Below are 54902 nucleotides of genomic sequence, written 5' to 3' on the forward strand. Positions count from 1 at the left end.
TCGCTGATCTGCTGGCCGAGCACGGTCAGCGCGTCGACCGCGCCGGACTCGATCTGCCAGACCTCGCCCAGCGCCGGCGCCTCGGCCCGCGCGGACTCGACGACGGCACCGTGGGCGGCGTTCTCGACGATCGCGGCGACCGCGTCGGAGTCGGTCAGGATCCACTGGATCTGCGACGCCGACGAGGTCTCGAAGATCGGCACGGTGGCGGCGCCGATGCTCCAGATCGCGTAGTCGAGCAGGGTCCACTCGTACCGGGTCGCGCTCAGCAGGGCGACCCGGTCGCCGTGCTTGACGCCGGCCGCGATCAGGCCCTTGGCCACGCCCGCGACCTGGTCGGCGAACTGCGCGGCGGTGATGTCCAGCCAGCCGCCCTCGACGCGCTTGCTGAAGACGGCGGTGTCCGGGTGGGAGGACGCGTTCGCCCACACCTGATCGGCCAGTCCGCCCGTGGTCGGAAGGTCGATCACAGCAGGAACGGTGTACTCACGCATCCGCGTCTCCTTGTCGTGCCGGCGGCCAGGATGGTCGGTTCCGGCGCACGTTACAGTCACTTACCCACAAGTAGCCAGGTCAGTGTGACCCAGGGAACTAAGGTCAGGCGCATGCCTTCACTGGACATCAGCTGCGACGACCTGGTCGTCGCAGATCCAGCCTACGTCGCGCAGCGGCTCGGCTCGGACACCCTGTGGCGTGAGTGGTGGCCCGAGCTCGTCCTGACCCCGTCCGAGCGGCGCGGTCTGGAGGGGGTCCGCTGGGCCGTGACGGGTGCCGCCATCGGTACGGCGGAGTGGTGGCTGGAGCAGGTCCGCGACGGTGTGGTCGTGCACTGGTACCTGCGCGCCGACCCGGTACGGCGTACCGGCGTACGGCGGTTGCGGAAGCTGCAGGAGTCGTACGTCGCGCGCTACCGCGAGCGGATCTGGCGGTTCAAGGACGAAGTCGAGACGGGCCGCGCCGCGGGCGAGCGCAGGTCCGGCTGGGAACCCGCGATAGTCTCCGGGAGGGGCACCGGTGCCCCGCACCCGGCCGTACCGCAGAAGGACCTGCACGCGGACCGGCGACCGTCCCGGCAGCGGAGAGGTGAATCGATGGCAGAGCAGACCACCTCGACCATCGTCGTGAACGCGACCCCGAAAGCGATCATGGCGGTGATCGCGGACTTCGAGGCCTACCCGGAGTGGGCGGACTCGATGCGGGAGACCGAGGTGCTGTCGACCGACGAGGCCGGCCGGCCCAAGCAGGTCCGGTTCAAGGTGGACGCCGGCGCGATCTCCGACGAGTACACGCTGGACTACGTCTGGTCCCGCAACGAGGTGACCTGGTCGCTGGTGCAGGCCAAGATGGTCAAGGGCATGGACGGCGCGTACGTGCTGCGCGACCTCGGCGCCGACGGCACCGAGGTGACCTACCGGCTGGCCGTCGACGTGGCGATCCCGATGATCGGGATGCTCAAGCGCAAGGCGGAGAAGGTCATCATCGACACGGCCCTCAAGGGGCTGAAGAAGCGCGTCGAGTCCTGATTCCGTGACCCGGGTTCTGCTGTACACAGGCAAAGGCGGCGTGGGCAAGACCACGTCCGCGGCCGGCACCGCCACGCTGGCCGCGCTCCGCGGGCTGCGCACGCTGGTGCTGTCGACCGACGCCGCGCACTCGCTGTCGGACGCGTTCGACTCCGAGGTCGGCGGCGAGCCGACCGAGATCGACGACCTGCTGTTCGTCCAGCAGATCGACGCGCAGAAACGGTTCGAGCGGTCCTGGGGCGACATCCAGGCCTACCTGCGCTCGGTGCTGAGCGTCATCGGGGTCGACCCGATGGAGGCCGAGGAGCTGACCGTGCTGCCGGGCGCCGAGGAGGTGCTGGCGCTGCTCGAGGTCCGCGACCACGTCCGGTCCGGGCGCTGGGACGTCGTCGTGGTCGACTGCGCGCCGACCGCCGAGACGCTGCGGCTGCTCGCGCTGCCGGAGGCGCTGAGCTGGTACATGGACCGGATCATGAACGCCGAACGCAAGGTGCTGCGGTCGTTCCGGCCGCTGCTCGGCAAGGCGTCCGGGCTGCCGATGCCGTCCGACACCGTGTTCGACGCGTTGCGGCGGTTGCAGAAGGACCTCGCCGACATTCGCGCGCTGCTGGCCGGGCCGGATGCTTCGGTGCGGCTGGTGCTGACGCCTGAGGCTGTGGTGGTTGCCGAGGCGCGGCGGTCGATGACGACGCTGTCGCTGTACGGGTACCGCGTGGACGGCATCGTGGCGAACCGGGTGTTCCCGGCGGCGGGCGCGGACAACTGGCGGCGCCAGTGGGTGGCCGCGCAGCGCGGGATCCTCGAGGACGTGCAGGACTCGTTCAGCCCGCTGCCGATCTGGGAGTCGCCGTACCGGGCCTGCGAGCCGGTCGGCGTCGAGGAGCTCGCCGCTTTCGCTGTCGAGATGTACGGCGGGGACGACCCGTTCGCGCGCGCGTCGGACGAGACGTCGTTGCTGGTCGACCGGCACATCGACACCGACGGGCGGACGTACATCCTGACGCTTCCGTTGCCGCTGGCCTCCGCTGCTGATCTGGAGCTGGCGCGCCATGGGGACGAGCTGATCGTGACGGTCGGGTCGTACCGTCGGGTGATCCCGCTGCCGGCTGCGTTGGCGCGCGGGGTGGTCGCCGGTGCCCGGTTGGACGACGGGAAGCTGCAGGTGCGCTTCGCGCCGCGCGACCCGCTGCCGCGGCCTGTCGAGGTCCTGGCCGAGGAGCTGCAGATGGAGCTCGACGAGACCCCGATCCCGGAAGGCACCCGATGACACCGCACGAACCGGTTGGGTCGGTCGCGGAGGAGGCCGCCAAGCTGTTCGCCGTACTGCGTGCTGCTGGTGCTGCTGACTTCGGTGGTGCAGCTGCTCGGGCTGAGGCTGGCGCGGATGCGGCCGACAAGGCCGCTCGGGCTGAGGCCGCTGCGGCCGGAGAAAAGCAGGAGAGTGCCGAGGAGGATCACGCTGCCGGAGCGGATCACGCTGCCGCGGCGGGCGGGTCTGCGGCGGGGGCAGATCACGCGCACGGGATCGGGCGGGGCGCCGAGTGTGTGTGGTGCCCGGTCTGTCAGGTGATCAACAAGGTGCGGTCCACCAGTCCGGAGACCATCGAGCAGCTGTCGACCGCGGCGGCTGGGGTGCTGGGGGCGGTGCGGGGACTGATGGAGGCTGCGGCCGAGGCGGCGCGGCAGGCGAAGGTGGACGCAGAGTCGCGGGCCGCTGGGGAGCAGGACGAGGAACGGCCAGCTCGGTCCCGGGTGGACCGGATCGACGTGAGTGAGGACCCCGAACCATGGGACTGACCATTGGGATCGATGTCGGTGGAACGAAGATCGCGGCCGGGGTGGTCGGGCCGGACGGGACGATCGGGGCGCGGGCGCACCGCGACACCCCGGCCGACTCCGTCGACGCGACCGCGCAGGCGATCTGCGACGCGGCCGCCGAGCTGATCGCCGGGCACGACGTCGAGGCGGTCGGGATCGGGGCCGCGGGCTTCGTCTCGTCGGACCGCTCGACCGTGCTGTTCGCGCCCAACCTGGCCTGGCGCGACGAGCCGCTCGGCAAGCGGGTGCAGGACGTGCTGAACGTCCCGGTCGTGGTCGAGAACGACGCCAACGCGGCCGCCTGGGGCGAGTTCGCGTTCGGTGCGGCGAAGGACGTCGAGCACATGGTCTGCGTGACCGTCGGCACCGGGATCGGTGGCGGCGTGGTGATCGCGGGCGAGATGCTGCGCGGCGCCCACGGGGTCGCGGCCGAGATGGGTCACATGCGCGTCGTACCGGGCGGGCATCGTTGTGGCTGTGGAGCGCGGGGCTGCCTGGAGCAGTACGCGTCGGGCCGGGCGCTGGTGCGCGAAGGACGTGCGCAGGCCGAGTCCGGTTCGCTGGCGGCGGCGCAGATGATGAGCGTCATCGGCATCACCGACCCGGCCGAGCTGACCGGCCCGATGATCACCAAGGCCGCGGCCGGTGGTGACCCGTGCGCGGTCGAGCTGCTCGACGACCTCGGCCGCTGGCTGGGGGAGGGGCTGGCCAGCTTCGCGACCCTCTTCGACCCGAGCACGATCGTGATCGGCGGCGGCGTGAGCGCCGCCAAGGAGCTGCTGCTGAAGTCGGCGCAGGTCGCCTTCGACAAGAACCTGCCGGCCCGCGCGAACCGCCCGCACCCGACGATCGTGATGGCCGAGCTCGGCAACGACGCCGGGATCTGCGGTGCCGCTGACCTCGCCCGCCGCCCGGTGGAGAACCGGTAGTGCGGGTAGTTTGCGGTACGGCGTACTTGGCTGCAGGTGGTTGGCTTGACGTGAACGTTGTTGGGGGTACGGCGAGAAAGGTCGTGCGATGGCTCTGACACAGGCGCTGACGATCGGGATCGACATCGGTGGCACCAAGGTGGCCGCCGGGGTGGTCGACCCCGAGGGCAACATCCTGGACCGGTTGCGGCGCGACACCCCGACCAAGGACCCGCGCGAGACCGAGGACGCGATCGCGGAGATCGTCCGTGACCTGGAGTCGCGGCACGACGTGATCGCGGTCGGGATCGGTGCGGCCGGCTTCGTCGACGGCACCCGCTCGTCGGTGCTGTTCGCCCCGCACCTGGCCTGGCGGCACGAGCCGCTGCGGGACGCGGTCGAGCGTCGCCTCGGGCTGCCGGTGGTCGTCGAGAACGACGCCAACGCCGCGGCCTGGTCGGAGTGGCGGTTCGGTGGCGGGCAGGGCGAGAGCCATCTGGTCTGCGTCACGCTCGGGACCGGGATCGGCGGCGCGATCCTGATCGACGGCGCGTTGCAGCGCGGGAAGTTCGGGATCGCGGGCGAGTTCGGGCACATGCAGGTGGTGCCCGGCGGGCATCGGTGCGAGTGCGGCAACCGCGGGTGCTGGGAGCAGTACGCGTCGGGCAACGCGCTGACCCGCGAGGCGCGCGAGCTGGCGCTGTCCGGGTCGCCGGTGGCGCACAACCTGCTGCGGGCCGCCGAGGGTGATCCGCGGAAGATCAACGGGCCGATGGTCACCGAGCTGGCGAAGGACGGCGACCCGGTCGCGGTCGAGCTGCTCGAGGACGTCGGCCGCTGGCTCGGGATCGGGCTGGCGAACCTCGCGGCGGCGCTGGACCCGGGGACGTTCGTGATCGGTGGCGGGGTGTCGGACGCGGGCGAGCTGCTGCTGGCGCCGGCGCGGGAGGCGTTCAAGCGGACGCTGACCGGGCGCGGGTTCCGGCCGGAGGCGCGGATCGTGCGCGCGGTGCTCGGGCCGGAGGCGGGGATGGTCGGTGCGGCCGACCTCGCCCGCGAGGAGGCGACGTGGTTGCGCCGGGTGCGGGTGAAGACGACGGCGGTGACGGCGAAGACGGCTGCTGCGCGGGGTGGACGCTCGACGCGGTTGGAGCGGGCGGCCCGGAAGTCGGCGAGTCGTCGTACGGGCATGCGGGCGGCTGCTGACCCGGACCTGAAGCCCGGTGAGCTGCAGCTGGACAAGACGCCGGAGCTGCAGGGCGACCCGGAGGCATGACCTCAGTACTGCGAGTGCTTTCCTACAACGTCCATCGGTGGGGCGACGACCGGGAAGCGCTCGCTCGGGTGGTGCGGGCCTGTGCGCCTGACGTCGCGCTCGTGCAGGAGGCTCCCACCTGGTGGGGGACCCGGCGGAAGCGCCGGGCGATGGCGGCGTCGTTCGGGATGACGTACGTCGCCGCCTCGGCGCGGAACGCGATCTTGGTTGCCGGGAGCACCGAAGTCGTCGAGTCGCTGCACTGGCGGGTCTGGCGGCCGTTCGTCCGCCGGCGGTTCCGGCTGATCGCGACCCAGCTGCCCGGCGGCGCCGTGGGCGGCCGGGTCGTCCTCGGCGAGACCCCGCTGGCGCTCGTCGTCTGTCACCTCGGCCTGCACATCCGCGGCCGTGAGCACGAGACGGAGCAGGTGCTCAAGGGCTGCCGCTCGTTCGGCCTCCCGTACCTGCTCGTCGGTGACCTGAACGAGGAGCCCGACGGCCCGGTCTGGAAGCGCCTCGCCGAGGAGGGCCTGGTCGACCTCGGCGTCGACGCCGGCCCGACCTTCCACTCCGACAACCCCGAACGCCGCATCGACGGCGCCCACCTGTCACCCGAGCTCGACGGCCGCCTGATCCCGCTCGACGAGATCGACGGTGTCACCCAGGCCGATCTCGCGACCGGCTCGGATCACCTTCCGCTGCTGGTCGAGCTCAGGACTTCTTCTTCCGGTTGAGGAACGCGAGCATCGCCTCGCGTGCGGCGTCCGACCCGAACAGCCCGGCCGACAGCTCCGCGAGTTCCTTGCCTCGGGCATCGATATCGGCGAGCAGCTCGCGGGTGAGCAGCTTCTTGGTCTCGCGCAGCCCTTGCGGGACGCCCTTGAGCAGGGACGTCAGGACGGCGGAGACCGCGTCGTCCAGCTCCTCGTCCGCGACCGCCCGCGACACCAGCCCGAGCCGGGCGGCCTCGGCGCCGTCGAAGCCGTCGCCGGTCAGGAACGTCAGCGAAGCGGCTCGGTCGGTCAGTCGCGGCAGCACCGTCAGCGAGATCGTCGCCGCCGCCAGCCCGAGCCGGACCTCGGTCAGCGCGAACGTCGAGCTGTTCCCCGCGATGCTGATGTCGGCCGCCGCCACGATCCCGATCCCACCCGCCCGCACCGGCCCGGCCACCCGCGCGACCACCGGCTTCGGGCACGCGACGATCGCGCGCTGCACGTCAACCATCCGCTGCGCCCCGACGCCCATCCCGACCGACGTCGCCTCGGCCATGTCGGCCCCCGAGCAGAACACGTCGAGCGCCGACCGGATCACGATCACCCGCACCGCGCCATCCGCCCCGGCCGCCTCCAGCCGCTCCAGCAACTCCCCGGTGAGCTGCTGCGACAACGCGTTCTTGTTGTGCGGCGAGTCCAACGTGATCGTCGCAACCCCGTCGCCCGACTCCAGATGCACCAGTTCGCTCATGCGGGCCATCCTGCCCTGCCCATCAGCCCGTACGCCGTAACCGGCCCCACACCCGAGGCACAATGCGCGAGTGGGGCCGCTAGGACGTGGGCCCCGCCGTCGGGCCCAGGGGATCCCCGTGGCGGTGGACGATGAACCAGTCGTCGCCCTCGCGCCGGAAGATCATCGTCGTCCGCAGCACGTGCTCGTGCTCACCCGGCCGGTCGACGTACCGCACGGTGCACCGCTCGATCGCCACTGTGTACGCCGTGTCGGCGCCCGCGTGCTTGTCCAGGTACTCGAACTCGACCTTCGCGCCGCTCGGGGCGAACTGGGCCGACGCCCACGGGTAGCGTTCGCTGATCTGGGACCAGCCGACCTCCTGGCCGCCGAAACCGCCGAAGATCGAGGTCTGCTCGCTGTGCGACACCAGCGGCATCCACAGCGAGACGTCGCCGTTCACGAAGGCGGTGTTGGCGTCCTCGAACCGGCGCAGGAACGCCTCGAAGCTCATCGGATCTCCTGTTCGTGGGAGCGCGGGCAGCGCTCCCACGATAGGCGGCCGCGGGGCTACTTCGTGTCGGCGTAGGTTGGCGACAACTCGCGCGCCAGGTGCTCGATGAACAGGCCGACGTCGGTGACGATCCCGCGCGCCTGCGACGACCCGCGGTCGGCGAGCTTGGTCACGGTCGCCGGGTTGATGTCCACGCAGGTCAGCGGGATGGCGGCCGGCAGGATGTTGCCGGTCGCAACCGAGTGCAGCATCGTCGCGGCCATCAGGCAGTAGCCGACACCGTCCAGCTCGGCGCGCATCGCGCGCTGCCCGGCCAGTACGTCGGTGTAGACGTCGGGCAGCGGGCCGTCGTCACGGACCGACCCGACCAGGACGTACGTGCCGCCCTTCTTCACCATCGCGTGCATCACACCCGACGTCAGCACGCCCTGCTCGACGGCGGCCGCGATCGAGCCGGACTTGCGGATCGTGTTGATCGCGCGGATGTGGTGCTCGTGACCGTGCTCGACACCGCGGCCGCGGGCCAGGTCGACGCCGAGCGACGTGCCGTACAGCGAGGACTCGATGTCGTGGGTGGCCAGCGCGTTGCCGGCGAACAGGACGTCGACGTACCCGGCCTCGACGATCGCGACCATCGCCGGGGCCGCGCCGGTGTGCACGATGCCGGGGCCGCCGACCCAGAGCACCTTCTGGCCGTTCGCCTTCGCCTCGCGCATCCCGTCGGCGACCTGCTTGACCAGCACCCGCTGCGGCTTCTCGCTGGAGACGTCGGACTCCATGAACCCGAACGCCTCCTCGCTGCTGGCCACGATCGGCGGCGCGACCTTGACGCCCTGCGCGCTGGTGACGACCCGCATCCCGGCCTTCACCTCCGACATCGGGATGGTCCGGACGCCACCGTTCTCGACCAGCAGGCCGCAGTCCATCTCCGGGTTGGTGACCTGGATCCAGTGCCCGTCGAGGCGGACGCTGGTCGGCAGGTTGGTGGTGGAGTAGAAGCCGTCGGGGAAGACGCCGTCCTGCTCGACCTCGGTGATCTCGGCGGTGCCGGGGTTGACCAGGTTCGCGCCCTTGGTCTGGATCCGCATCAGCAGCCGCTGCAGGGACTCCTCGTCCTCGGCGCCGACCGTCATCCGGACCGTCGAGGGGTCGTCCTTGTCGTAGCCGAGGTCGAACTTGTCCAGCGTGTACTCGCCGCCGTAGCCGCGGATGTCGTCGAGGACCCGGGACAACAGCCCGGAGTCCATCAGGTGGCCGGTGATCTCGACCGTCTCGGTGACCTGCACGGGATGCCTCCTCCTCAGCGGGGGTGTCGGATTGTCCGACGATCCGTACCCTAGCCGAGGGGGCAGACCAGTGCCCGGGTGGTCGGCGTCAGACGACGGCGCCGTCGTCCGGGGTGTCCTCGGGCGGGAGCCGGTCGTTCATCCGGATCACCAGGGTCAGGAAGCCGGCCATGAAGCCGACCACGCCGAGCAGCGTGATCCGGCCGGTGCCGAAGTCGAGCACCGCGGCCAGGATCAGCAGCAGCGGGCCGCCGATCAGCCCGAGCCAGGCGGCCCGGCTGATCCAGTCGAGCTTCGGGCCGCGGGCCGGCTCCGGCGGGACGTAGTGGTCGTGCGGGTCGTCGGCGCGGCGCGGCGGCGGTTCCTTCGGGGGCTCCTCGTCGGTGTCGCCGACGATCAGCCCGGCCGGTACGTCGATCAGCGGCTCGTAGGAGTTGTCGTCGACGTCCTCGCTGGCGGGCCAGCGGGGGACCGGCGGTACGTCGTGCCCGGGCGCGGAGGGCGCGTTGAACTGCTCGACCAGGGAGGCCCACTCGGCGTCCTCGGTACTGCGGTCGATGACGCCGCGCGCCTTGTCGGTGGCATCCGAGTCGACAAAGATCTCCTCGAACCCGGCGGGGACCTGAGCCTTCGCGGGGGCGGGGGAGGGGGTGTCCTCGGCCGCGTCCGGCGGACTCGCCTTCGGCGTCGTCGCCTCGGTGCCGGCGGGATGCCGGCCGTCGACCGCGACGTCCTGCGGATCGTTGTCCGCGTCAGCCTCCGGCGGTGCGCAGTACGCCGCGATACCGGCCGCCGCGAGCGCGTCCAGGACCGGCGTACTCACCAGGGGGTCGATGCCGCCCAGCGACGTGTAGGTCGCGGCGGTCAGGCCGTTGTCACGCATCGGCGGAGACCCGGCGGACGAAGGTGGTCGCGTCGGTGAAGATGCGCGGTGCGTCGTTGTCCAGGGTGGCCACGTGGTAACTGTCCTCGAGCAGGGTCTCGGTGACGTCGCGGGACGAGATCCGGGACAGGACGGTCCGCCCGGAGCTCGGTTCGACGACGTGATCGACAGTACTGCGGAACAGCAGCACCGGCTGCGTGACCTTCGCCAAGTCGTCGCGGGTGACCTTCCACAGCTGCGACAGCGAGTGCAGCGCGCGCAACGGCATCCGGTCGTACGCGCCCTCGTCGACGCCGGGCTTCTTGATGTCGTTCGAGATCCCCGGGAACGACGGCACGAACCGCTGCAGCACCGGCAGCAGCGCGAGCCGCTTGTCGTCGGTCTGCACCGACGGGTTCACCAGGACCAGGCCGGCGATGTCCGCGCCGTGCTCCTCGGCCAGCCGCAGCACCAGGCAGCCGCCCATCGACAGCCCGACCAGGAAGACCCGGTCGTGCTCCTTGCGCAGCCGGGCCAGCTCGTTGTCCAGTACGGCGTACCAGTCGTGCCAGGTCGTGGTGTTCGCCTCGCGCCAGTGCGTGCCGTGCCCGGGCAGCCGCGGGACGGCGACGCCGAACCCCTCGGCGGCCAGGTGCTCCGCGAACGGGCGCATCGATCTCGGGGACCCGGTGAAACCGTGACTGAGCAGGATCCCGGTCGCGGCGTTCGGGCCGGAGCCGGGGCTGCGGAACTCCTCCGCGTGGGCTTGCACGGGCACAGCTGCTCCTAGCGGTTCGCGTGTTGCCTGAGTCGTAATGGTCGCAGCCGTCCGGCCCGGCGCCCACCCCGACCAGGGTGTCGGTTCGGTGACGTGACCCAGTCTGTAACCACAGACAAACACGGAGCGCAACCCCCTCATTCCCTGGCGGTGACATTGCTTGTGGAGGAAGGTGGAACGTAAGGTCCTCCCCGGCGGGGTGCGCTGTGCCTGCCGATGCGGGACACTGGAGCTGGCCGAGTGGTGGAGGTGGAAGCACGTGCTCTACATGTTCATCAGGCGGTTCCTGGTCGCACCGCTCGCGAGGTTGCTGTTCCGGCCCAAGGTGACCGGCCTGGACAACATCCCCGAGACCGGCCCGGCGCTGCTGGTCAGCAACCACCTGGCGTTCTCGGACTCGATCTTCCTGCCGGTCGCGGTACCGCGCCAGATCGTCTTCCCGGCCAAGTCGGAGTACTTCACCGGCCCCGGCCTCAAGGGCAAGCTGGTCGCGACGTTCTTCCGCTCGATCGGCCAGATCCCGATCGACCGCTCCGGCGGCCGCGCCTCGCTGGCCGCGCTGAACACCGGCCTGGAGATCCTGAACAAGGGTGAGCTGTTCGGCATCTACCCCGAGGGCACCCGCTCGCCCGACGGCCGGCTGTACAAGGGCAAGACCGGGGTCGCCCGGATGGCGATCGTCGCCGGCGTCCCGGTGATCCCGGTCGCGATGATCGACACCGAGAAGGTGAACCCGCCCGGCACCGTGGTGCCGAAGTGGTTCGTCAAGGAGCCCGGCCGCCGGTTCCCGCGGCTGGTCCGCCCCGGCGTCGCGATCGGCGCGCCGCTCGACTTCTCCCGGTACGAGGGGATGGAGCGCGACCGGTTCGTGCTGCGCTCGGTCACCGACGAGATCATGTACGCGATGATGGAGCTGTCCGGCCAGGAGTACGTCGACATGTACGCCGAGAAGGCCAAGGAGCTGCTCAAGGCCGGCGAGAAGATCGACGACCACCTCAAGCCCCGCCTGGACGACACCAAGGCCTCCTGACCGCACCTCGTACGGCGTACGCGAGGATGGCGCTCGTGGACAACGACCGGAACGTGCTCGGTGGCGAGCTGGAGGAGTGCGGCCTGGACCCGGTGACCGGGTTCTTCCGCGACGGCTGCTGCACCACCGGCCCCGAGGACCTGGGCAGTCACACCGTCTGCGCGGTCGTGACGGCGGAGTTCCTCGCGCATCAGGCGTCGGTCGGCAACGACCTGTCCACCCCGCGGCCGGAGTACGGGTTCGCCGGGCTGAAGCCTGGGGACCGCTGGTGCGTGGTCGCGGCGCGCTGGTTGCAGGCGTACCACGCCGGAGCCGCGGCGCCCGTCGTCCTGGCTGCTACGCACCGGCGGGCGCTGGAGACGATCCCGCTGGGCGTGCTGCGCGAGCACGCGGTCGACGTACCGCCGGATCTCAGCTCGCTGCAGTGAGACGGCTGCGCACCGGTTCAGGGGCCTCGAATATGGTTGGCGTATGCAATTCGCGACGTTGAACGAGGGCGTGGTGCCGGGTGTGCCCAGCCTGGACGAGCTGCGGGACCTGAAGCCGCTCCAGCAGCCCGAGTGGCCGGACCAGGGAGCGCTCGAGCAGGTGATCGGCCAGCTCCGCACGCTGCCGCCGCTGGTGTTCGCCGGTGAGTGCGACGACCTGACCGACAAGGTCGGCGCGGTCGCCCGCGGCGAGGCGTTCCTGCTCCAGGGCGGCGACTGCGCCGAGACGTTCGACGGCGTCACCGCCGAGAACATCCGGGCCAAGCTCCGGGTGCTGCTGCAGATGTCGGTCGTGCTCCAGTACGCCGCCAGCGTGCCGGTGGTGAAGGTCGGCCGGATCGCCGGCCAGTACGCCAAGCCGCGCAGCTCCGGCGAGGAGACCCGCGACGGCGTCACGCTGCCGACGTACCGGGGGGACGCGGTGAACGGCCTGGAGTTCACCTCCGAGGCCCGGATCCCGGACCCGCAGCGCCTGCGCGGGGTCTACAACGCCGCCGCCGCGACGCTGAACCTGACCCGCGCGTTCACCACCGGTGGGTACGCCGACCTGCACCAGGTGCACGCCTGGAACACCGACTTCGTGCGGTCCTCGCCGGTCGGGCAGAAGTACGAGCGGCTGGCCGGGGAGATCGAGCGTGCGCTCGCCTTCATGCGGGCCTGCGGCGCGACCGCGGACGAGTTCAAGACCGTCGACTTCTACGCCTCCCACGAGGCGCTGATCCTCGAGTACGAGCACGCCCTGACCCGGATCGACTCGCGCACGTCGCAGCCGTACGACGTGTCCGGGCACCTGCTCTGGATCGGTGAGCGGACCCGCCAGCTGGACGGCGCGCACGTCGAGTTCCTGGCCTCGCTGTCGAACCCGCTCGGCGTGAAGATCGGCCCGACCACGACGCCGGACTACATCCGCGCCCTGATCGACAAGCTGAACCCGAAGGGCATCGAGGGCCGGCTGACCTTCATCACCCGGATGGGCGCGGGCAAGATCCGCGACGCGCTGCCGCCGCTGCTGGAGGCCGTCCGCGACCACGGGTCGCCGATCGCGTGGGTCTGCGACCCGATGCACGGCAACACCTTCGAGACCCCGAACGGCTACAAGACCCGCAACTTCGACGACGTGGTCAACGAGGTGCAGGGCTTCTTCGACGCCCACGAGCAGGTCGGCACCTGGCCCGGTGGTCTGCACGTCGAGCTGACCGGCGACGATGTCACCGAGTGTTTGGGCGGCGGTGAGGAGCTGGTCGCCGAGGACCTGGTGAACCGGTACGAGACTGCCTGCGACCCGCGCCTCAACCGGCACCAGTCGCTCGAGCTCGCGTTCCTGGTCGCGGAGCGGCTCCGCGGCGCCCAAGCCTGACTCTTTCGGGAGAAACCTGTGATCGATCTGCGTTCCGACACCGTGACCCGGCCGTCGGCGGGGATGCTGGCGGCGATGACGAGCGCCCCGGTCGGCGACGACGTGTACGGCGAGGACCCGACGATCGGCGCCCTCGAGGAGCGGGTCGCGGACCTGCTCGGGCACGAGGCGGCGCTGTTCGTGGTGACCGGTTCGCTGGCCAACATCCTCGGCGTCCGCGCGCTGGTGCCGCCGGGCTCGGAGGTGCTCTGCGAGTCGCGGGCGCACATCGCGCGCGCCGAGCTGGGCGCGCACGCCGCGGTCAGCGGGGTCACCACCCGGACGTGGAACACCCCCGACGGCCGGATCGACCTGGACCAGATCCAGGAGCTGATCGCGCCCGACCTCGGCCCGTACTTCGTACAGACCGCGGCCGTTTCGGTCGAGAACACGCACAACTTCGGTGGCGGCTCGATCCAGCACTCGTACGACGCCCTCGCGGACCTGCTCGACGCGGCCGGGCTCCCGCTGCACCTGGACGGCGCCAGGCTGTGGAACGCGTCGGTCGCCACCGGCGTACCGATGGCGGCGTACGGGTCGCGGGCGGCGGCGGTGAGCGTCTGCCTGTCCAAGGGCCTGGGCGCGCCGGTCGGTTCGGTGGTCGCCGGCTCGGCCGAGCTGATCCGCGAGGCCCGCGTCTGGCGCAAGCGCCTCGGCGCCGGCTGGCGGCAGGCGGGCGTACTCGCCGCGGCCGGGCTGTACGCCGTCGAGCACAACGTCGAGCGCCTGGCCGAGGACCACGCCAACGCGAAGGCGATCGCCGAGATCCTCGCCGATGCCGCGCCCGGCTCGGTCAAGCCCGACCAGGTCGAGACGAACATCGTCGTGGCCGACCTGGCGTCCACCGGCCGCACCGTCGGCGAGGTCGTCGCGGGCGCGAAGGAGGCAGGCGTCCTGGTCGGCGGCGTCGGCGCGACCCAGCTCCGGGTCGTCACCCACCTGGACGCCTCGGCCGACGACTGCCGCAAGGCCGCCGAGACCATCGCCGGCCTGCTGCACTGACGCCCCCGGTACGGGCGGAGTACGGGCAGCGGTTCGATCGGAGCGCTCACTAGCGTGCGTCTTCCGTGGGGCACAGTCCGGTGCCCGCCCGCGAAGGGGTACGGCCATGCAACGAGCCCGGCGAACGACCGCCCTGATCCTCACCGCCCTGCTGTCCGCGGCGAGCATCGTCCTCACCGCCACTCCGGCCGCGGCCGTGGACGTGCCGTCCCGCTCCAACGGCAGCAGCAACACGCTGTTCCTCGTCCACGGGTTCGACCCGAGCGGGGAGCGGCCGGGCACCGACTGCACGTCGTACTGGTCGAGCGCCCGGACCCATTTCAAGAACAAGGGCTGGCGGGGCGGGATCGTCACGTTCGGCTACTACGCCGGCGGGTCCAACTGCACCTACAAGTACAACGGTGACCGAGACACGTCGATCACGACGATCGCGAAGGAGCTCGCCAACCGGATCTACACCGGCTACTCCCGGCACGGCCGGAAGGTCGACGTGGTGGCTCACTCGATGGGCGGTCTGGTGGTCCGGTCCGCGCTCTACCACACGCACCGAGGCACCGAGGGCTTCCCGCCGTACCTGTTCGTCGAGGACGTGGTCACGCTCGGCACACCGCACGACGGCGCCAACTCGGCAGAGCTCGCAGCGTGCAAGGTGGCCTGGGACAAGCACCGGCAGTGCACCCAGATGACCGCCGGCAGCCAGTTCCTGAAGGATCTCCCCGAGACGCCGTCGAAGTCGGCGATGGGGACGGACTGGACGGTGGTGTCGTCGTTCGACGACAACACGGTGAGCGAGGGGTCCGGCCTCGGGGTCAACGCGCAGCACAAGATCCAGTACGACGAGCGCGGTGCCGACGCGATCAACCACAGCGAACTGAAATCGCTCCGCAGCGGCAGCTACCGCGGCCGGGTCAGGAACAGCGGGGCGTGGTCGCTGTGGGCGGAGCGGGAAGCGCCGCTCGAGCGGGCCCGGCAGGCGGTGGCGCTGCACGCCACCAAGTGACCGGGAGCGGCTGCGGGTAAGCTCCCACCCGTCGGGTCACAGCGTTCGGGGAGAGCCGTGCGAGAGATCGTCGTGTTCAGCGGGAGTGCCCATTCCGGTCTTGCCGAGCAGATCTGCGCCGATCTCGGCGTCGGGCTGTCGCCGGTGGAGATCCATCGGTTCAGCAACGACTGCCTTCAGGTGCAGTTGCAGGTGAACTGCCGCCAGCGTGACGTCTACATCGTGCAGCCGCTGGTGCCGCCGACGCAGGAGCATCTGATGGAGCTGCTGCTGATGATCGACGCGGCCCGCGGGGCCTCGGCGCAGCAGATCACCGCGGTGATGCCGCACTACGCGTACGCGCGGTCGGACAAGAAGGACGCGTCCCGGATCTCGATCGGCGGGCGGCTGGTGGCCGACCTGCTGGTCGCGGCCGGGGCCGACCGGGTGCTGACGATGGCGCTGCACGCGCCGCAGGTGCACGGGTTCTTCTCGGTCCCGGTCGACCACCTGACGGCGATCGGCGTACTGGCTGATCACTTCCGCGGGACCGACCTGACCAACACGGTCGTGGTCAGCCCGGATCTCGGCAACGCCAAGACAGCGACCCAGTTCGCCCGCCTGCTCGGGCTGCCGGTCGCGGCCGGCAGCAAGCAGCGGCTGGCCGACGACCGGGTCGTGATCGACGCGATCGTCGGCGACGTGGCCGGCAAGAAGGCGATCATCCTGGACGACGAGATCGCCACCGGTGGCTCGATCATCGAGCTGCTCGACCGGCTCAAGGACCTCGGCTGCACGCAGGCCGCGGTCGCCTGCACGCACGGCCTGTTCGCGGGCAAGGCGGTGGAGCGGCTGCGCTCGCACCCGTCGATCACCGAGGTGATCAGCACCGACACGGTCCCGCGCCCGGACGGCTTCCCCGAGCTGCAGGTCAGCTCGGTCTCCAAGCTGTTCGCCGCCGCGATCCAGCGGATCCACGACGGCGAATCGGTCAGCAGCCTGTTCGACGGGGTCGACCCGACGCACGCCCCTCCGCAGCCGAAGCTGCCGTTCTAGCCTTCACAGCAGGCCCGGTGCAGCCACTCCGGCTCGTGCCACCAGTACTCGCTGTCGTGCGCGTGCGCCTGGTCGCGCTTCAGCGGCTGCGGCCCGGCGCTGACCCGCGCAGTTGCGGCGTACGGCGCCAGTAGCTCGTCGACCGTGTGCAGCCGTCCGGCGACCATCACCTGCTGGACGTCGGCCGCGTGCCGGATGTCGTCGAGCGGGTTGCCGCGGACGAACGACAGGTCGGCTTGGGCTCCCGGCGCGACCACCGCGAGCTTGTCCTCCAGGTTGAGCCAGCGGGCGGGGTTCCGGGTCGCTGTCGTCAGAGCCTCGTACGGCGTGAAGCCGCCCGCGACCATCGAGCGCAGATTGGCGTGCAGCGACACCGCGACGTTGTCCAGCGGCGCGTCGGTGCCGGCGATCACCAGGCCGCCACCGCGGTGGATCCGGAGCACCATGTCGACGTTGCCGCGCAGCAGTTCGCGCGTGGTGACCCCGGCCGGGCCGGACGCCGTACTGACCTCGGTCTGCAGGGCGGCGTACTCCCAGGCCGGGAAGAGTGTCGTGGTCCGGCGGTCGGTGAGCAGTGACGGGTCGTCGACGTGCGCCATCGTGGAGTTGAACAGCGTCGGCGTGACCGACAGGCCGGCACGCGTGAAGAGCGTGACGACATCGGCGTACGCGCGGCCGAGCCGGCTGACGGTGTGCGAGTAGCCGAGCCGGTTCGTCGCGCCGGTGTGCTCCATCCCGTCCATGCCGAGGTGCTCGGCCGGGTAGAGGTAGTGCGACGAGAGTTGCAGGCCGAGCCGGTGCACGGCCGCGATCGCGCGGCGCTGGTACTCGATCGGGAGCCGGACGTACGTCTTCACCAGGTCGTAGCCGAGGCCTTCGACCCGGTCGAGCTCGAGGCCGAGCTGCCGTAGCGACAGCGTCGGGCGCATGAAGTTGTAGTAGACCCGCGAGCCATCGATCGCCTCACCGGTCGCGAAGTAGCGCGGGCCGGTCAGAGATCCGTGAGAGAGCGCTTCCCGAGTCTCCTGCATCTGGTAGACCGGGTCGCCGGGAGAGCGCGTACTCGTGATCCCGTACGACAGCCAGAGGTTGCCCTGCCGCGCACCCCAGGCCCGGCCGCGCAGGTGCCAGTGGTTGTGCGCGTCGATCAGGCCGGGCATCACGGTCAGGCCGGACGCGTCGACGTCCGCGCGGCCGTGGTGCGGACGGACGGCGGCGATCTTCGCGCCGTCGAGGATCACGTCGACGTCGTCGCGCAGCCGTTGCGCGCGGCCGTCCCACAGGGCGCCGGCGTGGATCGTGACGTGCTGGTTCACCTTGGCGCGCTGCCAGGTGAGGTCGAGCTTGACCGTTCTCGGGCGGGAGCCGGTGACGTCGGTCCGGCGGAGCCGGCCGTTGTTCAGGTAGAGCAGCGTGCGGTTGTCCTGCCAGACGGGTGAGTCGGTGACCTCGCTGGTGACCGCCTGCGGCTTGCCGGTGAAGCGGCCGCGTTTGTCGACCGGTACGACGTACAGCAGGCTCTCGACGACGAAGGCGAGCCGGCGGCCGTCGGGGGAGAAGACCGGGCCGTCGTCGCCGCGGGTCGCGAGCGAGCGGAACGGCATCGGTTCGGCGTACTCGAAGGCGGTGGTGGCGACGTCGACGTACAGGAGCTGGCTGGTGCCCTCGCGGAAGCGCTTCGAGAACGGCTTCACCGCGGCGAGCACGAGCGTGCGGCCGTCGGCGGACCAGCTGACGCGGCCGGGCTGGAAGAGCGTCGGCGAGACCTGCCGAACCTGCTGCGAGGCGAGGTCGAGGATCCAGGCGATGCCGTCCTGGTCCTGGTAGGCGATCTGCTTGCCGTCGGGAGAGAAGCGCGGGGCGGTCTGGGCTCCGGGCAACGATGAGAGCTTGGTGTCGGTGCCTCGGGCAAGGTCGTGCAGCCAGAGGTCGGCGGTGCCGTCGCGGTCGCTCGCGTAGAGCAGCGTGCGGCCGTTGGGGGAGAAGTCCGGGTCGGAGTTGAAGTAGCCGTCGGCAACGATCTTGCGCGGCGTACCGGAGCCGTCGGTACGGGCCAGCCAGAGCGCGTTCAGGGCGCGGAAGCTGAGCCAGCGGCCGTCGGGGGAGACGGTCGGGCTCGCGATGCCCTGCACCGCGCGGGGTTTGGTGGACTCGAGGTCGGGGCGCTTCGGGCGGGGCCGTTTGGAGGTGACGGGCACTTCGGCGGTGAACGGGATGACGGTGTCGGGTCGCTTCATTACGTGGCCGTCGGCGGTGAAGAACAGTTCGCCGCCGGTGGACCAGGACGGCGGGACGGCGAAGACGTCCTTGCCGCTCGTGACGGCCTGGTCGCCGACCATCAGATCGCAGGCCGGGCCGGTCAGCCGCGCGTATGCGAGCTCGCCGTCCGGCCCGTACGCCGGGCCGAACACCGTCGTACCGGCCTTGGCCGCGACGACCGTACGCCGTGCGCCGGTGGTCAGGTCGAGCTCGACGATCGCCGCGGTGTCGGTGGTGAACGCGAGCTTGCGCCCGTCGGGGGAGACGGCCGGCTCGGCCTCCTCGCTCGGGTCGTCGGTCAGCGCGACGATCGCGCCGGTCGCGAGGTCGAGGCGGTGGATGCCGTAGCTGCCGTTGCCGCCGCGGTCGGAGGAGAAGACGAGCGCGCGGCCGTCGGGGGTGAAGTGCGGCTCGCGGTGGTCGAAGCGGCCCTGCGTCAGCTGGCGGAGGCCATGGCCGTCGGGCTGGATCGTCCACAGGTGGAAGTTGCCGTCGCGGTAGGACTGGAAGACGATCCGCTTCCCGTCCGGCGACCAGCGCGGGCGGGTCGCGTCCTGCAGGTCGTCGGTCAGCCGGGTCGCGCGGCCGCCGGCGGCCGGGGTGACCCAGATCGCGGTGACCAGGTCGAACGCGAGACGACGGCCGTCGGGGGAGACCGCGACCATCAGGTTGGTGCCTTCGGTCAGGGTGGCGTGGCTACCGGCGACGGGCTGGCCGGGCGCCGCGGCTTCGGCGGTGGTTGTTGTGATCGGGAGCGACCCGGCCGCGGCCACGCCGCCGGTGAGTTGCAGGGCGCGACGGCGGGAGATGCTCCAGAGGGCGGTTTCTTCGGAGGTCACGGGCGGATCCAATCCCTGGGGGCGGTGGGACGGAGCCGAATCTGCCAGGAGTGTCCAGATCAGTTGAGCCTGTACGCCGGTTGCCGCGACGAACGGGTGATTCGCTGCGACGAACGGCCGGGCTCTATCGTCGGCGGCATGAGTTCTCCCGACGACCCCGAGCTCTCGGCCCTGACTCCCCGGGCCGGTGCGCTCGTGTCGCCCAAGCTCCGGGCCGGGCTGGCCGCGGTGGCCTGTGTGGTCGTCGCACTGGGCGCGGCGCTGGCGGTCGACAGCCGCCTCGACCGGCACTGGGTGGTCCGCGGCCTCACGCTCGTGCTCGCCCTGGGCTGCGCCGCGCTGCTGACGGCCGAGAACGGGCGCCGCCCGCGCCGCATCATCGCGGTGGTCGGAATGCTGATGTTCGGCTTCGTCTTCCCGGTCACCTCGACCACCTGGTCGACCCCGCCGGAGATCGACTTCGCCCTCTGGGTCGCCGACGACGCCGAGGCGGCCGCGGTGAAGAACGCGCAGAGCGTCGTCACCGTCGAGGACGTGAAGCGCGCCGCCGAGGCCCGCGGCGGCGCGATCGGCTCGCTCGTCACCGACAAGAGCCCCGAAGCGCGCGGCGCCACGGCGTACCCGCTGATCGTGCGGGCCGACAAGACCAAGGGCCGCCCCTGGGCCTGCCTCAGCTTCGAGCACGGCCTGACGGCGAAGGTCCGCGCCTGCTGATCCTCAGGGGATCGCGGTCGCCGCGTCGAACCAGCTGTCGGGTGAGCTGGTGGCGTCGACGAGGTCGAGACCGTTCGCGACCTTCACCAGTTCGGCGCGCGGCAGGCCGGCCCAGTTGTCGAGCGTGACCGTGAAACCGTCGCCGAAGATGATCAGTCCATCGGGCTCGTACCAGGCGTTGTGACCGTTGACGGTGACGTCCGGCGTCGGCCTGGGTGGCATCAGCTCGTTGCCCTCCTCGTCGAGCACGTAGACGATCCGGAGGTCGAGGTCCTGTGCGGGCTCGTCGGTCGGCGGGAGGCTCTTGAGGGGGTCGACGTTCTTCCGGCCGTCCGCGACCGAAGCGCTGAAGCTGTACGGACCCGGGCCGGCCGGTGCGACGTCGAGACGGGTGACCGTGGAGCCGGCCGGCAGATACCCGATCCGGTACGGCGACGGCAGCCGCCGCGGTGACTGGACGATCAGACGGGCCACCTGCTCGGCCTTCGCGAGATCGGGCTTGCCGTCCACCGTGCAGTTGCTCGTCGGGCGGCCGGCGCCGACGACCCGGACCACGCAGGTCGTCCGGCCACGGTCACCGTCGAGGACCAGTTCCTGGCCGTCGCGGGTGAAGCCGTGGGAGTCGAGCCCGAACTCCGGTGCTGAACTGATCGACAGCCGGTCGTGCCACGGACTCGTGACGTCGACCTGCGTCGAGGGAGCGGTGGACGGCTCGGCCGGGTCGGCGCCCAGGACGGCGATCGGCACCAGCACCGCGGCCGCCGTCGTGGCGAGCACCGCGCCGATCACCAGCAGCGGGCGACCGCGTCGTACCGGCTGCCGGTCGGACGGCAGGGCCGCGAGGACCCGGTCCTCCGCGGGGGCGGTGGTCGCGAGGTGCTGGAACGCGTCGCGAAGGTCGTCCTCAGTGCGCATGATTGGCTCCGGTCAGGTCGTCGGTCAGCTCGATGCGGAGGGCGGCCAGCGCCCGGGATGCGTAGGAGCGCACGGTGCTCGGCGCGCAGCCGAGGGTCTCGGCGATCTCCTCGTCGGACAGGCCGCCGTAGTAGCGCAGGACCAGTACGGCGCGCTGCCGCCGCGGCAGCTTGGTGAGCTCGGAGAGCAGTTGGTCGCGGTCGGCCTGCTGGGTGGCGTGGTCGGTTCTGCCGTCGTCGACCTCGATCTCGGGGCGCGGCACGACGCGCGACCACTTGCGCCGCCAGGAGAGGAACTCGTTGACCAGCATCTTGCGGACGTACGCCTCCGGCTGGTCCGCCTGCTGGATCCGGGACCAGGACCTGTGCGCCTTGATCAGGGTGTCCTGGACCAGGTCCTCGGCCAGATGGCTGCCGCCGGTCAGCACGGTGGCGAACCGCAGCAGCTTCGGCAGGCCTGCCGGGAGCCAGTCGTCGAAGGTCACGCCATCTCCTCGTCCGGGCCGGCGGGTGCCGGTCTCCTAGTGAAGACCGGATCGAGGGCCGATCTGCTGCGCCGACCGGGAAGAAAAGTGTTCCAGTCCGTGAGAAATCGATTTCTGATCGGTATCTCGGAGCCTAGGGTCGCGGGTATGACTCTTGGGAGCCTGGCCGGCATCAGTGCCGTGGTGGACGTTCAGAGCCGCTCGATCAGTGCGGAGAACCCGACCGGGGAGGTGGGGCAGGGTGGGCGGCGGACCGAGGGGACCGGGGCGCACGCGGCGCGCGATCTCGGGCAGGGGTGGAAGGTCTCGCCGTCGATCGAGATCGGGCCGGGGGAGACCGCGACGCTCGCGGACATCGCCGGGAGCGGGTGCATCACGCACATCTGGCTGACGACGCACCGGGACAACTGGCGGCGGCTGGTGCTGCGGTCGTACTGGGACGGCGACGCGGCGCCCGCGGTGGAGGCGCCGGTCGGCGACTTCTTCTGCTCGGGGTGGGGGCAGTTCGCGCAGGTGAACTCGCTGCCGGTCGCGGTGAACCCGAACGGTGGCTTCAACTGCTACTGGGAGATGCCGTTCCGCGAGCAGGCGCGGTTGACGATCGAGAACACCTCCGACGAGAAGGTGATCGTCTACTTCCAGGTCGACTACTGGCTCGGCGAGGTCGCGGAGGGGTCGGCGTACCTGCATGCGCAGTGGCGGCGGAGCAACCCGCTGCCCGCGCAGACCGTGCACACGCTGCTCGACGGCGTCGAGGGGCCGGGGCACTACGTCGGGACGTACGTCGCCTGGGGTGTGAACAGCTCGGGCTGGTGGGGTGAGGGCGAGGTCAAGTTCTACCTCGACGGCGAGGAGTGGCCGACGATCTGCGGCACCGGCACCGAGGACTACTTCGGCGGCGCCTGGAACTTCGACCTCGGGCCCGATCGCGGCGGCTACACGGAGTTCAGTACGCCGTACCTCGGGATGCCGCAGGTGATCCGGCCCGACGGGCAGTACGCGAGCCAGATGCGGTTCGGCATGTACCGCTTCCACCTGCCCGACCCGGTGCGCTTCCGTGAGTCGCTGAAGGTGGACGTGCAGGCGCTTGGCTGGCGCTCGGGCGGGCGGTACCTGCCGCTGCAGGACGACATCGCGTCGACGGCGTTCTTCTACTCGACCACGACCAGCACCGCTCGGCCGGACGCGCCGACGCACGACGTGATGGAGATCTGTTAAGGCATCGGAAGCGGCTTCTCCAGAGCCGCGACCGTCAGTACGACGACCGCTGACGTCCAGCCCAGGGGTGCTTCGCCGGCCGGCTGGACGTCGCGGTTGACCTTCTCCGGCAGGGCTCCGCTCGCCGTGCGGTGGGTGTCGAGCCAGGTCAGCAGCTTCTCGGCCGTCGGGCGATCGCCGCGGGCCGCCGCGCTCAGCGCGAACAGCGCGGTCTGCGGCGTCCACGCGACGCCGTCCGCACGCCACTGCTCGCCGGGGGTGACGCCGCCGTTGGGCTGGGTCAGCGCGTCCTGGGTGCGGGTGATCGCGCGGTCGATCTCCGGGTCGGCCGGCGCGAACGGCGGGCCGAGGACCGTGACGATCGCGTCGGCGCCGCCGTTGACGCCGATCCGCATGCCTTCGAGGGTGCTGACCGCGCGGGCCGGGGTGCGCGGGTAGCCGGGGCCGAAGTGCCTGGTGGTTGCCTTGGACAACGTGTCGAAGGCGGTCTGCCAGCGGTCGGCGTCGGCGGTGTTGCCGAGCTCGCGGGCGATCGCCGTCCCGGCGCGGAGCCCGGTGAGCAGCGGCGCGACGATGCCGAGAGTGACCTCGGACTCCGCGCGCTCCCAGTAGTCGGGGGAGGCGGCCGGGAGACCGTCAGCGCCGAGCTCGGCGACGATCTGGTCGGCCGACTCCTTCACCATCGGCCAGTACGCCGGGAGGTCGCGGTCGCAGAACCAGGTTGCCCAGAGCACCCATCCGGAGCCGTCGAGCTGGGGTTCGCGGCCGTCGGCGGGTACGCCGCCGGTCTCGGCGAAGTAGCGCGCTTCCCAGCGGCCGGTCTTCGGGCGTACCTGCTTCAAGAATCCCAGGACTTTGCTCGCCTGCGCGTACTGACCGACGGCGCAGCGGGCTGCCGCGACGAAGGAGGCGTCGCGGGGCCAGACGTAGCGCCAGGGGCCGTTGTTGCCGGCCAGCGTGGCGCCGTTGGGGAGGGTGAGGGCGTCCAGGTCGGCGAGCGCGTGCCGGACCAGCTCGGCGTACGGCGTACCGGCGGCGAGCGCCGGCCCACTGGTGGCCGGGGGCAACGGGCGGCCCGGGATGCCGTCGGCGACGAGCTGCGGTTGCGGGTTGCGGTCCACGTTCGAGACCCCGGCGCAGACCAGGACAGCGAGCAGCGCGGCGATCACCCCGGCGGGGAACCACCGGACCCTTCGCGCACTGTCGTCCCGCATGTCCGTCCCTACTGCGCGAGGTGCTGGACCTCGGCCTCGATCTTGCGGCGTGGTGCCAGTTCGACCAGGTACATCGCGGTCATCACCAGCGCACCGCCGATCAGCATCCGGGCGGTCACGCTCTCCGACCCGAACAGTACGGCGAACGCCGACGCGAACACCGGTTCCATCGTCATCGCGATCGCCGCGCGGGTCGGCGTCAGGTGCGCCTGCGCCCAGGTCTGCACGATCAGCGCCAGCGCGCCGGCGATCAGCGCCATGTAGACGACCCGGATCCAGTCGCCGCCGCCGGACGGCAGCGTGAACCCGCCGGGGATCGCGCCGATCGCGCAGACCACCGTGATCACGACCATCTGCAGCGCCGACAGGCCGAACGCGTTCGACGACGTCGACCAGGCGCCGAGGCCGATGATGTGCAGCGCGTACAGCCCGGCCGAGGCGAGTGTCAGCAGCTCGCCGGTACCGAGACTGAAGTCGCGTAGCGACAGGACGCCGAGCCCGACCGTCGCGAGCACGACCGCGACCCAGGCCCAGCGGCCGATCTTGTGCCGCAGGATGACCGCGGCCAGCAGCGGCGTGAACACGACGTACATGCCGGTGACGAAACCGGAGACGCTGGCCGAGGTGTGCCGCAGGCCCTCGGTCTGGACCAGCTGCGCGACGCCGTACGTGACGCCGAGCGCGACACCGCGGCCGCGGTCGAGCCGGCTGAGCCGGGCGATCGCGGGCGGATGGATCGCGATCAGCGCGACCGCGGCGATCAGGAAGCGCAGCGCCAGGTAGTCGGCGACGTCCATCCGGTCGAGCAGGTCCTTGGTCAGGAAGAACGTGGATCCCCAGGCGGCGGCGACCGCGAGCAGGGCGATCACGGCGATCCGCGGGTGATTCACGAGCGAAGTCAACCAGACACCTGACAGGGCGACCAAAACGCTTGAGATAGTTAACGAGGTGTGCAACTATTCACGCATGGTGAACGATCAGGTCGACCGGTTCTTCGAAGTGCTGGCGGACCCGACCCGGCGGCAGGTGGTCCAGTTGCTCGGTGAAGGCCCGCAGCGGGCCGGGCGACTGGCCGCCGCGACCGGCGTCTCGTCGCCCGCGATGAGCCGGCATCTGCGGATCCTGCTGTCCGCCGGGCTCGTCACCGACGAGCGGGTCGCCGAGGACGCCCGGGTGCGGGTCTTCCGGCTGCGGCCGGAGCCGGTGGTCGCCGTACAGGCATGGCTCGATCAGGTTCAGGCGCACTGGCAGGAGAATCTGGGCGCCTTCAAGACGCACATCGAGGGGAAGTCATGACCAAACAGTCCGCCACTGCGACCGTCGAGGTCGCCGCCGATCCGCTGACCGCTTTCGAGGTGTTCACCGCCGAGATCGACCTGTGGTGGGTGCGCGGGCCGATCAACTTCTTCGACTCCGCGCGAGCGGTCGAGATGCGGATCGAGCCCGGCGTCGGCGGCCGGATCCTGGAGATCTACCAGGCCGGCGCCGGCGGCGTCGTCGAGGACGCGCTCGAGCTCGGCCGGATCACGGTCTGGGAGCCGGGCGCCAAGCTGGGCTACCGCAGCTCGGTCGACGACACCGAGACGACGATCGCGTTCGAGGCCAGCGGCGCCGGGACCAAGGTCACCGTCGAGCAGGTGCTGCTGCCGGGCGGCAAGCAGGCCTTCTACATGTGGCCGAACGTCATCGTCTGGCTGCCCGCGTGGATCGACCGCCGCGACTCCGCGCCGCGGACCACCCGCGACCTCGACCGGATCAGCATGGCCTTGTACTACGAGGATCCGGCCGCCGCGGCGCGCTGGCTGAGCGACGTCTTCGGCCTCGACTCGTGGGACCGCGTCCCGGCCGAGGGCGAACGGGCCCCGTGGCTGGAGCTGCACATCGGGAACTCGGCGCTGATCCTGTTCAAGCTGAAGGACCGCGGCGCTCCGCGGCTCGATCACGGGCTGTGGGTGTACGTCGACGACCTCGACGCGCACTTCGCCCGGAGTACTGAGCAGGGCGCGAAGATCGTCTCCGAGATCCATCAGCACGGCTACCGGCGGTACGAGGTCCTGGATCTCGAAGGGCACCACTGGACGTTCGCGCAGGCCCGCCCGACGATGGCCTGATGCATTTCGAGGAGACCGGTCGCGGCGACGCCGTCCTGCTGCTGCCGGGCTGGGCCGGAAGCATCGCCGAGTTCGGCTGGTTGCGCGCCGAACTCAGCGATGGCTTCCGAGTCGTCGCGGCCGACCTCCCCGGATCAGGCAAGTCGCAGCCGCGCGACTACTCGGTGGACTTCTACACCGAGGACGCCCGCGCGTTCCTCGCCCTGCTCGACGAGTTGGAGATCAGTGCGGCCCACCTCGTCGGCTTCAGCGACGGCGGCGAGACCGCCCTGCTGATGGCCGCGCTCGATCCCGCGCGGGCGCTCTCGGTCGTCACCTGGGGTGCCGCCGGCCGCATCGTCGAGCCGGTCAACGGCCCGTCGTTCGACGAGCTGGAACGGCTGATCGACGACCCGGTCCCCGCGCTGCTCCCGCTCGCGGCGTACCTGGCGGAGGCGTACGGCGTACAGAACGCCCGCGCGATGGCCCGAAGCTGGGCGGCCGCGCTGCGAGGAATCGCCGCGCAGGGCGGCGAGGTCGCGCGGGCTCACGCGGCGAGCATCCGCTGCCCGGCGCTGCTGATCGCCGGGAGCGAGGACGTGTTCTGTCCGCCGGCGCTGGTCAAGGAAATGGCTGACGCGATGCCCGCCGCGCGGTTCGAGGAGTTCGAGGGCGCGGGGCACGACCTGCACCGATCGGCCGCCGGGCGGTTCCTCCGGACGCTGAACGACTGGCTCGGCGCGCACTAGAGACGTGATCCAGCTCACCCGATGTCACACCCGCCGCGCAGCCGGTGTCTGAAGGCCGAACCCACCAGGGAACGGAGACAGGACGATGACCGAAGCAGTGGTGATCGGCGGCGGGTACGCCGGAGTGATGGCGGCCAACCGGCTGACCAAGCGGGCCGATCTGAACGTGACGATGATCAACCCGCGGCCGGCCTTCGTCGAGCGGATCCGGCTGCACCAGCTGGTCGGCGGCTCCGACGACGCCGTCGTGGACTACGCGCACGTGCTGAGCAAGGGCGTCCGGCTCGTCGTCGACTCCGCCGACCGGATCGACCCCGCCGAGCGGACCGTCACGCTGGCGTCGGGAGCGACCGTCTCCTACGACTACCTCGTGTACGCCGTCGGCAGCGGCACCGACGACACGCAGGTGCCGGGGCTCGAGTTCGCCTACCGGCTCAACTCCCTGGAGGAGGCCGAGCGGCTGCGGCCGGTTGTCGACGGCGCGGAGGTCGTGACGGTGGTCGGCGCCGGGCCGGCCGGGATCGAGACCGCGGCCGAGCTGGCCGAGTCGGGACGGCTGGTGACGCTCGTCTGCGGCGGTGTCCTCGGCCCGTACCTGCATGCGAGCGGCCGGCGTACGGTCGCCGCGCGGCTGGAGAAGCTCGGCGTGAACGTTGTCGAAGGCCCCGGTACGACGGTGACCGCGGTGACCCGCGACGCCGTCCGGCTGGCCGACGGGCGGGAGCTGCCGAGCCCGCTGACGATCTGGGCCGCCGGGTTCGGCGTACCGGATCTGGCCGCGCGCAGCGGCCTGACCACCGACGCGATCGGGCGGCTGATCACCGACGAGACGCTGACCAGCGTCGACGACGACCGGATCGTCGCGGCCGGCGACTCGGCGGCGCCGTCGGACCTGCCGTTCCGGATGGGCTGCCAGTCGGCTGTCCAGCTCGGCCCGCAGGCGGCGCAGACCGTGCTGAGCCGGATCGCCGGGAAGAAGCCGGCCGACGCCGGAGTGGGCTTCGCCGGTCAGTGCATCAGCCTCGGCCGCGACGCGGGGATCTTCCAGTTCGCGCACCGCAACGACGTCGCGATCAGCCTGCACCTGCGCGGCCGGTTCGGCGCTCTGGTCAAGGAGCTTGTGTGCTGGAGCACGGTCTGGCAGCTGAGGACCGAGGGTCGCCTCCCCGGTGTGATGAAGTGGTGGACCAAGGACGGCAAGCGCCCGCAGCTGGTGCGCTCGGTCCGCGCCGCCAGCCAGGTGTGAGAGAGGAACGACCGATGACCGACCCGGCCACCGAGAGTTTCGTTGCCCATCGCAACCTGCTCTTCACCGTCGCGTACGAGATGCTCGGCTCGGCCGCCGATGCCGAGGACGTGCTGCAGGAGACCTGGCTGCGCTGGGTCGGCGTCGACCTCGAGCAGGTCCGCGACGAGCGGGCCTACCTGGTCCGGATCACCACCCGGCAGGCGCTGAACCGGCTGCGCACGATGAAGCGCCGCAAGGAGTCGTACGTCGGCCCGTGGCTGCCGGAACCGTTGCTGACGGCACCCGACGTCGCCGAGGACGTCGAGCTGGCCGAGAGCCTGTCGATGGCGCTGATGCTGGTGCTGGAGACGCTCGCGCCGACCGAGCGCGCGGTCTTCGTGCTGCGCGAGGTGTTCGGGATCGGGTACGACGAGATCGCGGCCGCGGTCGACAAGACGCCGGAGGCGGTGCGCCAGATCGCGTCCCGGGCCCGCAAGCACGTCGACGCCCGGCGGCCGCGGGAGGCGGTGTCGGCGAGCCAGACCCGGGTGGTGCTGGACCGGTTCCAGCGCGCGATCGCGACCGGGGATCTGCAGAGCCTGCTCGACGTGATGGCGCCGGACATCGTGCTGATCGGCGACGGTGGCGGCGTGAAGCAGGCGGCGCTGCGGCCGATCGTGGGGGCCGACCGGGTGATGCGGATGATCACCGGGGGACTGGGGAAGGTCGACGCGGTGCTCAGCGTCACGCCGACGGTGATCAACGGGACGCCGGCGTTGCTGGCCTGGCTCGACGACGAGCTGGACGGCGTGATGATGTTCCGGATCGAGGACGCGCTGGTCAGCGGGCTGTACTACGTGCGCAACCCGGAGAAGCTGTCCCGGCTGGACGCGGAGACGACGCTGACGCTCGGCTGAACCTCCGACGCCGGGACGCTCCGCCGTGGCCACGCCCCGCCGCCCCGCCGCCCCGCCGCGCGGACGCGCGGACGCGCGGACGACGTCGCGCGAGCCGGTGGCTCAGACGATCGTCACGATGATCGTCGTACCGGGCTGGGCCTGCTTGCCCGCGGCCGGGTTCTGCCCGGCGACCAGGTTCAGCCCGAGGTGGAACGGCGCCTGCTCGACCTTCACCTTGAAGCCCGCCTCGGTGAGGATCTTCTGCGCCTCGGCCAGCCCCTTGCGCCGCACGTTCGGGACCTCGACCAGCGGCGGGCCCTTCGACACCACGACCTGCACCTTGTCCTTCGCGAACAGCGTGCCGTTGTTCGGCGTCTGCGAGACCACCGACCCGGCGGGGACCTTCGGGTCGTAGGCGTCGGTGCGGTCGACGACGAACCCGGCCTTGCGCAGCGTCCGGCTCGCGTCCGCGATCGGCTTGCCGGTGGTGTCGGGCACGGTGATCGGCCGGCGGCCGAGGCTGACCCAGAGGTTGACCGTGTTCCCGGGCTTCATCACGGTGTCGAACTTCGGCAGGAACGTGATCACCCGCCCGGCCGGCACGGTCTCGTTGTAGTCGGTGGTGATCTTGCCGGTGACCAGCTTGATCGAGTCCAGTGCGCGCTTCGCGGCGTCCTCGTCGAGGCCCTTCAGCTGCGGGACGCGGTACCGCTCGGGGCCCTTGGAGACGGTCAGCCCGACCTCGCCCTCCTTGCGGATCCGGTCGCCGGGCGCCGGGCTGGTGCCCATCACCTGGCCGCGCGGGACCGACTCGGAGAAGTCCTGGTTGGCGATCGTCGTCGTCAGGCCGAGCTCGGTCGCCTTCGCCGATGCTTCGGCGGAGGTGAGGTTGAGCAGGAGCGGGGTCTCGGTGTAGCGGTGGATGCCGTAGTACCAGCCGGCTGTCCCGACGCCGATCGCGAGCGCGAGTACGGCGATGAGTGCGACGAGACCGTGACCCTTGCGGGGGACGGCCGGGGCAACGCGGGAGGCAGACTCCACCGGTACGACGATCGTGTCGTTGCGCCGGGCAGGATCCGGGCGACGCCCGGCCGCTGCGCGCCGCGGGTCGGCGTCGCGGCCGAGGCCGGGGATGGTCCGGCGGACCGACTCCACCCGGCGTACCGGGGTGTGCTCGACGTACCCGTTACCTCGCGTGTACCCGTCGTCGTCCCACTCGGTCTCCTCGCGGACCGCCTGCAGCGGGACCGTCAGATCGCCGGTCAGCTCCGGGTCGTCCGGCAGGCCTTCCTCCAGCGCGCTGCGTACCCGCCGGACCTGCCGGCTCAGCACCCGCGCATCAGCCGGACGCAGGTCGCGGTCGCGCGCGGTCGCCCGCTGCACCAACGCGTCGACGTACGGCGGAATGCCGGGCTCGAGCAGCGACGGCGCCGGGACGTCGGCGTGGACGTGCGCGTAGGCGACCTGGATCGGCGTCTCGCCGGTGTGCGGCTTGGCGCCGGTCAGCAGCTCGTACAGCAGGATGCCCGAGGAGTACACGTCGGACCGCGCGTCAGCGCTGCCGTCGGTGACCAGCTCGGGCGCGAGGTAGGAGACCGTGCCCATCAGCAGACCCTGCGTCGCGGTCTGCCCGGTCGTGGTGACCGCGCGGGCGAGCCCGAAGTCGGCGACCTTGACCGTGCCGTCGTGCGAGATCAGCACGTTCTCGGGCTTGATGTCGCGGTGCACGATGCCGGCGTCGTGGGCCGCGGACAGCGCGGACAGCACCGGCATCAGCAGGTCGAGCGCGCGGGCGGGGGAGAGCGGCCCGTGCTCGCGGATCACGTCACGCAGCGTCCGGCCCGGCACGTACTCCATCGCCAGGAACAGCGTGCCGCCGTCCTCGCCCTGGTCGAAGACCGCGACCACGTTCGGGTGCGACAGCTTCGCGGCGGCCCGCGCCTCGGCCACGAACCGGCGGCCGAACTCGGCGTCGTCACCCATCCCGAGATGCATCACCTTGAGCGCGACGACCCGGTCCAGCCGCATGTCGAGCGCCTCGTAGACGGTCGCCATCCCGCCCTTGGCCACGCGGGCACCGACGCGGTACCGCCCGTCGAGCACCCGCCCGACCAGGCGGTCGCCGACCTGGGTGTCTACGTCGTCCGTCACGTGCGGTGAGCCGCCTCTCGAAGCCTGTTTGCAATCAGAGTGTAAATAAGTGGCCCCAGCGCAGCTTTATCGCCGCGCCGGGGCCACTGTCGGTCACCCTTCGGAGCCGTCACTCCGGTGCTTGGATCAGGCCGGGTTCCAGCCGCTCTCGAGGCGGGTCTTGATCTGCAGCACGCTCTTCACGTACTGCTTGGTGTCGGCGTACATGCCGTTACGCCGGACGCCACCGAGACCCTGGTAGTAGCCGGCGACCGCGATGTCGAGCTTGGCCGCGCCGGTCAGCATCTCCAGTAGGACGACGCCCGCCGTGATGTTGTCCTGCGGCTTCAGCAGGTCGAGCTTGCGGCCGACGATGCCGGAGGCGTACCGCCCGGTGGACGGGATCACCTGCATCGCGCCGACTGCGTTGGCCGGCGAGACCACCCGCTGCTTCCAGCCCGACTCCTGCCAGGAGATCGCCAGCGCGAGCTCCGGGTCGACGCCGTACCGCTTCGAGGTGGCGATGATCATCGACCGGATCTGCGCGCGGTTCGGCAGCTTGCGGTTCTTCAGCGTGGCCCGGTTCCGGTCGGCGGCGTCGACGACGTGGTCGGCGTACTTGCGGCCGGCGAAGGTGTCGTTGCGCTTCTTCTTGGCCGGCGTTGCCTTCGGCACCGGAACCGGGACCAGGATCGCCTTGCCGACGAAGATCTTGTCGGTGCGCTTCATCGCGTTCACCGACAGCAGGTAGGCCTGGGTGACGTGGTACCGGCGAGCGATCCCGCCGATCGTGTCACCGCGCTTCACGACGTACTTGACCCGGCCGCGGCCGGCCGTCGTCTCGCGCGGCGCCTGCTTGGGCTGGCCGGGGAGCTGGAGCACCTCGCCGGCGTAGATCGCGTTGCCGTTACCGGGCAGCTCGTTGAGGGCGACCAGCGTCTTGACGGTGGTCCCGTACCGGGCCGCGATGTGACTCAGCGTGTCGCCCTGCTTGACCTTGTACTGGCCGAGCCCGGGTGATCCGGCGGTGATCACGCCGGCCGCGATCAGCGGCACCGCGATCCCGGTGAGGACCTTGACGACGGTACGCCGCCGGCCGCGCGGTGCGGGCTGGACGTCGTGCTCGGGCTCCGGCGCCGTTGCGCTCGTGTTGGTCATCATCCATCTCCCCGTGTCAACGTCCCTTGACCGTAAGTGGTGGTGCTGATGTGACAACAGGGACGGACGGGGCACGGGTTACGGCTGTTACGCAATGTTTACAGTTGACGCCTGAACTACATGGATGTGGTTCACAATCGACGCGCCGGTTGGGGTTTGCCGACAGGCCGATGCCCCCGGCAACTGGTGCCGGGGGCATCGACCTGCGCTAGAGCGCGGCGCGGCCGTCGAGCGGCGACGAGGCCTGGGCGGCGTGGTACCGGCGCGGGATCCGGCCGGCCCGCAGCGCGTTCCGCCCGGCGGTCACCGCGTCCCGCATCGCGGCGGCCATCAGGGCCGGCCGCTCGGCGCGGGTGACGGCGGTCGCCAGTAGCACAGCGTCACAACCGAGCTCCATCGCGAGGGTCGCGTCGGACGCCGTACCGATCCCGGCGTCGAGCACCACCGGGACGTTCGCGGCCTCGACGATCATGCTGATGTTGTGCGGGTTGCGGATGCCCAGCCCGGACCCGATCGGGGAACCGAGCGGCATCACCGCCGCGCAGCCGACCTGCTCCAGACGGCGGGCCAGGATCGGGTCGTCGTTGGTGTAGGCGAAGACGTGGAACCCGTCCGCTGCAAGGGTTTCCGCGGCGTCGAGCAGCTCGACCGGGTCCGGCAGCAGCGTGTGGTCGTCGGCAACGACCTCCAGCTTCACCAGGTCGGTCTCCAGCGCCTCGCGAGCCAGACGCGCGGTCAGCACGGCCTCACCGGCGGTGAAGCAGCCCGCGGTGTTCGGCAGGACGGCGATGTCGTGCTTACGCAGTACGTCGAGGACCGATCCCTGCTGGCTCGGGTCGAGCCGCCGCAGCGCGACCGTGGTCAGCTGCGTGCCCGACGCGATCAGCGCCTCTTCCAGTACTTCGAGGCTCGGCGCACCGCCGGTCCCCATCACCAACCGGGACGTGAACTCGCGCCCGGCGATCACCAGAGTGTCGTCACTCATCGTTCCTCCTCAACCGCCCTGGACCGCGGTGACGATCTCCACCCGGTCGCCCTCGGTCAGCGTCGTTCCGGACCACTCGGTCTTGGTGACCACCGCTTCGTTGACGGCCACCGCGACCCCGATCGGGCTGCGGGCCCAGCGGTCCACCACGTCGGCGACGGTCGTCCCGGCGTCGATCTGCTCGGCGGAGCCGTTCACCAGCACGTTCATGACCTCACTCACCCCATCACCTTAGGCACTGCAGCGGCGGCGCCGTGCGCCTGGTCGCCCCGTGAGAACCGGCTGGCCAGGAAGGGCTCGGCCAGCTCCGGCAGTACGCCGGTCCGAACGGTCTCCGCGATCACCTGCGCGGTGATCGGCGTCAGCAGTACGCCGTTGCGGTAGTGGCCGGTCGCCCAGAGCAGCCCGTCGAGCCCCGATGCGCCCAGGACGGGGGCATTGTCGGGCGTCGCGGGCCGCAGCCCGGCGACGGACTCGACCAGCTCCAGCTCGTCGGTGATCGGCAGCACCATTCGCGCGTCCCGCAGCAGCGCGAACACGCCACCGGCCAGGACCCTGGTGTCGTAGCCCAGCTCGGACGTCGTCGCGCCGACGACCAGCTCGCCGTCGGGGCGGGGGACCAGGTAGACGGAGAAGCCGCGGGCGGTCGCTCGTACGGTGTGCTGGAGGGCGGGACGGTACGCCTCGGGGACGCGGAGGCGGAGGATCTCGCCCTTCAGCGGCCGGACCGGCGGGCGGAGCTCGTCGGGGATGCCGTTCAGCTGCGCGGTCCAGGGACCGGCGGCGGCGATGATCTGGTCGGCGCGGAGGGTGTCGCCGTTGTCGAGCTCGACGCCAACCGCCTTCGACTTCTCGCACAGAATCCGGCTTACAGACTGCTTGATCAACCGCACACCGGACAGCTCGACCGCACGCAGCAAGGCGGCGACGGTCTGGCGGTTGTTGACCGAGTGGTCGTTGGGCACCCAGACCCCCGCGGTGACGCCCGCGGCCAGCAGGGGTTCGCGTTTGCGGGTCTCGCGGCCGGTCAGCTCCTCGACGTCCAGGCCCAGCCGGCGCTGGTACTCGGCGAGGCGGCGGATCGCGGCCGCGTCGTCGGCGTCGTACGCGACCGAGAGCGTGCCGGTCTTGTGCAGCCCGGCCGGGAGGCCGGTCGCAGCCTCCAGCTCCTCCGCGAACGCGGGCCAGGCGGCGTTGCTGGCCAGGTTGAGCGCGAGCAGCGCGTCCTCGCCGTACTCGACCTCGGTGACCGGGGCCAGCATCCCGGCCGCGACCGAAGATGTCCGAATGCCGGGTGTCGGATCACATACCGTCACCTGGATACCGTCTGCAGCCAACCGCCAGGCGGTGGACAGACCGATCAGTCCGCCGCCGATCAGCACGACCCCGGACCCTGAATCTGTCATGGAGCTAACAGTACGACGGTATACACATGGCACGCTTAGCCTTGTGACTGAGCACACCGCGCCACTTCGCGACCGACTCGACGCCGCCCTGCTCTACCTGTGCACCGACGCCAGAGGGAAGCAGGGCGACCTCGAACAGTTCCTCGACGCCGCGCTGAGCGGCGGTGTCGACATCGTCCAGCTCCGCCAGAAGGACCTGGAAGCGGCCGACGAGCTGGCCGCGCTGGAGGTCTTCGCCGACGCCTGCAAGCGGCACGGCAAGCTGCTCGCCGTCAACGACCGCGCTGACATCGCGTACGCCGCCGGCGCCGACGTCCTGCATCTGGGCCAGCGCGACCTGCCGGTGCCGCACGCCCGCGCGATCACCGGCCCGGAGGTGATCGTCGGCCGCTCCACGCACACCTTCAGCCAGGTCAACGCCGCCGTCACCGAGACCGGCTCGGACTACTTCTGCGTCGGCCCGACCTGGGAGACCCCGACCAAGCCCGGCCGGACCGCGGCCGGCCTCGAGCTGGTCTCGTACGCCGCCAGCCGTCAGCAGACCAAGCCGTGGTTCGCGATCGGCGGCATCGACCTCGAGCGGCTCGACGAGGTGATCGAGGCGGGCGCGCGGCGGGTGGTCGTCGTGCGGGCGATCACGCAGGCCGACGACCCGGCCGCCGCGGCCGGCGAGTTCGTCCGGCGGCTGCGGAGCGCGGGATGACCCGGAGCGCGCGCTGATGAACAACCCGAAGGTCGCGCGGATCGTCGCCGCCGTGGTGGTCGCGATGCTGGTGATCACGCTGGCCGCGTCGCTGTTCGGGTGCGGCGCGTCCGGCTCCTCGGCGTCCGGTTCGAAAGATCCGGAGAGCGGGCTCACCTTCGTCGCCGCCGCCGACCTGCCGAAGGAGGCCCGGGACACGCTCGCGCTGATCGACAAGGGCGGGCCCTTCCCGTACAGCCGCGACGGCGTCACCTTCGGGAACTTCGAGAAGATCCTGCCCAAGCAGGATCGTGGGTACTACCGCGAGTACACGGTGAAGACGCCCGGTGAGAAGGACCGCGGCGCGCGCCGGATCGTGACCGGGAAGGCCGGCGAGCGTTATTACACCGACGATCACTACGAGTCGTTCCGCCGGGTCGCGGCGGACGGGGGGACCGACGGATGACTGACCTGCGCGCTGTGCTGGACGCCGGACTGCGGCCGGGGGTGTACCGCTGGCGCTCCGCGCTCGACGCCGAGCAGATCGGGCGCGGGGTCCGGGCGGCGGGCTGGGGTTTCGTCGCGCTCGACACCACGCGGGTGCTCGACAAGGCCGGGTTCCTCGACGTCTGCGCGACGGCGTTCGACCTGCCGCGCTGGTTCGGGCGCAACTGGGACGCCCTGGCCGACTCGCTGAGCGACCGCTCGACCGGCGAGCCGGAGATCGTCCTGTGGGACGGCTGGCGCCAACTGCTCGACCACGACCACGACACGGTGGACGTCGCGCTGCAGATCTTCGCCGAGGACGCCACCGAGTCGGGCCAGCTGCGGGTGTTCCTGCGCGAGGCGGAGGACGTGCCGGACCTGGTCAGCGACCTGCCGATCGTCTAGGGCGTCCGTCCAGTCAGTCCGTCTGGCCGGTCCGGCTAGGCCGTCCGCCGGGGCAGACCGAAGTACGAGCGGACGCCGGCGCTGTGTGCGACGTGGTCCGGTGGGCGCGTGCTCAGGTCGCGCAGACCGACCGACGTGAGCAGGCTGCCGACTTCCAGGTCGAGTAGCTCGGCCGACCGGAGCTCCCACGCGGGGTGCTCGTTCGGCAGGTACCAGGTCCGGCCGGCCCGCTGGGTGTGGAGCCCCCAGCGTGCGGTGAGGAAATGCTCGAGGTCGCCGAGCTCCATTGGGGCGCCGGCGCGGGCGGTCACGCGGCTGGAGAAGCCGGCGGCTTGGGTCGTGTAGGTGTGGGTTTGATCGCGTACGGCGTACTGCATCCTCGCGAAGCGGTAGGGGAGGGCGAAGACCGTGCGGGCGATCGCCACGACGTCGAGGCGGTTCGCGTCCAGCGACAGGAAGACGACGCCGCGGCGGCCGGTCGGGTCGATCGAGTAGAGCCGGATGTTGGTTTCCAGGAAGTCGCCGACCAGCGCCGGACCGCGCGCGAACCCGGTGCGGGCCATCCGGAACGGCACCAGGCCGACGTACGCGCGGCCTTCGAAGGTGTCCGGCCGCGTGCCGGTCGGGTAGAAGCGGGCGATCGACTCCGGCTCGACCGCCCAGTGCACGAAGGTCAGGTCCAGCCACGACTGCCGCAGGATCCGCGGCCGGGGCAGCGGCGGCGCGTCAGCGGAGATCATGCCCGCAATCTAGCGCCCGGTCGCCGCCCGCTTGGTCTCCAGCGCCTCGACGTCGGCGACGAACCACAGCTGCCACCCGCGGTTGCTCTCCCGCACCCAGTCGCGGAACGGCGTACTGCTTCCCTCGTACGCCGAGACGTCGCCGACCACCGCCAGCCCCATCCCGTACTGCGCGAACTTCTGCACGATCTCGCCGGCCACCCCGCTGCTCAGCACGAAGAACCCGTCCGGCAGGTCCTCGACCCGGATCGCGACCCACGACGCGTGATGGTGGTACGACGCGTCGCCGATCAGGTCGATCGCGTCCTGCAGCGTGCCCAACGGCTGCTGGTTTACGAACACGCTCATCGCAGGAACTCCAGGACCCGCTCGGCCTGCGACGGCAGCAGGTGCCCGGCGCCCTCGACGACCACCGACCGCCCGGGCAGCCGTCGCGCCGTACCGGCCGAGTCGAGCATGTGGTCCTTGCTCCCGACGATCGCCAGCAGGTCGAGCTTCTCCAGCTGCTCGTCGGTGAAGACCGGCAGCTTCACCCGCCGCGGCTCGAAGTGCGTCTGCACGAGCAGCTGGAACGCGGCCTTGTCCCAGTCGAACCCGGCCGGCAGCGGCCCGATCACCATCGAGACCGCCTTCCGCACTCCCCAGGTCCCGAACGGCCGCACCGCGAGCGCGGGCAGCAGCGGCAGGATCTTCTGGCGGCTGAACCCGGCGGGCGCGAGCAGCGCCATCTTGAGGACTCGCCCCGGCCGACGCGTCGCGTAGTCGAGCGCGAACCAGGCGCCGAGCGACAGCGCGACGATCGAGAAGTCGTCGATGTCGAGCGCGTCGAGGACATCGTCCAGCCATTCGGCGTACGCCGGGGAGCCGATCGCCGGCCGCGGCGACGCACTCAGGCCGGGCTCGCTGATGCCGTCGATCGCGTGGACGCGGAAGCGCTCGGCCCAGGCCGGTACGTCGTACGCCCAGTCGAGCGTCGTACCGGCGGAGCCGTGCAGGAGGACCAGCGGGGGCGCGTCGGCCGGCCCGCTGGAGACGACGAAGGTCGGGCCCTGGCGGGTGTCGACGAAGCGTTGGTCGCTGGGAACCGGCCAGTCCGCCAGCTCGGCGCGGTAGCGCTCGTGCACGATGGACTGGCCGACGGAGGATCGGTAGGTCATGTACCTAAACTACCCTATGAGTACCTATTGCGGACTTTATAGGGAATTCTAAGGAATCGAGATGCGCCAGGAGTTGTACTCGGTCGAGCAGGTCGCCGAGCAGTTGGGGCTGCACGTGCGGACGATCCGCAACTACGTGCGCGACGGCAAGCTGAAGGCGACCCGGATCGGCAAGCAGTACCGGATCACCCGCGAGGACCTCGAGGAGTTCACCGGGACGCCGGTCGCCGCAGCGTCCGGGCAGATCGCGTCGCGGCACGCCGAGGTGTCGAGCATCGTCCAGATCGAGGGCGTCGACCGGCCCGCGGCCGACCGGATCTCGACGTACGTGACCGCGTCGATCAACCAGGGCGGCATCGGCCGGCTCCGGGTCGAGGTCGCCTACGACGAGAGTCGCGGCGTACTGAAGGTGATCGTGCTCGGCGACCTCGACGTGACCGCCGACCTGCTGCGGCTGATCGACATGATCGTCACGACGTCCTAGGAATGCTCAGAGATGCCGGGACGTCGCTGCGATCGCGAGGTCGGCGAGGGCCTTGCGGGAGGTCTCGTCCTGGATGGGGGAGCGGTCGAGGGCTTCCATCGCCTCGGCGGTGCGCTCGCTGATCAGGTCCTCGCAGGCCTGCACCGACCGGCTGTCCTGGAGGATCTCGCGGAGCAGCTGGATCTCGTCGTCGTCCAGGTCCGGCCGCCCGAACAGCCGCTCGAACTCGGCCAGCTGCACCGGCGACGCGTGGTCGACCGCGTGCGCGACCAGCACGGTCCGCTTGCCCTCGCGCAGATCGTCCCCGGCCGGCTTGCCGGTGACGGTCGGGTCGCCGAACACCCCGAGCAGGTCGTCGCGCAGCTGGAACGCCTCACCCAGCGGCAGCCCGTACGCCGACAGCGAGTCGATCAGGTGCTGGTCCGCGCCACCGAGCGCGGCGCCCACGTGCAGCGGCCGCTCGACCGTGTACGTCGCCGCCTTGTACCGCAGTACGCGCAGGGCGAGATCGAGGTCCGACGCGCCACTGGCTTGCGCGACCAGGTCGAGGTACTGACCGGCGGTCACCTCGACCCGGACCGCGTCGAAGAACTTCGACGCCCGGGCCAGCGCGGACGCGTCGAAACCGGAGGTGTGCAGCATCTCGTCGGCCCAGATCAGGCACAGGTCGCCGAGCAGGATCGCCGCGCCGATCCCGAAGGTGACCGGGTCGCCGCCGACGCCGCTGGCCTCGGCCCGGGCCCGCTGCAGCGCCTCGAACCGCTTGTGCGCGGCCGGTGCGCCGCGGCGGGTGTCGGACGAGTCCATCACGTCGTCGTGCACCAGGGCGCTGACGTGCAGCATCTCCAGGCTGGCGGCGGCGGAGAGGATCGGCCGCTCCGGGTCGCCGCCGGCGGCCCGGAACCCCCAGTAGCAGAACGACGGCCGCAGCCGCTTGCCGCCACTGGTCGCGTCCCGCGCGGCCTGGACCTGCTCGGCCAGCTCGGGGCCGAGCTCGGCCAGCCGCTGCTCCTGGATGTCGAGGAACGCGGTCAGCGTGCGCTGGATCTCGGTCGGGATGTCTGCGTCGGCATGCACGTCTCGGAGGGTAGTCCAGCGCCTGCGTGACGCCACGCCCCGGTAGGCTTGGAGGATGGCCAACGGTTACCCCTCGACGCTTCCCGGCAGCACGCCGACGATCCGCGAACTGCTCGCGACGGGCGCCCGTTCCTTCTCGTTCGAGTTCTTCCCACCGAAGACTCCGGAGGCGGAGGAGGTGCTGTGGCACTCGATCCGCGAGATCGAGAAGCTGCGGCCGTCGTTCGTCTCGATCACGTACGGCGCCGGCGGCACGACCCGCGACGGCACGATCCGCGTCACCGAGCGGGTCGCGCAGGACACCTCGCTGACTCCGCTCGGGCACCTGACCGCCGTCGCGCACTCGCGCGACGAGCTCCGCTCGGTGATCGGCGCGTACGCCGGCGCCGGGATCCGGAACGTGCTGGCCCTGCGCGGCGACCCCCAGGGCGGCCCGCGGCAGCCGTGGGTCGCGCACCCCGAGGGCCTGAACCACGCGATCGAGCTGGTCGAGCTGGTCCGTTCACTGGGCGACTTCTGCGTCGGCGTCGCGGCGTTCCCGGACAAGCACCCCGAGGCCGCCGACCTCGACTTCGACGCGCGGGTTCTGGCCGAGAAGGCGAAGGCCGGCGCCGACTACGCGATCACCCAGATGTTCTTCGGCGCCGACGACTACTTCCAGCTGGTCGAGCGCGCTTCGGCGCTGGGCTGCGACATCCCGATCCTGCCCGGCATCATGCCGGTCACCAACATCAAGCAGATCCACCGCATGGCGGAGCTGACCGGCATGGCGCTGCCTTCGTCGGTCACTGACCGCCTGCACGCCGTCGAGGACGAGCCTGCGGATGTCCGCGCGGTCGGCATCGAGATCGCCAGCGAACTGTGCGAGAAGCTCCTCGAGGGTGGTGCGCCGGGCATCCACTTCATCACCCTGAACCGCTCGACCGCGACCCGCCAGGTCTTCCTCAACCTCCAGGGCACGACGGTCAGCTGACCCGGGCACTCCGGTTGGCTGACCGCGCCCGCTCCGCCGGGCTAGGGTTTGCAGATGGCTGACCCGAGTGACCTGGTGATCGACCGCACGCTGGTACTCCTACGGCACGCAAAAGCCGTGCCACCGGAGACCGTGTCCGACATCGACCGCCCCCTGGCCCCCCGAGGCCGCGCCGACGCCGCCGCGGCCGGCCGGTATTTGGTTGCCCAAGGCATCGAAGCCGACCTGGTCCTGTGCTCCCCGTCGATCCGCACCAAGGAAACCTGGGAGTACGCCGCCCAGGCCGGCGCCACCACCACCGACCTCTGGTTCGACCGCCGCATCTACAACGCCGACACCGACGGCCTCCTCGACGTCGTCCAGGAAGCCCTCCCGGAAGCCCGCACGGTCATCCTCATCGGCCATGCTCCCGGCATCCCCTGGCTCGCCGACGAACTGGCCCTCGCCGGCACCAGCCCCGAACGCGTCGAGCTCACCAAGAAATACCCCACCAGCGGCCTCACGATCCTGCACCACACCACCGCGTGGTCCGACCTGGCCCCGGACGACTGCGACCTGGTCTCCTACGTCATCCCACGGGGATAGAACAGAAGAACAGAAGAACAGAAGAACAGAAGAACAGAAGAACAGAAGAACAGAAGAACAGAAGAACAGAAGAACAGAAGAACAGAAGAACAGAAGAATTATATATTTTGACACATGGCTTCTGCTGCTTGTTTAGCTGAGGTTCGTGTGACCTCTATCTCGCGGGCGTCGATGCCCTGCGCTTCGCCGCTGGAGCTGCGCTCTCTCGGTTGCGCTCATCCTCCGGTTTGGTGATCGGGTTGGTGCGGCAACTGTCGGCCGCGGGTGGTAGACCTTCCCTGTGAGTGATCAGGTTTCGTTGCGTTACACCCCTCTCGGTCAGATCCACCTGACAATCGGCGATCCACATCTACATCAAGGGGTGGGTTGCCATCGCCTGAGCTTCGACTTGAAGGCGACGTCCACGTGGCTCGATCCAGATGCTCCACGTGATAGTGCGCAGACATTGCTGACCGGCGATGTGTGGATGGAGCAACCGGGGTACAGGTTCATTGCCGCGCTGCAACCGGTGGTACTGGATCTCCGAGGGTTCATGACTTCGGACAACCTTTCGGTCGATCTGTCCGACGACCAACTCGTGGCCATTGAGCGGGCGAGGGGCGAGGATGACGTAGCGCTTCGGGTCAAGCTGAAAGCTGTTCTCCTGAGCCCGTCGGACAGCGTTCATCCGGTCACCGAGGAGGAGTTGCCCGTTCGCATTCATCGAACTCGATGGACCGACCTTCTCGACAGCACCGGCGCAGAGGTTGGTGTTGTCGTCCGATTGACGATGCCGCTTCACGTGTCCACACAGTTCCGTGGAAGCAACGATGAGTCCAGCTCCTTGGCCCGCGCTACCCAACGAGTCGCCGAGGCGAGAACGCAGCTACGCGATCATCAGTGGGAGCAGTGCGTGGTCACCTGTCGTCGGGTGCTTGAGCAGATCCAACGGCTGGCAAACATGCCAAGCGCGAAGTCTGTTGCGGCTGTTCCTGCCAGCAGTCGATCTCCTGAGCAGCGCTGGGCCGCCATCTACTGGGACCTGTTGAGCTTGGCAAATGCCTCCCATCACGACGACCCGAACACCGCCGGACTGGTGTGGACGCGCCACGACGCGGAGGCTGCGCTTCTCGCGACGGCAGGACTGCTCAAGCGCTACACCGCATCCGATCAAGAGTCCTGATGCCGATCCTCATCCTGGGTTCCGGGAGTTGAGAGATACAGGACTCGACGCCAAGCTTCGAGCAAAGACGCCAAGCTTCGAGCAAACGAGTAGGTGGAAGGCGTCCTGTAGGAGGTCGGCAGATCCTCGACTCGAGTCTCATGAGACCGGGTTGCGTGCGCCTGCACCGCCGGCACGCCGGTCGCTTTCACCGATCACGGAGTCGATCAGCAGCGGATCGGCTTATCAGGGCCAGGCCGAGGGTGGCCAGGAGGGCGAAGGCTGCGGGGAAGAGGAAGACGTGGGGGAGGCCGACTGCTGCGGCGCCGAGGCCGCCGGTGGCTCCGCCGAGGGCTGAGCTGACGGCGGTGGAGCTGAGGAAGATCGCCGAGGCGGTCGCCACGGCGCCGGGGAGCAGGTTCTGGGCGACGATGATGCCGAGGGCCGCGAAGATGCCCCAGACGCCGCCCATCAGGGTCTGGCCGGCGAAGAGGCCGGCGGCGGTGCCGGTCAGGGCGAAGCAGAGGTTGGCGGCGACACCGAAAGCGGCGCCGAGGACCATCAGCGGCAGCATTCCGATCCGGCGGGCGGCGAGGACCGCCAAGGGCATCAGGGCCAGTTCGACCAAGGGCTGGATGCCGATCACGGCGCCGCTGAGCCCGGCGGGGAAGTGCAGTTTGTCGGTCATGTAGATCGGCAGGTAGGCGTACTTGATCGACTCACCGGCGTACACGAGGACGTAGAGGCCGGTGAACGCGAGCAGGGGGAGCATCGTCGGGAGACTCGGACGTCGGTGCGGTTCGGTCGTGCGGTCCGCTGGGGCGGCGGCCGGGGTTCGGAGGAAGCCGAGCGGGACGATCTGCGCGAGCGTGGCGACAGCGGTTGCGAACAGCATCACGCGGAGAGAGGTGTGTGCGGCCAGGAAGGCGCCCGCGACCGGGCCGACGACCCAGCCCGCGGTGAGCGCCATCCGGATGATCGAGACGACGCTGTCGTCGTACGGCGTCGGGTGCGCCCGGGTCTCGTCGTGGATAGCGGCGAACAGCTGCGAGATCGCGGCGCCGCCGAACGCGCCGACCACGGCGCTGATCGCGAACGGCATCCAGAGCTGGGTGGAGAACGCGACGGCGGTCCAGCTGAGGAAGCCGACGACGGCGCAGATCCGGAACAGCCCGAGGCGGCTGCCGGTGCGGTCGGAACGGGCGCCGACGAGGTAGCCGGCGATCGGCGCGGTGAGGTTCGTCAGGTAGAACAGGCCGGCGACCGTCAGGGAGGCGCCGAGGTCCTTGACCAGGAACGAGGCGATCTGCGGTGCGGCGGCGGAGAAGCCGAGCCCGGAGAGGAACATCGCGAGGGTGGCGCCGCGGTAGAGCGGGGTACGCGCGGTCAACCGGAGCGCGGAGACCTGCGGCTCGGCAGCACCTGGTACGTCGGCTGCCGGTGCCTCGGTGGCCGGGGCCGGTTCGGGCAGCGTCATGGTGGAGCCTCCGCGAGGGCGTGGTGACGGATTCGGGCGGCTCGAACCGTAGGGGTGAGAGCGCTTTCAGCACCAGCAACGCGGGAAGAGGTCAGCAGCGTTCCGTCGTACTGCCGCGCAGGACCAGCTCGACCGGGAATCGCTCGCGATGACCGGCGCGGATCGAGTCGCTCAGCAGCAACCGGGTCGCTGCCGCGGCCATCTCCTCGACCGGCATCCGCACGGTGCTGAGCGGCGGGTTCGAGCAGACCGCGGCGATGCTGTCGTCGAACCCGATCACGCTCACGTCGTACGGGACGCTGCGGCCGGTCTCGGTGATCGCCTGGACGGCTCCTGCGGCTGTCAGGTCGCAGGCCACGAACAGGGCGTCGAGGTCGGGGTACCGCTCGAGCAGTTCGTGCGCGGCGCGGTGGCCGGCCTCGCGAGTGAAGCCACCGGCGACGCTGAGGTCGTCGAGCCCGAGCTCCGCGACGGCCCTCAGGTATCCCGCGCGGCGGTCGACACCGCAGGAGACGCCGTCCGGACCAGGGATCTCGGCGATCCGCCGGCGGCCGAGCCGGTGCAGGTACTTCACTGCGGCGTACGCGCCGTCCAGGTTCTCGGCCTCGATCGCCGCCACGGATCTCGCGGTCGCGACCAGCGACACGACCCGGCGGCACTGCTGCTGCAACCGTACGGCGAGGGCCGGCGAGCCGTCGGCGAGGACGATGCCGACCGACGCACGCCGCGCGATCCGGTCGACCGTCTCCTCCGGAGCGTCCGGAGTCACCGCGTGCACACGCAGTTGCACGTCCCGGCCGGTGAGCGCGCCCATGACGCCGGCCAGCACGCGGCTGTAGTACGGATGCGTGCCGAGCTGGCCGACGCCGGCCGGGTCCGGGGTCGCCGCGACGACGTCGACGGCGGACTGCCGGCCCCGAGCCAGCGCGCGGGCAGTCTCGTCCGGTACGTAGCCCAGTTCGGCGATGACGTCACGGACGCGCTGCCGCACCGCGCCGGTCACGCCCGGCACGTCGTTCACCACCCGGGAGACGGTCGCCCGCGAAACTCCTGCTGCCCGCGCGATGTCGTCGAGCGTCGGCTTCACGTTGCCTGCCTCCCTGAATGCCACGGATCAGCAGACCGTACAACCCCGTCATTCCGCCGGGGCAGGTGCCGGGCACATCCCGTCCGGTGGGAGCTCGCCGGTCAGCAGGTACTGCTCGGCTCGCTTGTCGATGCACGGGTTCTTCTCGAACAAGTACGACGCGTGGTTGCCGCCGCCGGCTACCAGGAGGCGAGAGCCTTTCAGCGCCTGGCGCATGCGGAGCGCGCCGATGGCTGGGGTGGCCGCGTCGGTTTTGCCCTGGAGGAGCAGGATCGGGGGGACGTCGACCGAGCCGATGCGGATCTCGCGGGCGGGGGCGACGGGCCAGAACGCGCAGGGCGCGCCGTACCAGGTGTTGAGCCAGGCGAACAGGGGAGCGGCGGCGTTCGAGGCTGTGGTGTCGTTGTGCCACTGGCGCCAGTTGCGGGGCCAGCCTCGGTCCATGCAGTTGTAGGCGAGTTGGCCTACGTCGACTGATTGGGACGCGAGCTGGTCGGTTGCTGCTAGCAAGGATTCTGGGTTGCCGGAGCGGTAGTCGGCGACGGCTTGCATGATGCCGTCCCAGGAGTCGTCGATGTACATGCTGGAGGCGAGCAGGTCGTCCAGTTCGGCGCCGCCTGCGCGGCCGTCGGCGGGCTTCTTGGTGAGCTTGCGGTGGACGTCGTCGAAGGCCTTGGCGACCGCGAGCCGCGTCCGACCCAAGTGGTACTTGCTGTCCCGCGCCGCCGTCCACGTAAACAGCGCCTGCGCGCGCTTCTGCAGCGCCGGGTTCTGCTCGTACGCCGTACGGTAGGTGCTGACCATTGGGTCGACGATGCTGTCCAGGATCATCCGCCCGGTGTGCTGCGGGAACAGCGTCGCGTACGTCGCGCCGAGCTTGGTGCCGTACGAGTAGCCGAGGTAGTCGATCTTGTCGCGGCCGAGGGCGATCCGGATCCGGTCCATGTCGCGGGCGGCGTTCTCGGTGGTGATGTACGGGAGCAGGTCCTTGGCCTTGTCCCCACAGCGGGAAGCGACCTGCTGGGCCAGGGAGATCCGCGTCTGCTCCTGCGCAGCGTTCGCCGGCCGGTAGGGGAGTGCGGGGTGCGGAGTCAGGTCCGACAGGTCGCCGCAGTCGACGGGACTGCTCATCCCGACGCCGCGCGGGTCGAAGCTGAACACGGCGTACTGCTCGGCCACCGCTTCCGGGAGATTCGCGGAGACCATCTGCTCGGTCCCGAGCCCCGACGCTCCCGGGCCGCCCGGGTTCACCAGCATGAAGTGCTTCGCGCTCAGGCTGCCGATCGCCGACAGCGTCAGCGTGATCTGCTTCCCGGTCGGCTTCGCGTAGTCCAGCGGTACCTGAAGCTTGCTACAGGCAACTTGTCGCGGGACGCCCTCGGGGCACTCACCCCACTTCAGCGTCGTCGCGGTCGCCGGGCCGGACAGCCCGGCGACCAGTGCGGTCAGAGACGCAACAGTGACGACGATCGCCACGGCCTTCTTCAAGCGCCCGACTACCTTCCGTTCAGGAGGCGCGGGCGGGCAGCCAGTGGGTGGTGCTGTTGACGGTGATCATCCGCTGGGTGGCACGGGTCAGTACGACGTACAGCGCGCGGACACCCCCGAGGGTATCGCTCACGATCCGGTCCGGTTCGACCACCACCACCGCGTCGTACTCGAGACCCTTGGACTCCAGTGGGGTGAGCGCCGCGATCCGGGGATCGTTGAGCTCGGCAAGTACCGCGTCGACGGCCGGGCGGAGCTTCGGCGGCACGATGACGCCGACGGTTCCCTCGACCAGGTCGAGCAACTCGGCGGCTGCGTCGGCCGAGGCCTCGGCGACCTTGCCGGCGTCGAAGATCCGGTGCTCGGGCTCCACACCGGTACGCCGTACGGCGTCCGGCAGGTCGGCGTCCGGGATCTGTTGCCGGATCACCTCACCGGCGAACGCGTAGATCTCGGCGGAGTTCCGGTAGTTGGTGGAGAGCCGGAACGTGTGCCGCTGCAGGTGCGACAGCATCGTCTCCATCGCGGTCCGGGCCTCGTCCGGGTCCGGCCAGGAGCTCTGCGCCGGGTCGCCGACGATCGTCCAGCTCGCCTGCGGTCCGCGCCGGGTGACCATCCGCCACTGCATCGGCGACAGGTCCTGGGCCTCGTCGACGAGCACGTGCGCGTACTCCTCGGGCTCGTCGGCCTCGGCCGCCGCGATCGCGCGGGCGCGCCGCTCCGACGTGGTGAGCACCTCGTTGACGCCGTCCGACAGGCCTTCCAGCCAGTCGAACTCCTCGTCCTTGCCCGCCTCGGCGACCGGCGCGCGGCCGAGCAGGTGGGTGAGCTCGTCGAGCAGCGCGACGTCGGCGACGGTGACCTCGTCGGTGCCGGCGATCCCGGCCGCGAGCGTCTCGATCTCGGCCGGGGTCAGGTCGTGCCGCGCCCAGCGGGTCAGCCGGCGCGCGTCGCCGAGCCAGCGCAGTACGGTCTGCGGCGTCAGCACCGGCCACCAGGCCGCGAAGAACGTCCGGTACGCCGGGAGGTCGGTGACCTGGTCGCCGAACGACTCGCGGTCGGCGTACAGGCCGCTGCGCAGGTCCTCGGGGAAGCGGCTCCACAGCGCGGCGACGAGACCCTTGCGGGCCTCGGGCGCGGCGCGGTTGCGCGGCGTCCGGCGGAGCGCGTTGCGGCGGACGTTGTCGAGCTGGTTCGCGTCCAGCTCGACGGTGCCGCCGCCGACGAACACGCGCAGCGTCGTCGGTGCGTTCGGCACCCGGTCCCGGGCCGCCCGCGAGAGCAGCCCCTGCATCCGCAGCGAGCCCTTGATCGCGGCCACGTCGGCCTCGTCGATCGCGGTCGCCCGGACGCCGTCGACGAGCTCGCCGACCGCGCGCAGGGAGACCGTGTTCTCGCCGAGGCTGGGCAGCACCCGCTCGATGTAGGCCATGAACGCCGCCGACGGCCCGACCACGAGCACGCCGCCGCGCTCGAAGCGGCGCCGGTCGGAGTACAGCAGGTACGCCGCCCGGTGCAGCGCGACGACGGTCTTGCCGGTGCCCGGCCCGCCGCCGATCACGGTGACGCCGCGGGCAGGAGCGCGGATCGCCTGGTCCTGCTCGGCCTGGATGGTCGCGACGATGTCGCGCATCGTGTGCCCGCGGGCGCGCGACAGCGACGCCATCAGCGCGCCCTCGCCCATCACCGGCAGGTCCTCCGGCGCGCGGTCGGGGGCGAGCAGGTCGTCCTCGATGCCGATGATCTTGGCGCCCTTGTTGCGCAGCACGCGGCGCCGGACCACCTTCAGGCGATCGGTCGAGGTGGCGCGGTAGAACGGCTCGGCGGCCGGGGCGCGCCAGTCGATCACCAGCGGTTCGTACTCGGCGTCGCGGACGCCGATCCGGCCGACGTACAGGTGCTCCAGGTCGGCCGCGCGCTCGGCGGCCGGCTGGTCGTCGCCGCCGTCGGAGTCGAGCCGGCCGAACACCAGGCCCTCGTGCTCGGCGTCCAGCTCGGCGATCCGCCGGGCCGCCGCGAAGACCAGGACGTCGCGCTCGTACAGCCCGGTCTGCTCCTCCTCGCGGACCCGGCCGACGTTCTGCGCCTGGGCCCGCTGGTGACCCTCGACCGCGATCCGGGACGCCGACGCCGAGGCGGCCTCGACCCGGTCGTAGACCCGGTCGACGTGCTGTTGCTCGGCCTCCAGCTCAGCCCTCTCGACCGACTCGGGATCGGGTGACGTGGGGGTTTGGTCCACCGGGGTCCTCTCTACTGCCGGGGCAGCTACCCCCGACACGGAACACATGAACGATCAATCTTAGTGCGCGGATCCGGACGACCCCAGGGGAGGTCTCAGGTTGCCGGATCAGGCCTTGCCGACGGCGTCCGCGACGATGGCCGCGCCGAGCGTCGTCGCCGGTACGCCGCCGCCCGGGTGGGCGCCCGCGCCGACGCAGTACAGGCCCTTGACCGGCGAGACGTTCCCGGCCCGCCGGGCGGCGGTCTTGTAGCCCTCCCAGGCGACACCGGTCCACCAGGAGGCCGACGTCTGGCGGCTGACGACCTTGTCCCGGATGTGTAGCCCGCGGGCGACCAGCAGGTCCACCACGTCGTCGGTGGGGTAGCCGTGGACTAGCACCGACCAGGCGGTGTGCCCGGCGGGAGCTGTACCGCCGGTGCGGACCGTGACGGTCGGCGTACCGTGCAGGACGGTCTCGAACGGCAGCTCCGGCACAGGTCCACGCAGACCGAGGTGTACGACGTACGCCGCCTGCGCCTGGTGGGTCTTCTCGACCTGCTTGCGCAGCTTCTTGGCGGCCGGGTCGCTGACCAACTGGGTGTAGAGGACGCGCGGGTCGACGTCGCTGACCACCACCTCCGCCGGGAGCTCAGTGCCGTCGGCCAGGCGCACACCGGTCACCACACCGTTGTTGCTGGACACTGCTGCGACCTCAGCGTTGGTGCGGACGTCGATCTTGCGCTCCACCGCCCGCTGGGCCAGCGCGTCGGCCACAGCGGCGAAGCCGCCCGCTACCGTCCAGCGGCCGAACGTGCGCTCCAGGTACGACCAGACGCCGACGTACCCGGGGGTGAAGCGCGCCTCCGACCCCTGCTGCGTGGCGTAGTACCGCAGGACGGCGCGGGCTCGGTCGTCGTCCAGGTGCCGCTCGGCGACGCGGTCCAGCGACTGCCACGGCTTCAGCCCGCGGATCGCGGGCAGCGGCAGCCGGTCCATCAGCGGCGGCTCCAGCGAGGTCTTGCGGAGGATCTGCCAGGTCTCCCCGTAGCCGTCGACCAGACCGGTCCAGGCCTGGGCGGTCTTCTCGCCGGCCAGGTCGGTCCAGGTCTCCAGCTGAGCCGCGCGGTCGCCGACCGGCAGGTCCAGCACCGAGCCGTCGCCGAACAGGTGCCGGCGCGGGGTGGTCACCGGGTCGAGCTGGACCAGGCTCTCGATCGGGCGGCCGGACTTGCGGAACAGGTCGCGCAGCGCGGCCGGCAGCGTCGTACTGGCGGCTCCGGCGTCCCAGCTGAAGCCGTCGGCCTCGACGCGGCCGAGTGCACCCCCGAGACGGTCCTCGGCCTCGCAGACGGTGACCTGGTGGCCGAGCTTGGCCAGACGGACGGCAGTGGCGAGACCGGCGAGGCCGGCCCCGATGACGATCACGCGGGACATCAGAGGGTGCTGCTCCCAGTCGCTGGATTCGTACGGCGTTCGCGCCAGGCCCGGAACCTGGCCAGCCCGCGGCGGATCGCGCGCAGGGCGAGGTAGACACCGATCAGGCCGATCACCAGCAGCACCGCGGCGACGATCAGCGCGGCGGTCGGGTGGAAGGCGGCCAGCGACACGACGCCGAGCACGGCGACGTCCTCCCCGGAGGAGGCGGCGATGTTGGTGACGGGCTCGGGTGAGGTGTTGATCGCCAGCCGCAGGCTCGACTTCACCAGGTGCGAGACCAGGGCGACGACACCGCCGGTGGTCGCGACGAAGGCCTGCTCGAGACTGCTCGCCTGCCCGGCCATCAGGGCGGCGATGATCGCGCCGACCGTGGGCCGGATGACGGTCGAGACGGTGTCCCAGGCGGAGTCGACGTACGGGATCTTGTCGGTGACGAACTCGACCAGGAACAGCGCGCCGGCGGCGATCAGGACGCCGTTGCTGGTCAGGGCCGTGGGGACGTCGTCGACGTCGGCGAAGCGGCCGAGCAGCCCGAGGACGAGCACGCAGGCGTAGGCGTTGATCCCGCTCGCCCAGCCCGACGTGAAGGCCAACGGCAACGCTTCCATACAGTGGCTCCGAACTCGATCGCGGTCAGTAACGAACCTTGTGCCGCGAGTTTTGGTAAACCGTTGACATCTGCCAGGCCCGGACCCAGAGTGAACAGGTTGCCGGTCTGCGTGACCGCCCAGCCTTCCAGATCAGGGAGCTCGAACATGCGTCGTCGTCCGAAGATACTCGCCTCACTGGCCGCGCTGGCGCTGCCTGTCGCCGCGCTCGGCGTGTCGACCAGCGGCCCTCCGGCCGCCGCGTCCACACCGGCTCCGGGCCTGGCTGCCGCGTTCCAGTCGGCCGCGCAGCAGTACGGCGTACCGGAGCCGGTCCTGCTGGCCGTGTCGTACGCCGAGACCCGGTGGGACGACCACCAGGGCGCGTCGAGCACGTCCGGCGGCTACGGGCCGATGCACCTGACCGCTGCCGACCCCAGTGCACTGGTGGAGCGCTCGGCCGGGCAGAAACTCGCCAAGGGTGACTCGCTGCGCACGCTGTACACCGCCTCCGACCTGACCGGGCTGGACCCGGTAGCACTGCGCAACGACGCCGCTGCCAACGTGGCGGGCGGTGCTGCGGTGCTGGCGTCGTACCAGAAGGCGCTGGGGCTTCCGGTGGGTGCTGCTACGTCTCCTGCTGACTGGTATGGCGCTGTGGCGTCGTACTCCGGGGCGACCAACAAGGTCGGCGCGTCCGCGTTCGCTGACGACGTCTACGCGATCCTCGCCCGTGGCGCCTCCAGGACGACCAACGTCGGGCAGCAGGTGTCGATGCCGGCCGTCGCCGCGGCGCCTGAGCGCGGCCAGCTCTCCCGCCTGAAGCTGGCCGCCGGTGCGAAGGACTCGGCCGGGGTCGAGTGCCCGGCCGGGCTGGCCTGCGAGTCGCTGCCGGCGCCGTACCAGAAGACCGGGGACGCGGCGACCGACTACGGCAACCACGACCTGGCCAACCGGCCGAAGACCGGCAAGATCGACTACATCGTCATCCACGACACCGAGGGTGGCTGGCAGGGCACGCTCAACCTGGTGCAGGACCCGACGTACGTGAGCTGGCAGTACACGATGCGCTCGTCGGACGGCCACACCTGGCAGCACGTGAAGGCCGACGACGTCGCCTGGCACGCCGGCAACTGGTACGTGAACATGCACAGCATCGGGATCGAGCACGAGGGCTTCGCGGCCCAGGGCGCGACCTGGTACACCGAGGCCCTCTACCGGAACTCGGCGCGGCTGGTGAAGTACCTGGCGAAGAAGAACAACATCCCGCTGGATCGCGCGCACATCATCGGCCACGACCAAGTGCCGGGGACGATTCCGTCGACCGTTGCCGGGATGCACTGGGACCCGGGACCGTACTGGGACTGGGAGCACTACTTCGACCTGCTCGGCGCGCCGATCTACGGGCACAAGATCTTCCCGGTTCGGGCCGGATCGATCGTCACCGTGAAGCCTGGCTTCGCCTCCAATGTGCAGGTCGTGACCGACTGCACGGGCGCCGGTACGACGTGCGCGCCGCAGGGCACGAACTTCGTCTACCTGCGCCAGGCGCCGGACGACGCCGCGCCGCTGGTCAAGGACCTCGGGCTGCGGCCGGGCTCATCGGCGTCGACGACGCAGGTCTCCGACATCGGCGCGCGGGCGGCCGCTGGTTCGCAGTACGTCGTCGCGCAGCGCTCCGGCGACTGGGTCGCGGTCTGGTACCTCGGCGCGCCGGCCTGGTTCAAGAGCCCGGCGTCGGCGCCGGACGCGTTCGCCAAGCCGGGCCTCGTGGTGAAGCCGAAGGCGGGCAAGACGTCGGTGCCGGTCTACGGGCGCGCGTACCCGGAGCAGGCGGCGTACCCGGCGGGCATTCCGTACCAGACAGTGACACCGCTGCAGTACTCGATCCTCGCGGGGCAGGCCTACCCGGTCGGTGACGCGAACATCGAGACCGACTACTACCGGGCGACGACGTTCGACGGGCAGCCGCCGACGGATCACGTGCAGGTGCTCGGGAAGGACCGGTACTACCAGATCTGGTTCGGGCACCGGATGGCGTACGTGCGGGCCGCGGACGTGGACCTGCGTCCGGCGATCTGATCTCCTGATGACCGACGAAGCCGTTCAGCAGTTGCTGGACGGCTTCGTCGCGTCCGCCGCCTTGCTGTCGGCTCAGGCGGTCTGGGTGCACGGCTCCCTCGCCCTCGGCGATTTCGTCCCGTCGCGGAGCGATCTCGACCTGGTCTGTGTCACCTCGGGCCCGGTCGAACCCGCCGCCGTCAAGGCGATCCACCGGCCGCTGACCTCATCCCTGGGGCGCCGCCTGCACTGCACGTACGTTCCGGTCGACTCACTCGCCGACGCCACGCTCCGGCACCCGACCTTCGCCCAGGAGCGCTACTTCACCCGAACGGTTTCGCCGGTGGCCCGCCGCGAACTCTCGCTCGGCGACCTCGCGCTGTTCGGTCCTGTTCCCTCGTCGTTGCTCCCAGCAACGACCGACGAGGAGCTGGCGGCCTTCGTCCGCCGCGACCTGCTCACCTTCTGGCAGCCGGTCACCCGCAAGCGGCGTCCGTGGCTGCGCGACATCTGGGTCGACCTCGCGATGGTCACGCTCGCCCGCGCCGAGACGACGTTGCGCACCGGCACGCTGATCACCAAGCAGGCCGCGCTCTCGCACCTGCCTGCCTTGGGTGCTCCGGTCGCCGTCGTCCAGGACATCCATCACCGCCGGTACGGCGGCGCGGTCGACCGCTCGCTCAGCTGGCGCCTGCACCGGGCTGATCTGACGCGGAGGTTTCTGCAGTCGGCGATCCCGGCTGCGTGCGGCTAGTTCGCTTCTGCTGACGGTGATCCCTGCCGGCTGCGGCTAGTTTCGCTTCCGCAGGTCCCTGCCGCCTGCGGTTAGTTGACGACGACCGGCGTCCCCTGCGTGACGCGCAGCAGTTCGTCGTACGTCGTCGGGAAGATCGAGTGCGGGATCCCGCCCGCGGCCCACACCTCGTCGTACTGCTCGAGTGCGGTGTCGACCAGCGTTCGCACCGGCGCCGGGTGCCCGACCGGTGCGACGCCGCCGATCGCCTGCCCGGTGTGCTCCCTGACGAACTCCGGCGTGGCCCGCTTGAGCTTCGTCAGCCCGAGCTCGGCGGCCAGCTTGGCGGTGTCGACGCGATGCGCGCCCGAGGTGAGGATCAGCACCGGCGTACCGTCGCCGTCGAAGATCAGGCTGTTGGCGATCGCGCCGACCTCGCAGCCGAGCTCCGCCGCGGCGGCGGCCGCGGTGGGGACCGCCTCGTCGAGGATCCGGATCTCGCCTGTCGCGCCTGCGGCCGCCAGGGCGTCCGCCACGCGCTGGACGTTGGGATGAGTGCTCACGCTCGCGACCTTACTGCTCGTAGATCTGCCGCAGTCGCCGGTAGGCGGCCGGGTTGCTCAGTAGATCGGTGTTGTCCGCGAACTGGTCCACCGAGCCGACCAGCGGGAGGCTGCGGAGCTTCTCATCCTTCACCTGCTGCAGGCAGGCGTCGACGAACCGCTCTGCTCCCAGGACCATTGCGGGGCGCTCGTGGAACTGCCGGGCGCTGGTGTCTACCTGCTCGGTGACCCCCAGCTTGTTGTGCCGAGCGGCTGCCAGCTCATACGCCGTGACCAGCGCTGTCTCCCTGTCCTCCTGCTGTGGCGCCCCGACCGCCTTGGCCAGCACCTCGTCCAGCTCGTCCGTGCCGCCTAGCCGGCTGTATGCCGTACCGAACCACTTGGAGTAGGGCGCATAGTTGCGCTCCTGCAGCAGCGCCAGCCGCATCACGTCCCGCACCAACCGCGCGCTCAGCACCCGCGACCCCAGCTCGACACCCACCTCGAACGTGCGCTGGACGAACGGCTCCTCCTGCGCGATCCGCGACCACTGGCACGCCAGCATCCACAACCACACGTCCTGCGGGTACCAGGCGAGTGCGTCGCGCACTGGTCGCAGCCGGCCGTCGTCGGCGTACAGGGGACCGGCGACGACGCCCAGCAGCTTCTGCTGCGGCGTGACCAACCAGTCCGGCGTACTGATCTCTTGGCTCGCGTCGAAGCCCAGCAGGTCGACCAGCCAGTCAGCGACGGTCGTCACGGTGATGTGGTGGATCGGCTGCTGGGTGTCCCACCCGAAGCGCACCGGGTGCCCCTGGTACTCGTCCGGGAGGCTCTGCTCGACCAGTGCCTTCACCTGGTCGACCTGGTCGGTGTCGACGAACACCTGCAGCCGCGGGCCCCACCCGTGGTC

The 54902-nt window shown here is 70.7% G+C and carries 56 protein-coding genes (2 of these 56 only partly in view); 28 read left to right on the forward strand and 28 right to left on the reverse strand.

Annotated features, from left to right (window positions below; genetic code table 11):
* Positions 1 to 494 carry the 5' end (the start) of an AMP-dependent synthetase/ligase gene (locus ACZ6Z4_RS37285; protein ID WP_465576612.1) on the reverse strand. The gene continues 1297 nt to the left of window position 1, outside the view, so only the first 494 of its 1791 coding nucleotides appear in the window; its start codon is at positions 492 to 494; the stop codon falls past the left edge of the window.
* A 111-nt stretch (positions 495 to 605) separates the two neighbouring features.
* On the opposite strand from ACZ6Z4_RS37285, the gene ACZ6Z4_RS37290 reads away from it, so the two are divergent.
* The 6 genes from ACZ6Z4_RS37290 to ACZ6Z4_RS37315 all read left to right on the forward strand — a co-directional run bounded on the left by ACZ6Z4_RS37290 (position 606) and on the right by ACZ6Z4_RS37315 (position 6238).
* Entirely contained in the window at positions 606 to 1523 is a 918-nt protein-coding gene (locus ACZ6Z4_RS37290; protein ID WP_465576615.1) for an SRPBCC family protein, read from the forward strand.
* A gap of 4 nt (positions 1524 to 1527) precedes the next feature.
* Entirely contained in the window at positions 1528 to 2790 is a 1263-nt protein-coding gene (locus ACZ6Z4_RS37295) for an ArsA family ATPase (RefSeq protein ID WP_465576618.1), read from the forward strand.
* The gene (locus tag ACZ6Z4_RS37300) at positions 2787 to 3320 is read left to right on the forward strand and encodes a hypothetical protein (RefSeq protein WP_465576622.1); all 534 of its coding nucleotides are present in this window, start codon (positions 2787 to 2789) and stop codon (positions 3318 to 3320) included. Before ACZ6Z4_RS37295 ends, ACZ6Z4_RS37300 begins: the two co-directional genes overlap by 4 nt.
* On the forward strand, positions 3311 to 4270 hold the full coding sequence (locus tag ACZ6Z4_RS37305; protein ID WP_363671051.1) for an ROK family glucokinase: 960 nt from the start codon (positions 3311 to 3313) through the stop codon (positions 4268 to 4270). The genes ACZ6Z4_RS37300 and ACZ6Z4_RS37305 overlap by 10 nt, the downstream gene beginning before the upstream one ends.
* An 88-nt stretch (positions 4271 to 4358) precedes the next feature.
* Positions 4359 to 5525, forward strand: a complete 1167-nt coding sequence (locus ACZ6Z4_RS37310; protein ID WP_363671049.1) for an ROK family glucokinase — start codon at positions 4359 to 4361, stop codon at positions 5523 to 5525.
* A complete protein-coding gene (locus ACZ6Z4_RS37315; protein WP_465576628.1) occupies positions 5522 to 6238 on the forward strand; it encodes an endonuclease/exonuclease/phosphatase family protein in 717 nt (238 codons plus the stop codon). The genes ACZ6Z4_RS37310 and ACZ6Z4_RS37315 overlap by 4 nt, the downstream gene beginning before the upstream one ends.
* Here ACZ6Z4_RS37315 and ACZ6Z4_RS37320 read toward each other — a convergent pair.
* The 5 genes from ACZ6Z4_RS37320 to ACZ6Z4_RS37340 form a co-directional block, all read right to left on the reverse strand.
* Positions 6216 to 6968, reverse strand: a complete 753-nt coding sequence (locus tag ACZ6Z4_RS37320; protein WP_465576631.1) for an enoyl-CoA hydratase-related protein — start codon at positions 6966 to 6968, stop codon at positions 6216 to 6218. The two genes, ACZ6Z4_RS37315 and ACZ6Z4_RS37320, sit on opposite strands and share 23 nt — an antisense overlap.
* Before the next feature lie 79 nt (positions 6969 to 7047).
* Entirely contained in the window at positions 7048 to 7461 is a 414-nt protein-coding gene (locus tag ACZ6Z4_RS37325; protein ID WP_465576634.1) for a YybH family protein, read from the reverse strand.
* A gap of 56 nt (positions 7462 to 7517) precedes the next feature.
* Positions 7518 to 8747 (reverse strand): ornithine cyclodeaminase, nickel-pincer nucleotide-dependent, encoded by a 1230-nt coding sequence (locus tag ACZ6Z4_RS37330; RefSeq protein WP_465576637.1) that lies wholly within the window; start codon positions 8745 to 8747, stop codon positions 7518 to 7520.
* A gap of 88 nt (positions 8748 to 8835) precedes the next feature.
* On the reverse strand, positions 8836 to 9630 hold the full coding sequence (locus ACZ6Z4_RS37335) for a hypothetical protein (RefSeq protein ID WP_465576641.1): 795 nt from the start codon (positions 9628 to 9630) through the stop codon (positions 8836 to 8838).
* Positions 9623 to 10387, reverse strand: coding sequence for an alpha/beta hydrolase (locus ACZ6Z4_RS37340; RefSeq protein WP_465576644.1), 765 nt, complete (start codon positions 10385 to 10387; stop codon positions 9623 to 9625). Before ACZ6Z4_RS37340 ends, ACZ6Z4_RS37335 begins: the two co-directional genes overlap by 8 nt.
* 268 nt (positions 10388 to 10655) lie before the next feature.
* Here ACZ6Z4_RS37340 and ACZ6Z4_RS37345 point away from each other — a divergent pair, with 268 nt between their 5' ends.
* The 6 genes from ACZ6Z4_RS37345 to ACZ6Z4_RS37370 all read left to right on the forward strand — a co-directional run bounded on the left by ACZ6Z4_RS37345 (position 10656) and on the right by ACZ6Z4_RS37370 (position 16338).
* Positions 10656 to 11417: a lysophospholipid acyltransferase family protein gene (locus ACZ6Z4_RS37345; protein ID WP_465577031.1), complete on the forward strand. Its 762-nt coding sequence runs from the start codon at positions 10656 to 10658 to the stop codon at positions 11415 to 11417.
* Between the two features lie 35 nt (positions 11418 to 11452).
* Positions 11453 to 11845: a DUF2237 family protein gene (locus ACZ6Z4_RS37350; protein ID WP_465576647.1), complete on the forward strand. Its 393-nt coding sequence runs from the start codon at positions 11453 to 11455 to the stop codon at positions 11843 to 11845.
* Positions 11846 to 11888: 43 nt separating this feature from the next.
* Complete coding sequence (locus ACZ6Z4_RS37355) at positions 11889 to 13262, forward strand: class II 3-deoxy-7-phosphoheptulonate synthase (protein WP_465576650.1); 1374 nt, start codon at positions 11889 to 11891, stop codon at positions 13260 to 13262.
* An 18-nt stretch (positions 13263 to 13280) separates the two neighbouring features.
* Positions 13281 to 14303 (forward strand): threonine aldolase family protein, encoded by a 1023-nt coding sequence (locus ACZ6Z4_RS37360; protein ID WP_465576656.1) that lies wholly within the window; start codon positions 13281 to 13283, stop codon positions 14301 to 14303.
* 106 nt (positions 14304 to 14409) lie between these two features.
* Positions 14410 to 15303, forward strand: coding sequence for an esterase/lipase family protein (locus ACZ6Z4_RS37365; RefSeq protein WP_465576662.1), 894 nt, complete (start codon positions 14410 to 14412; stop codon positions 15301 to 15303).
* 57 nt (positions 15304 to 15360) lie between these two features.
* Positions 15361 to 16338 (forward strand): ribose-phosphate diphosphokinase, encoded by a 978-nt coding sequence (locus ACZ6Z4_RS37370; protein WP_465576667.1) that lies wholly within the window; start codon positions 15361 to 15363, stop codon positions 16336 to 16338.
* On the opposite strand, the gene ACZ6Z4_RS37375 is transcribed toward ACZ6Z4_RS37370, so the two are convergent.
* Positions 16335 to 19436 carry a DPP IV N-terminal domain-containing protein gene (locus tag ACZ6Z4_RS37375; RefSeq protein ID WP_465576671.1) on the reverse strand — a complete coding sequence of 1034 codons (3102 nt, stop codon included), beginning with the start codon at positions 19434 to 19436 and terminating at the stop codon, positions 16335 to 16337. The genes ACZ6Z4_RS37370 and ACZ6Z4_RS37375 overlap by 4 nt on opposite strands.
* A 138-nt stretch (positions 19437 to 19574) precedes the next feature.
* Between ACZ6Z4_RS37375 and ACZ6Z4_RS37380 the strand changes: the two genes are divergently transcribed.
* A complete protein-coding gene (locus ACZ6Z4_RS37380) occupies positions 19575 to 20150 on the forward strand; it encodes a hypothetical protein (RefSeq protein WP_465576675.1) in 576 nt (191 codons plus the stop codon).
* Positions 20151 to 20153: 3 nt separating this feature from the next.
* Here ACZ6Z4_RS37380 and ACZ6Z4_RS37385 read toward each other — a convergent pair whose 3' ends face one another.
* Together ACZ6Z4_RS37385 and ACZ6Z4_RS37390 are read right to left on the reverse strand one after the other, a co-directional pair.
* Positions 20154 to 21065 carry a hypothetical protein gene (locus tag ACZ6Z4_RS37385; RefSeq protein ID WP_465576678.1) on the reverse strand — a complete coding sequence of 304 codons (912 nt, stop codon included), beginning with the start codon at positions 21063 to 21065 and terminating at the stop codon, positions 20154 to 20156.
* Entirely contained in the window at positions 21055 to 21549 is a 495-nt protein-coding gene (locus tag ACZ6Z4_RS37390; RefSeq protein WP_465576682.1) for a SigE family RNA polymerase sigma factor, read from the reverse strand. The genes ACZ6Z4_RS37385 and ACZ6Z4_RS37390 overlap by 11 nt, the downstream gene beginning before the upstream one ends.
* Positions 21550 to 21696: 147 nt before the next feature.
* On the opposite strand from ACZ6Z4_RS37390, the gene ACZ6Z4_RS37395 reads away from it, so the two are divergent.
* Positions 21697 to 22767, forward strand: coding sequence for a glycoside hydrolase family 172 protein (locus ACZ6Z4_RS37395; RefSeq protein WP_465576684.1), 1071 nt, complete (start codon positions 21697 to 21699; stop codon positions 22765 to 22767).
* On the opposite strand, the gene ACZ6Z4_RS37400 is transcribed toward ACZ6Z4_RS37395, so the two are convergent.
* Positions 22764 to 23981 (reverse strand): glycoside hydrolase family 15 protein, encoded by a 1218-nt coding sequence (locus ACZ6Z4_RS37400; RefSeq protein WP_465576687.1) that lies wholly within the window; start codon positions 23979 to 23981, stop codon positions 22764 to 22766. The two genes, ACZ6Z4_RS37395 and ACZ6Z4_RS37400, sit on opposite strands and share 4 nt — an antisense overlap.
* A gap of 8 nt (positions 23982 to 23989) precedes the next feature.
* On the reverse strand, positions 23990 to 24883 hold the full coding sequence (locus tag ACZ6Z4_RS37405; RefSeq protein ID WP_465576692.1) for a DMT family transporter: 894 nt from the start codon (positions 24881 to 24883) through the stop codon (positions 23990 to 23992).
* 64 nt (positions 24884 to 24947) lie between these two features.
* Between ACZ6Z4_RS37405 and ACZ6Z4_RS37410 the strand changes: the two genes are divergently transcribed.
* The 5 genes from ACZ6Z4_RS37410 to ACZ6Z4_RS37430 all read left to right on the forward strand — a co-directional run bounded on the left by ACZ6Z4_RS37410 (position 24948) and on the right by ACZ6Z4_RS37430 (position 28965).
* Positions 24948 to 25277 (forward strand): ArsR/SmtB family transcription factor, encoded by a 330-nt coding sequence (locus tag ACZ6Z4_RS37410; protein WP_465576697.1) that lies wholly within the window; start codon positions 24948 to 24950, stop codon positions 25275 to 25277.
* Positions 25274 to 26092, forward strand: a complete 819-nt coding sequence (locus ACZ6Z4_RS37415; protein WP_465576701.1) for a VOC family protein — start codon at positions 25274 to 25276, stop codon at positions 26090 to 26092. Before ACZ6Z4_RS37410 ends, ACZ6Z4_RS37415 begins: the two co-directional genes overlap by 4 nt.
* Positions 26092 to 26820, forward strand: a complete 729-nt coding sequence (locus tag ACZ6Z4_RS37420) for an alpha/beta fold hydrolase (RefSeq protein WP_465576704.1) — start codon at positions 26092 to 26094, stop codon at positions 26818 to 26820. The genes ACZ6Z4_RS37415 and ACZ6Z4_RS37420 overlap by 1 nt, the downstream gene beginning before the upstream one ends.
* 85 nt (positions 26821 to 26905) lie before the next feature.
* On the forward strand, positions 26906 to 28066 hold the full coding sequence (locus tag ACZ6Z4_RS37425) for an NAD(P)/FAD-dependent oxidoreductase (protein WP_465576707.1): 1161 nt from the start codon (positions 26906 to 26908) through the stop codon (positions 28064 to 28066).
* A gap of 14 nt (positions 28067 to 28080) precedes the next feature.
* Positions 28081 to 28965, forward strand: a complete 885-nt coding sequence (locus ACZ6Z4_RS37430; RefSeq protein WP_465576710.1) for an RNA polymerase sigma-70 factor — start codon at positions 28081 to 28083, stop codon at positions 28963 to 28965.
* 102 nt (positions 28966 to 29067) lie between these two features.
* Here ACZ6Z4_RS37430 and pknB read toward each other — a convergent pair whose 3' ends face one another.
* From pknB to thiO, 5 genes are all read right to left on the reverse strand, one after another.
* Positions 29068 to 31098 carry a Stk1 family PASTA domain-containing Ser/Thr kinase gene (gene pknB / locus ACZ6Z4_RS37435; RefSeq protein WP_465576713.1) on the reverse strand — a complete coding sequence of 677 codons (2031 nt, stop codon included), beginning with the start codon at positions 31096 to 31098 and terminating at the stop codon, positions 29068 to 29070.
* 126 nt (positions 31099 to 31224) lie between these two features.
* Complete coding sequence (locus tag ACZ6Z4_RS37440; RefSeq protein WP_465576716.1) at positions 31225 to 32235, reverse strand: LysM peptidoglycan-binding domain-containing protein; 1011 nt, start codon at positions 32233 to 32235, stop codon at positions 31225 to 31227.
* Between the two features lie 208 nt (positions 32236 to 32443).
* Positions 32444 to 33220, reverse strand: a complete 777-nt coding sequence (locus tag ACZ6Z4_RS37445) for a thiazole synthase (protein ID WP_465576719.1) — start codon at positions 33218 to 33220, stop codon at positions 32444 to 32446.
* A 9-nt stretch (positions 33221 to 33229) separates the two neighbouring features.
* Positions 33230 to 33442 carry a sulfur carrier protein ThiS gene (thiS, locus tag ACZ6Z4_RS37450; RefSeq protein WP_363670995.1) on the reverse strand — a complete coding sequence of 71 codons (213 nt, stop codon included), beginning with the start codon at positions 33440 to 33442 and terminating at the stop codon, positions 33230 to 33232.
* Positions 33439 to 34626 carry a glycine oxidase ThiO gene (gene thiO, locus ACZ6Z4_RS37455; RefSeq protein ID WP_465576723.1) on the reverse strand — a complete coding sequence of 396 codons (1188 nt, stop codon included), beginning with the start codon at positions 34624 to 34626 and terminating at the stop codon, positions 33439 to 33441. The genes thiS and thiO overlap by 4 nt, the downstream gene beginning before the upstream one ends.
* Positions 34627 to 34669: 43 nt before the next feature.
* On the opposite strand from thiO, the gene thiE reads away from it, so the two are divergent.
* From thiE to ACZ6Z4_RS37470, 3 genes are read left to right on the forward strand one after another with little or no spacing between them, the layout of a single operon-like run.
* Positions 34670 to 35329 carry a thiamine phosphate synthase gene (gene thiE / locus ACZ6Z4_RS37460; RefSeq protein WP_465576726.1) on the forward strand — a complete coding sequence of 220 codons (660 nt, stop codon included), beginning with the start codon at positions 34670 to 34672 and terminating at the stop codon, positions 35327 to 35329.
* Between the two features lie 16 nt (positions 35330 to 35345).
* Positions 35346 to 35774, forward strand: coding sequence for a guanyl-specific ribonuclease (locus ACZ6Z4_RS37465; RefSeq protein ID WP_465576729.1), 429 nt, complete (start codon positions 35346 to 35348; stop codon positions 35772 to 35774).
* Entirely contained in the window at positions 35771 to 36199 is a 429-nt protein-coding gene (locus tag ACZ6Z4_RS37470) for a barstar family protein (protein ID WP_465576732.1), read from the forward strand. Before ACZ6Z4_RS37465 ends, ACZ6Z4_RS37470 begins: the two co-directional genes overlap by 4 nt.
* Positions 36200 to 36234: 35 nt before the next feature.
* Here the strand turns inward: ACZ6Z4_RS37470 and ACZ6Z4_RS37475 are convergent, their stop codons facing one another.
* Genes ACZ6Z4_RS37475 through ACZ6Z4_RS37485 form a run of 3 tightly spaced genes read right to left on the reverse strand, consistent with a single transcriptional unit; the run spans position 36235 to position 38096 of the window.
* Complete coding sequence (locus ACZ6Z4_RS37475) at positions 36235 to 36939, reverse strand: YqjF family protein (protein WP_465576735.1); 705 nt, start codon at positions 36937 to 36939, stop codon at positions 36235 to 36237.
* A gap of 9 nt (positions 36940 to 36948) precedes the next feature.
* Entirely contained in the window at positions 36949 to 37287 is a 339-nt protein-coding gene (locus tag ACZ6Z4_RS37480; protein ID WP_465576738.1) for a DUF4180 domain-containing protein, read from the reverse strand.
* Entirely contained in the window at positions 37284 to 38096 is an 813-nt protein-coding gene (locus ACZ6Z4_RS37485) for an alpha/beta fold hydrolase (protein WP_465576741.1), read from the reverse strand. Before ACZ6Z4_RS37485 ends, ACZ6Z4_RS37480 begins: the two co-directional genes overlap by 4 nt.
* 61 nt (positions 38097 to 38157) lie before the next feature.
* On the opposite strand from ACZ6Z4_RS37485, the gene ACZ6Z4_RS37490 reads away from it, so the two are divergent.
* Positions 38158 to 38580 carry a helix-turn-helix domain-containing protein gene (locus ACZ6Z4_RS37490; RefSeq protein WP_465576745.1) on the forward strand — a complete coding sequence of 141 codons (423 nt, stop codon included), beginning with the start codon at positions 38158 to 38160 and terminating at the stop codon, positions 38578 to 38580.
* Between the two features lie 6 nt (positions 38581 to 38586).
* On the opposite strand, the gene ACZ6Z4_RS37495 is transcribed toward ACZ6Z4_RS37490, so the two are convergent.
* Positions 38587 to 39657, reverse strand: a complete 1071-nt coding sequence (locus ACZ6Z4_RS37495; RefSeq protein ID WP_465576748.1) for a polyprenyl synthetase family protein — start codon at positions 39655 to 39657, stop codon at positions 38587 to 38589.
* Positions 39658 to 39712: 55 nt separating this feature from the next.
* On the opposite strand from ACZ6Z4_RS37495, the gene metF reads away from it, so the two are divergent.
* From metF to ACZ6Z4_RS37510, 3 genes are all read left to right on the forward strand, one after another.
* The gene (gene metF, locus ACZ6Z4_RS37500) at positions 39713 to 40630 is read left to right on the forward strand and encodes a methylenetetrahydrofolate reductase [NAD(P)H] (RefSeq protein WP_465576751.1); all 918 of its coding nucleotides are present in this window, start codon (positions 39713 to 39715) and stop codon (positions 40628 to 40630) included.
* Positions 40631 to 40684: 54 nt separating this feature from the next.
* Positions 40685 to 41215: a SixA phosphatase family protein gene (locus ACZ6Z4_RS37505; RefSeq protein WP_465576754.1), complete on the forward strand. Its 531-nt coding sequence runs from the start codon at positions 40685 to 40687 to the stop codon at positions 41213 to 41215.
* 280 nt (positions 41216 to 41495) lie between these two features.
* Complete coding sequence (locus ACZ6Z4_RS37510) at positions 41496 to 42377, forward strand: hypothetical protein (protein WP_465576759.1); 882 nt, start codon at positions 41496 to 41498, stop codon at positions 42375 to 42377.
* A 187-nt stretch (positions 42378 to 42564) separates the two neighbouring features.
* Here ACZ6Z4_RS37510 and ACZ6Z4_RS37515 read toward each other — a convergent pair whose 3' ends face one another.
* The 6 genes from ACZ6Z4_RS37515 to ACZ6Z4_RS37540 form a co-directional block, all read right to left on the reverse strand.
* Positions 42565 to 43833, reverse strand: a complete 1269-nt coding sequence (locus tag ACZ6Z4_RS37515; protein WP_465576766.1) for an MFS transporter — start codon at positions 43831 to 43833, stop codon at positions 42565 to 42567.
* Between the two features lie 91 nt (positions 43834 to 43924).
* Positions 43925 to 44944 carry a LacI family DNA-binding transcriptional regulator gene (locus tag ACZ6Z4_RS37520; protein ID WP_465576771.1) on the reverse strand — a complete coding sequence of 340 codons (1020 nt, stop codon included), beginning with the start codon at positions 44942 to 44944 and terminating at the stop codon, positions 43925 to 43927.
* Between the two features lie 24 nt (positions 44945 to 44968).
* A complete protein-coding gene (locus ACZ6Z4_RS37525; RefSeq protein WP_465576773.1) occupies positions 44969 to 46408 on the reverse strand; it encodes an alpha/beta hydrolase in 1440 nt (479 codons plus the stop codon).
* A 19-nt stretch (positions 46409 to 46427) separates the two neighbouring features.
* Positions 46428 to 48647 (reverse strand): HelD family protein, encoded by a 2220-nt coding sequence (locus ACZ6Z4_RS37530; protein WP_465576776.1) that lies wholly within the window; start codon positions 48645 to 48647, stop codon positions 46428 to 46430.
* Positions 48648 to 48755: 108 nt separating this feature from the next.
* The gene (locus ACZ6Z4_RS37535; protein ID WP_465576780.1) at positions 48756 to 50063 is read right to left on the reverse strand and encodes a phytoene desaturase family protein; all 1308 of its coding nucleotides are present in this window, start codon (positions 50061 to 50063) and stop codon (positions 48756 to 48758) included.
* Positions 50063 to 50674 (reverse strand): DUF4126 domain-containing protein, encoded by a 612-nt coding sequence (locus ACZ6Z4_RS37540; protein WP_465576783.1) that lies wholly within the window; start codon positions 50672 to 50674, stop codon positions 50063 to 50065. The genes ACZ6Z4_RS37535 and ACZ6Z4_RS37540 overlap by 1 nt, the downstream gene beginning before the upstream one ends.
* Positions 50675 to 50821: 147 nt before the next feature.
* On the opposite strand from ACZ6Z4_RS37540, the gene ACZ6Z4_RS37545 reads away from it, so the two are divergent.
* Positions 50822 to 52735, forward strand: coding sequence for an N-acetylmuramoyl-L-alanine amidase (locus ACZ6Z4_RS37545; RefSeq protein ID WP_465576786.1), 1914 nt, complete (start codon positions 50822 to 50824; stop codon positions 52733 to 52735).
* Between the two features lie 7 nt (positions 52736 to 52742).
* Positions 52743 to 53468, forward strand: coding sequence for a nucleotidyltransferase domain-containing protein (locus tag ACZ6Z4_RS37550; protein ID WP_465576789.1), 726 nt, complete (start codon positions 52743 to 52745; stop codon positions 53466 to 53468).
* A 71-nt stretch (positions 53469 to 53539) separates the two neighbouring features.
* Here ACZ6Z4_RS37550 and ACZ6Z4_RS37555 read toward each other — a convergent pair whose 3' ends face one another.
* The gene (locus ACZ6Z4_RS37555; protein WP_465576792.1) at positions 53540 to 54010 is read right to left on the reverse strand and encodes a YbaK/EbsC family protein; all 471 of its coding nucleotides are present in this window, start codon (positions 54008 to 54010) and stop codon (positions 53540 to 53542) included.
* Positions 54011 to 54020: 10 nt separating this feature from the next.
* Positions 54021 to 54902 carry the 3' portion of a DUF4037 domain-containing protein gene (locus ACZ6Z4_RS37560; RefSeq protein WP_465576795.1) on the reverse strand. It continues 144 nt past the right edge of the window, so the window shows 882 of its 1026 coding nt (coding positions 145-1026); its start codon lies beyond the right edge, outside the window; it ends in the stop codon at positions 54021 to 54023.

The organism is Kribbella sp. NPDC104740 (assembly GCF_055583505.1).

What these genes read in the sequence shown, in the direction of transcription:
- ACZ6Z4_RS37290 (WP_465576615.1), top strand. Translation starts at nt 606, where the DNA reads ATGCCTTCACTGGACATCAGCTGCGACGACCTGGTCGTCGCAGATCCA.
- ACZ6Z4_RS37300 (WP_465576622.1), top strand. Translation starts at nt 2,787, where the DNA reads ATGACACCGCACGAACCGGTTGGGTCGGTCGCGGAGGAGGCCGCCAAG.
- ACZ6Z4_RS37305 (WP_363671051.1), top strand. Translation starts at nt 3,311, where the DNA reads ATGGGACTGACCATTGGGATCGATGTCGGTGGAACGAAGATCGCGGCC.
- ACZ6Z4_RS37310 (WP_363671049.1), top strand. Translation starts at nt 4,359, where the DNA reads ATGGCTCTGACACAGGCGCTGACGATCGGGATCGACATCGGTGGCACC.
- ACZ6Z4_RS37315 (WP_465576628.1), top strand. Translation starts at nt 5,522, where the DNA reads ATGACCTCAGTACTGCGAGTGCTTTCCTACAACGTCCATCGGTGGGGC.
- ACZ6Z4_RS37320 (WP_465576631.1), bottom strand. Translation starts at nt 6,968, where the DNA reads ATGAGCGAACTGGTGCATCTGGAGTCGGGCGACGGGGTTGCGACGATC.
- ACZ6Z4_RS37325 (WP_465576634.1), bottom strand. Translation starts at nt 7,461, where the DNA reads ATGAGCTTCGAGGCGTTCCTGCGCCGGTTCGAGGACGCCAACACCGCC.
- ACZ6Z4_RS37335 (WP_465576641.1), bottom strand. Translation starts at nt 9,630, where the DNA reads ATGCGTGACAACGGCCTGACCGCCGCGACCTACACGTCGCTGGGCGGC.
- ACZ6Z4_RS37345 (WP_465577031.1), top strand. Translation starts at nt 10,656, where the DNA reads ATGTTCATCAGGCGGTTCCTGGTCGCACCGCTCGCGAGGTTGCTGTTC.
- ACZ6Z4_RS37355 (WP_465576650.1), top strand. Translation starts at nt 11,889, where the DNA reads ATGCAATTCGCGACGTTGAACGAGGGCGTGGTGCCGGGTGTGCCCAGC.
- ACZ6Z4_RS37365 (WP_465576662.1), top strand. Translation starts at nt 14,410, where the DNA reads ATGCAACGAGCCCGGCGAACGACCGCCCTGATCCTCACCGCCCTGCTG.
- ACZ6Z4_RS37380 (WP_465576675.1), top strand. Translation starts at nt 19,575, where the DNA reads ATGAGTTCTCCCGACGACCCCGAGCTCTCGGCCCTGACTCCCCGGGCC.
- ACZ6Z4_RS37385 (WP_465576678.1), bottom strand. Translation starts at nt 21,065, where the DNA reads ATGCGCACTGAGGACGACCTTCGCGACGCGTTCCAGCACCTCGCGACC.
- ACZ6Z4_RS37395 (WP_465576684.1), top strand. Translation starts at nt 21,697, where the DNA reads ATGACTCTTGGGAGCCTGGCCGGCATCAGTGCCGTGGTGGACGTTCAG.
- ACZ6Z4_RS37400 (WP_465576687.1), bottom strand. Translation starts at nt 23,981, where the DNA reads ATGCGGGACGACAGTGCGCGAAGGGTCCGGTGGTTCCCCGCCGGGGTG.
- ACZ6Z4_RS37410 (WP_465576697.1), top strand. Translation starts at nt 24,948, where the DNA reads ATGGTGAACGATCAGGTCGACCGGTTCTTCGAAGTGCTGGCGGACCCG.
- ACZ6Z4_RS37415 (WP_465576701.1), top strand. Translation starts at nt 25,274, where the DNA reads ATGACCAAACAGTCCGCCACTGCGACCGTCGAGGTCGCCGCCGATCCG.
- ACZ6Z4_RS37420 (WP_465576704.1), top strand. Translation starts at nt 26,092, where the DNA reads ATGCATTTCGAGGAGACCGGTCGCGGCGACGCCGTCCTGCTGCTGCCG.
- ACZ6Z4_RS37425 (WP_465576707.1), top strand. Translation starts at nt 26,906, where the DNA reads ATGACCGAAGCAGTGGTGATCGGCGGCGGGTACGCCGGAGTGATGGCG.
- ACZ6Z4_RS37430 (WP_465576710.1), top strand. Translation starts at nt 28,081, where the DNA reads ATGACCGACCCGGCCACCGAGAGTTTCGTTGCCCATCGCAACCTGCTC.
- ACZ6Z4_RS37440 (WP_465576716.1), bottom strand. Translation starts at nt 32,235, where the DNA reads ATGACCAACACGAGCGCAACGGCGCCGGAGCCCGAGCACGACGTCCAG.
- ACZ6Z4_RS37445 (WP_465576719.1), bottom strand. Translation starts at nt 33,220, where the DNA reads ATGAGTGACGACACTCTGGTGATCGCCGGGCGCGAGTTCACGTCCCGG.
- thiO (WP_465576723.1), bottom strand. Translation starts at nt 34,626, where the DNA reads ATGACAGATTCAGGGTCCGGGGTCGTGCTGATCGGCGGCGGACTGATC.
- ACZ6Z4_RS37465 (WP_465576729.1), top strand. Translation starts at nt 35,346, where the DNA reads ATGAACAACCCGAAGGTCGCGCGGATCGTCGCCGCCGTGGTGGTCGCG.
- ACZ6Z4_RS37470 (WP_465576732.1), top strand. Translation starts at nt 35,771, where the DNA reads ATGACTGACCTGCGCGCTGTGCTGGACGCCGGACTGCGGCCGGGGGTG.
- ACZ6Z4_RS37475 (WP_465576735.1), bottom strand. Translation starts at nt 36,939, where the DNA reads ATGATCTCCGCTGACGCGCCGCCGCTGCCCCGGCCGCGGATCCTGCGG.
- ACZ6Z4_RS37480 (WP_465576738.1), bottom strand. Translation starts at nt 37,287, where the DNA reads ATGAGCGTGTTCGTAAACCAGCAGCCGTTGGGCACGCTGCAGGACGCG.
- ACZ6Z4_RS37485 (WP_465576741.1), bottom strand. Translation starts at nt 38,096, where the DNA reads ATGACCTACCGATCCTCCGTCGGCCAGTCCATCGTGCACGAGCGCTAC.
- ACZ6Z4_RS37490 (WP_465576745.1), top strand. Translation starts at nt 38,158, where the DNA reads ATGCGCCAGGAGTTGTACTCGGTCGAGCAGGTCGCCGAGCAGTTGGGG.
- metF (WP_465576751.1), top strand. Translation starts at nt 39,713, where the DNA reads ATGGCCAACGGTTACCCCTCGACGCTTCCCGGCAGCACGCCGACGATC.
- ACZ6Z4_RS37505 (WP_465576754.1), top strand. Translation starts at nt 40,685, where the DNA reads ATGGCTGACCCGAGTGACCTGGTGATCGACCGCACGCTGGTACTCCTA.
- ACZ6Z4_RS37515 (WP_465576766.1), bottom strand. Translation starts at nt 43,833, where the DNA reads ATGACGCTGCCCGAACCGGCCCCGGCCACCGAGGCACCGGCAGCCGAC.
- ACZ6Z4_RS37535 (WP_465576780.1), bottom strand. Translation starts at nt 50,063, where the DNA reads ATGTCCCGCGTGATCGTCATCGGGGCCGGCCTCGCCGGTCTCGCCACT.
- ACZ6Z4_RS37540 (WP_465576783.1), bottom strand. Translation starts at nt 50,674, where the DNA reads ATGGAAGCGTTGCCGTTGGCCTTCACGTCGGGCTGGGCGAGCGGGATC.
- ACZ6Z4_RS37545 (WP_465576786.1), top strand. Translation starts at nt 50,822, where the DNA reads ATGCGTCGTCGTCCGAAGATACTCGCCTCACTGGCCGCGCTGGCGCTG.
- ACZ6Z4_RS37550 (WP_465576789.1), top strand. Translation starts at nt 52,743, where the DNA reads ATGACCGACGAAGCCGTTCAGCAGTTGCTGGACGGCTTCGTCGCGTCC.